This window comes from Chryseobacterium ginsenosidimutans (assembly GCF_039536845.1).
Taxonomy (GTDB): Bacteria; Bacteroidota; Bacteroidia; order Flavobacteriales; family Weeksellaceae; genus Chryseobacterium; species Chryseobacterium ginsenosidimutans_B.
In genome coordinates, this window is the sequence record NZ_BAAAZJ010000009.1 from 1 (window position 1) to 57671 (window position 57671).

Genomic DNA, 57671 nt, shown 5'->3' on the forward strand with positions numbered 1-57671 from the left:
CTTTGAGTTTGATAATGTATCGAGGCATGTTTTTTTTGTAAAGTTAATATTTTTTGACATTCAGTTTTAAATCTTTTGACATTCAGTTTTCCCGATTATACTTGTCACTTTAAGAACAACCAGTTTAAAAGGAAGAATTATCTACAATTTGACCTGATTTTTCAAAAATCTTCATTTCCCAAAATTAACCAATAAAAATAATTAAACTGATTTTCAATTAGTTATATTATTTATTTATATTTTTTTACTACTTTGTATTGCATATTACCATTTTAATTACATATCTTTGTAATGTAAAATCGAAATAGGTTCAACTAGCTAGGAACCAATTTCGAAAATTATATAACTAATTAACAAAACTTATTAAAGATGAATACTGAAAATACCAAAGCGCAAATGCGAAAAGGAATTCTGGAATTCTGTATTTTAAGTCTCATCAATCTTCGCGAAATGTATGTTTCCGATCTAATAGATGAACTGAAAAAAGGAAAACTGGATGTAGTGGAAGGAACACTCTACCCTCTTTTAACAAGATTAAAAAATGGTGAGTTTCTCTCTTACAGATGGGAAGAATCTACTGGAGGACCACCAAGAAAATACTACCAGATAACAGAAAAAGGTAAGCTGTTTTTAGATGAACTTCAAAATACCTGGAACGAATTAACAGATTCAGTCAACCAAATCACTCAAAAAAATTAAAAAACAAAGCTATGAACAAGACACTCTCAATAGGACTCGCAGGTTTTTCTTTTACAATAGAAGAACACGCATATATAAAGCTGAGCGATTACCTTAATGCACTGAGAAGCTCACTGGATGCTTCAGAAGCAGACGAGGTAATGCATGACATAGAAATCAGAATGGTAGAAATCTTCAGAGATACCATGGCAAAACGTGAAGTAATCAATGATTCAGACGTAGAAAGAGTAATTGCACAGATCGGTTCTCCTGAAAAAATCGAAGAACAAGAGGAAGCTTATTATTCTGAAAAAAATACGAAAAAAACATATTCTTCAGGAACTGAGTATACAGACAAGAAACAATTGTTCCGTGACCCTGAAAGACAAAAGATCGCAGGTGTTTGCGCAGGTTTAGCTCATTATGTAGGAATGGATATTACTGCAATGAGAGCAATCTGGCTGGGAATTTTCATCTTAGGAATTTTCACGGCGGCAGTTTCATCAACGTTAGTTTTCTTGCTTTACATCATCCTTTGGGCGGTGTTACCAAAAGCAGAAACTGCAGCAGATTTCCTGAAAATGAAGGGAAAGCCTATGAACTTCGACAATCTTAAGAATGAGTCTAATAAATTGGTACAATTCGCCAACGAATCTACTCAGAGGGTCGGAGAAATCTATATCGAAAACAAACCTTACATCAATAACGCAGGAAGCGGACTTTGGAATGTTTTAAAATATGTCATCGGCGGAATCTTCGCTTTAATGGCAATAAGCAGCATTGTAGGAGTGTTTGTAGTATTCGGGCTTTTCGGAATGGATTCTGATTTTCCGGGAGCAAACGAAATCAAGTTTTACTTTGATGACAATGGTTTAGATAAAATTTTAACGGCAATTATCATCATAGGATCATTAATTCCGGCTATTATCTTCAGTTTGTTGAGCATTAAAATATTCTCTCCAAAAACTAAATTGAGAAATATCGGATGGGTAATCGGAGCTTTATTCCTTACTTTAATCGCTCTTGGAGCTTATTTCGGAGTAAGTATGGCGAAAAGAGAAATGTTTCTGAAAGGTCATAAAGAAGATACGGAAGAGGTTTCTATCAATACACAATCTGACAGTATTTTTGTTGATTCAAAGCAAATTGCAATTCCTCAGAACTTTACAGGATACGACGACGATCTTTACTCTGATAAAGTATCGGTTTACAAAAAAGACTGGATTCATGTAGATGTAACAAGAAAGGCAGATATTAAAACTCCTTATCTGATCATTAAAAAAGAAGCTAAAGGATACAACCTTCCACTAAATGTGACGGTTCCGGTAGAAGTTGTAAACAACAGAATTGTTCTTCCCAACTTCATCAAATACCCTTACGAGCACAGATTCAGAGATTACAGCATTGATTATGAATTGGTACTTCCTTTAAAAACAGTGGTAATTCCTGTAAAACAAGACGGGATCAATTTCGACGGAGATTTAAATGCAGACGGAATCAACGACAACGATCAGGAAAGAGATGAAGATGGAAAAATTAAAATTGAAAAGAACAAAATCACAGTAAACGGTTCTACAATCGAATACAATGATGATGACAGCGACAGCATTATTATCAATGGTAAAAAAGTTCCGAACAACCAGGCCGATCAAGTAATTGATTCTATGAAAAACACTATCAAAAAAATGAAAGGCGGTAAAGTAGATATCAAAGTAAACGATGATAAAAACGAAATTTCCATACAAACTAAATAATTAACTGCAGAGAGTGGCAGAAGGTGTGAATGGACAACACAACCGTTTGAAATTCACACTCTTCTTCTCTCAGAAAGAATTAAAAAATATAAATATTTAGTTCGATATGTAAATAAAAAGTTTTACATTTGTATAGCAAAAAAATATAACCAAAACACTCAAAAAATATTCAATAATCATGGTACAACTAGCACTAGAAATTGTAATGAAAATCGTAGATTTAATCAGCGGTTTGTTTTAAGAGCGATAATATTTCAATATATTTGTAAAGTATAACCACTTTGGTTATACTTTTTTGTTTTTAATTCAAAGTATATGAGAAAGCTGATTGGCAAACTGATGCTAAAACTAATGGGTTGGAAAGTCGTTCTACAGGGCGATGTAAACAGCCTGAACAGGTGTATTCTGGTAGTAGCACCCCACACTCACAATATGGAATATATTCTGGGAAATCTTGCCTATTGGTCATTAAAAAAGCCCTTAAAAGTGATCATTAAAGATGCTCATACGAAATCATGGTACGGCGGACTTGTAAAAGGTTTAGGAGGAATCGGAATCGACAGAAGCCAGAAAAACGACCTTGTAAATTTTGTTGCAAAGCAGTTTGCAAAAGATGATTTCAGCTTGGTAATTACCCCGGAAGGTACAAGAAGCTGGGTCCCGAAATGGAGAAAAGGTTTTTATCATATGGCTTTAGCAGCAAAAGTTCCTATCGTTTTGGCGGCAGGAGATTTCAAAAGAAAAATCGTTTATTTAGGATATACTATTCCTTATGAAAGAATTGCTTCTGTTCCTTTTTCAGAAATCATGACGGAAATTCAGGATTATTATATTAAAAATGATATCGTACCAAAAATTCCTGAGAACTGGAACCCGAATATCATGGGAAATGATTCGGAAGTTAGAAATTAGAAGTTATCAGAATTACTTATTACCAATTATTCATCACTTATAAATATGTACGCGAAAGATAAAACGAAGGAAGAAATATTAGCATTTTTAAACAGTTGGGGCGGAGAAGTTACTTTAGCAAAAACTTTAGAAATAAAATTCATCGATATAGATCTGGAAAATGAAACCATGACCGCAACAATGCCTGTACAGCCGAAAGTTCATCAGCCTTTTGGGATTTTACATGGCGGAGCAAGCTGTGTTTTGGCAGAAACAATGGGTTCCAGCCTGTCTAATATTTTCATTGATGGTGAGAAATATTACGGAGTGGGAACGAATATTAATTCCAACCATTTAAGAAGTAAAAAAGACGGAATGGTAACAGCCGTTGCAAGATTCATCAGAAAAGGAAAAACAATGCACGTTTCAGAAATTGAAATTCGTGATGAAAAAGGTCAGTTGATCAACCATACAACAATGACGAATAATATCATTAATAAATAATTAAATTTATCCCTAAAATATAAAGCTCAAAAAAAATTTGAGCTTTTTTTGTATCATGACTGCAACCTTTTTCTTTTCTTGCATCTTATAAGAAAATAATCACCATGAAAACTTTAATTTTACCTTTCTTATTTTTATTGACATTTGTAGTTTCTTGTAAAACTGATGATTCTGAAATTTTGGAACAACAAAAAACTTCTTATGATGTATATGTGGGTGGTGTAGATGAATTCAACGCATGCTACTGGAAAAACGGACAAAAAGTATCTTTAGCCGGAGGAGAAAATTTACAGGGAACTTACCTTACTGTAGATAACGGAGATGTTTATATGATAGCAAATAATATAGAATCGCTTGGTGGTAATAATATCATTCCTGCTTGGTATTTCTGGAAAAATGGAGTAAAATATAATGTTGCACAATATTTAAATGTTGCACCAAACACTCAAAACGAACCTGATAATCTACAAATATGGAATAATTTAACCGTCCATAATGGTAATATATATTTCTCCGGAATTATAAAAAACCCTGCTCCAACATCTTCAATGGATCTATATCAACTGTGTTCTTGGAAAAATGGGGTAAAAACTGTATTAGAATCTTTTGGACTTAATAATGGGCAGTCTTCAATAGGCTGTATCGGATTTTATAATAACGATACTTATATTACAACACGTAAAAATGACACCTACACTTCTGGAACATTTAATTGGGATATAGGATACTATAAAAATAATACTTATAGTTTTCTTACAACCAATGTACTTCCGAAACGTTTTATCTCAGACAATTCAGGAATATATTTACTCTCCAGAGATCTGAATAATAAAATTTACATTAAAAATGTACTCACAGGTAACGATTTGCCTATTCCAACAAATATTGCTCAAACTGGAATAACTGAAATAAGCTGGGATAATTCAGATAAATATTATATCGGAAATACTTTTTATTTTAAAAACAATAATCAAGTATCCATATCTGATCCAAATAATTTTAATACAATTGGGCATTTTACTGCAAAAGATCAAAACATTTATATGACAAGATACAATTCAAATGTTGGAGGAACAGCGGTGAAGTTTTATATTAACGATATAGAAATAATGTCTTTATCCAATACATCAAGAGGCTGTTTCAACTCCATTTTCGTCGATCCTAATTAAAAAAACATGAAACAAAGCAATAATGACATAAACTGGCAAAAAATCTACAGCGAAAGTTCTCCAAAACTTTTGGGGATCTGCCGTAGATATATTCCGGATATTTACACTGCTGAAGATATCGTTCAGGACAGTTTTATCGCGGCTATACAAAACAATCATCAGCTTAAAGATGAAAAAGCCTTGTTTGGCTGGCTTAAGAAAATTGTCGTTAATAATGCTTTAATGTATTTGCGAAAACACAGTAAAGACGTTTTTGTAAACACCGAACCATCAGAAATTCCAGATACCCTTTCCGAGATGAATCATCCTTCCTTAGACGAAAAACATATTTTTATATATGATTTCACAAGAGATCAGCTGCTGTCTTCGATAGACAGTTTGCCGGAGCATCACAAATCTGTTTTCAATTTATTTTTTATTGAAAATCATTCGCATGCCGAAATTTCAGGTTTGTTGGGAATCACCGTTAATACCTCAAAATCACATTTGTTGAGGGCGAAAAAATCTGTCCAGAATTTTTTAATTAATAATTTTGTCAATCAGGATACTCCGAAAAACAAAAAGAAAATGGCACAACTACTTGTTATTTTCGGATTGGGAGGATTGTTGTGGGCGCAGACTTTTAACAGTAAATTTTCAGATTTCACAATTTCACCATCAAGAAAGCTTGAAATTCCTGAGAATATTACCATTAAAAGTTTAGCTTTTTCGACATCATCTGGTCAGGTTTTAACAAAGAAAATCATCATTGGTTCTACAATCTTTGTAATAATTGTGGGTTCTGTATTTTTGTTGAGACCAAAAAATACATTTTCATTACAGAATAATTCATCAATAAATTCTGGCTCAGCTAAAAAAAAGCAGGAAATTTCAAATACAGAAATTCAAAAGCAGGGAAAAACTTCTAATTTGTCTTCGGATAATATTCTCATTAATGAAAATTCCGATTCTGAAAATTCAACAAATTCTCTGAAAGATATTTCCGAAATCAAAACAAACAGAGAAGCTTCAAAAGATAAAAATATAAAGAAAATCATTCTTAAAGATTCAATAGAAGAAGCGCCTCAAAAAGTAATTATTGTAAAGAAAATTATTAAAAGAGATACTATATTTTTAGATAGATAAACTTAATAGCCCATTATGTTTTTTAGAAAACTATTACTCCTTTTTTTGATCATGACCGTCAACTTTTCATTTGCTCAAAAACAAAGAAAAAAGAAAGTTGACACGGTTTACGTTTACGAAAAAGTAGTAATCTACGATACCGTTTACCTGATAAAACCTGTAAAATTCAGACAAAATGATATCATATTTCCGGAATTAAAAGTTCAGGAAACAAAATTCGTACGAAATATTTATAAAGAAGAACTTGAAAAACAACGCGCAATAAACAGAGCCAGAAACAGAAAAATACGCACTTTCCATTATGGATTCGAGGGAGGAATCGGTTTAAAAAACAGCAGTTGGGCAAAAGAACTTTCCAACCAACCACAAGTTGGAGAAAATCTGGGAATCTGGTTTTCAAAAAACATTATTAATCCTCAATTATCGCTTCAGTTATCGGCAAATATCTATCATTGGAATTCTACTTTTGATCTTGATGCCAACAAAGAAGATACTTATCTCAACGGATTTTATTTCACTCAGGACAACCAACCGCTACTCTTTCAGAGGTTTAATAATAAACATTTTGAATATGCTTTACAGTTAAAATTATTCTACGACTGGAAAAATATCCGTCCGTTTGTCGGATTTTTAATCAACAAAAATACATACAAGATGCAGTTTTTAGTTCCCGAAAATGGTGTTTTAGATAAATTAGATGATTTTAAAAGCAATCAAACCAATATTGGTTTTTCTTTCGGGGTTCAGTACAGACTTTTCAGGAAGATTTTACTGTCTTTGGATTATCAACAGTACCAAATGAATAATATTTCGTTAAAAAACAGCTTATTTGATTTTGACATTTTTAAGACTAACAATACCTTTGCAGAAAGAAAAATCAATTTCGGAATTTCCTATATTATTTCAAATCCCTGATTTTCTAAAAAGTATTACATAATGATTTATTTCAAATTTCCATTCGACGAAAAACTGTATTCAACAGACGAAAATTCAACTGAAAATCATATTAATTTTTATTCTTTTGATGGTTTCAATAAAATTGATTTTAATGGAAATATTATCGAAACAAATCAGGAAAATTTTGATAAATCATCAATTTCAAGTCAGTCTTTAACAGAGGATAAAAACAATTTTATTGCAGAAACCCAAGATGAATATTTACAAAATCTTGAAAAAGTAATTGAAATTATCACCGAAAATCAACTTCCAAAACTTGTTTATTCACGAAGAAAAATTTTTACAGATTTTAATGAGATTAATTTAAAAGAGAGTTTTAAAAATCTTTGTAATTCATATCCGAATGCTTTCAGATATATCTTTATTGATGGCGAAAATTCGTGGATGGGAGCTTTTTCAGAGGTTTTGGGAAAATTCAGCAAAAACACTCACGACTTTGAAACCATGAGCCTTGCAGGAACGCTTCCCGTTTCAGAAAACTGGTCGGAAAAAGAGATGGAAGAGCAAAAACCTGTTTCTTCATACATCAGAAATATCTTAAACGATTATTCTGAAAACATCGAAGAATCAGAAACTTACGATCATATTTCAGGAAATATAAAACATCTGCGAACAGATTTTAAAGTAAAAATAAACCCTGGAGATCTGGATAAAATTATTCAGGAATTACACCCGACTCCTGCTGTTTGTGGCATTCCAAAAGATTTTTGTAAAGAAAACATTCAGAAAATTGAGAAATTTCCGCGCGAATTATACGCCGGTTATATTAAAATTGAAACGGAGGAAACGGTTCAATATTTCGTCAATCTTCGTTGTTCCAAATTATATAAAGATTCTGTGCATTTATTCGTCGGAGGCGGAATTACAGCTCAAAGTAATACTGAAAAAGAATGGATCGAAACCGAATTAAAGTCGGAAGCGGTTTTAAAAAATTTGGTTATTTCTTAAAAATTTTACATAATAAATGCTTCGAGAACCTCAGCATGACATCTCTAATACTAACTGCTTTCTTTAGCAATAAATTTATAGAGTATGTCATGCTGAGGCTCTCGAAGCATTTAACAAAAACGAAAAAACCTCCTTCAAAACTGAAAGAAGTTTATATAAAATGATGTAATTTTAAAATTATTTCTTTTCTAAAAGACTTTTCAATAATGCGATTTGCTCATCTTTTTCCTTAAGCCTTTCTGCAAACAATTCGTCTTTTTCTTTCAATCTTATTTCGTATTGTTCTATAAGTTTTTCCGATTGATTGTTTATTACATAACCTGCATTGTCAAAATGTTCACCACTATTATTATTAATAATTGTAATTCCCTCAGGCAACAAATCATTTAAATTCTTATCATACATTTTTGCAATCTTATCTAATGTAAAAATATCGGGGAAACTTTTATCGCTTTCAAGTCTTCTGTAAGTTGATTCTGAAATATCTAATTTTTCAGCAACTTCTATAGTTGAAAATCCTTTTTCTATTCTCATTCCTTTTAGCTTTTGACCTATTTTCATGCACTTTTGTATTTTAACAAAGGTATTTAAAGTTTCTTAAATGTACAAAATAAAAAACTTTCAAAAATGGATAAAAATTGTTCAGATTTGGTTAATCTTTGGTCATTTTTGATTGTATTAGTTAGGGATTAAAAATTTAGTTTTGTAACATGTTCTCGCGAAAACATAAATGTGTAACACAAAAAAATCAAAAAAACATTAAACAATTAAAAATTATGAGAAATTTATTTAAATTCGTCTTTTTATTATGTATTATGACTTCTAAATTTGTATTTGCGCAAGAAACTGATATTTGCAATATTAGCTTAAATAATAAATCAATGCAACTTTACGAAAATGAAAACTTTCAAAAATTAGTCTTATTAGATAATGGATTTTTTCAAAGAAAAATAGATAAAGACTTATTGGACAGAATTTCAAAAGAGAGAGAGGGTTTTGTAAATGAAAAAAACTACGAGGAAATCTCTTCAGGTTTAGGGTTCGGTAGTGTTGACGAAATGATGTCTTACTACGAGAATATGAATAATTTATTTAATGAATTGAACAAGGTAAACATTAGATCTTACAGTTCGGAAGATATACAAAATGCGGCTGTTAAAGTTTTATGTGATAATAATTCTTCAACAGATTCAAAACTAGCACCTCCAACCAAATGCCAAAGAGCATTTAGAAATTGTAATGCTATTGCAGTTGGTACAGCAGTTGGTGGACATGTTGCTTGTGCAACCGCTGATATAACTATAATTGCTGGCGTATTTTGTCATTCAGCTGTTCATATTGTTATGTCTGCTATGTTAGACGATTGTAGAATGGATCTTGACGATTGTAAATAGTATTTATTATGAATATAGGTAGTTTTATGAATAAAAAAAATAACAGTTTTCTTACGTTATTAGCTTTTATATTATTAGGTTTTGGTGCATTTGGTGATACATTACCTTTTTATATAAGAATATCACTAATTCTTTTTTCAATAATTTTATTATCATTAAAGCTAATTTTAAAATATAAGCAAGATGATTTGAAAAGAGAAAATGTAATAATTATGATTGTTTTTATTCTTTTATCTTTAGGAACTGCTATTTATTCTTTTCTAATTACATAAATAAGATATTCATTTTCAATAAATTATATTTTGAAATTAAACTATTTTCTTCTTATCTTAATATGTATTTTTCCCTTAAGTGTAAATCTCAAACTACAAAATGTAGGGCTTGGATAAAGATTTAGAAATTGATAATATCTTGAGATGAAAAAGACGATTTTTTTAAGTATAATAACAACAATTTCATTTTGGGTATATATTAGAATTTTTTTAAAAATTTATGAAATAGTAGGCATAGAAAGATATGTGAATAAGGATGTCTTTTCTATAAGTCTAAAAATAGCAGGAATTTGTTTTTTGATATTATATTTTAAGAAATTTAAAATTTTAATGAAATTTCACTTAAAATATTTTATATACCTTTTTCCACTATTGCTGTTAGATTTTTTTTGTTTCAAAGATATTGTCAATTACTTTTCATCCACTAAAAATGATTTGAAAAGTTATGATATACAAATAAAAATAATAGTTTATTTTGTGAATGCTATCGTAGAGGAGGTTTTATTCCGTGGAATTATATTGTCATTTTTTATAAAACATTTTGTAGGTAATCAAAAGAATTTTATTTTATATTCTTCCTTTGCTTCATCTGTTTTATTTGGACTTTTTCATGCCATGAATTTTTTCACGAATGAATTCGAAATGTCCAGCAAAGCTGTTATTTATCAAATTTATGCATCTTTTGCTGTTGGATTTCTACTATGCATCATATATCTGAAAACTAGAAACCTATTGTATATTATTTTATCTCATTTTATATACAATTTCTATCTCTACTTATCACAAAGCAGTTATAAACATTCTGAATTTCAGAGCTCGCAAAGCAATTTTAATTTGATTTCGATATTTATTGCTTTACTTTATTTTGGTTTACCATTATTTGTCGGACTAATTTATTTTTATCTATTCGTAAATAAAGATCAGGAATTGAGAAGCTTACTTGGGAAAATTTAATTTATGTATTTTAAAGTTTATATGTAAAACTTCCAATTAATATTTATAAAATGAAAATAAAATTTATTTAGAAATATGAATTTTAAGCATTTGCTTATTCTCTTCATCTTCATTTTTTCTTTAAGTTTAAAATCTCAAACTACAACAATGTCGGGTTTGGATAAAGGTTTAGCAATTGGTAATATTCTCGTACAAGGCTATATTGCTTTAAAAGGGAATGGCTCGAAACCTGTCGATCCTAATGCAAAAACGGTTGACAGCTTCTGTTTTAAAAATAAAATGGAAGAAAAAATTACCATAAAATTCAATGGAAAAATAGAGGACGAAGAAATAAAAAAAGAATTCGTCATACAAAAAGACGAGAAAGAGTGCACGTATAATTTGCCGAAAGGAATCTACACTTATGAAGTTTTGCTTTCAAGTAAAGATACTTTCCAAAAAGGCGAATATAAGGTTTCAGAAGAATCGTTAATGACAATAAATCGTTAACAAAAATCCTTTCAGAATATAGCTCTGAAAGGATTTATTTTTAATAAGTTTTGAGTAAGCTAGTCAACATATACAAAATGATTTTATGATAAAACTAAAGAAGCAGAAACCTATTATGTACTTTAGATTACTTACTAAAATGTAGCAACGCATAATATGAGAAACAATTTTATACAGCTTTTAATTTTTTTATGTATAGCGTGGTACGCAAATGCACAATGCTTAACTGCACAGTATAGCTATTCTAAGCATATTTTAAAAGACAGCACGAGAATAGTTTCACAAAATACTTTTTTGAATATTGAGGAAAATTATTCTACATTTTTTAGTGAATCTCCTTATTTAGCTGATTCTATTATGACATCAGATGAGAAACTGGGTAAAAAAAATGATTTTAAAGCATTACCCGCTGATTTACTCGGTTGTTATATTCGAAAAAAGCTCTCATCTAAAGAAGTTATTTATTATTCCGACGAATTTGATGAACATGAGTACAAATACATCGAAGAACCAAAATTCATATGGAAAATAAGCAAAGAAAGTAAAGAGATATTGGGATTTAAGGTTTATTTAGCAACTACACAATATGCAGGAAGAAATTATGAGGCGTATTTCACTTCAGAAATTCCTATTCAAGAGGAACCGTACAAGTTTTTTGGATTACCTGGTTTAATTCTTGAAATATATGATGAAAAAAAAGATCACCATTTTTTGGCGATTGGTATTTCAAAAGAAAAGAAAATATCTATTGATGATCGTATTTCAAAAAGGAAGTATATTGAAACCTCAAAATCAAAATTCTTAGAGATGAGGAAAAGTCATATTGAGGCGCCAATGAAAAGAATATTTAAATTGATGAATAGTACTCAAATCTATGAAAAAAGAGATGCAAACGGCAATATGGTCGATATGAGAAAACTGCTTAATGAAACGCAGAAAAAAATGATTGAAGAATATAAAAAAGGAAACAGAATTGAACTTTAAAAACAAATAATATGAAAAATAACTTTTTATTAGCATTCGCACTTTTATTATTTGCCTTTGCTACCAGTAAAGCAAACAGTAATTACACAGATAGGGACGATAAAGTATATTTTAGTTCTTTTAGAAAAAATGAAGAACCAAAGAATAAAAAATTTAATATACTTAATAAAGATTCTGAAAATACTGGTGAATCTTTTTATGTAATTTATAAAGAAAATTCACTAGGTCAAGGCTTTTATTTTAAAGTTGTATTGGATAAAAATGAGAAGCCAATCGCAACATATTATGCAAATGAAGGTCGCCAACAGCTTTCCGATTTAACCGTTAAAAACCTTAAAAAACTTTTATCTGGACCGACAGGAAAAATGTCAGCTTCTACTGATCCTATCACAACTACTCAATGCGTAACAAATTGCCACCGTACAAATGCATGTTATGATAAACCTACATCAACAGGCGTTTTACTCTGTTCACTTGAATGTGGAATTGCGTGTGCATAAATTTAAAAAAAAATCCTCTTCAAAAAACTGAAGAGGATTTTATTATATTAAAAATAATTATTTTCTTACTCCGATTTTACTCCATGTATTCATTACAAAAAGTAAAATAAGACCGATAAGCGCTGAAGCAATAGAGAAAACAAACTGCAGGTTATCTTCAGATAACATATCTGCCTGCCAATCCAGAGCATAAAGGTTAATTGCGATGAAAACGATAAACAGTACCAAAAATACTTTATAAAACTTCTGCATAACTCTCAAAAATTAATATAATTCTGCACCAATTGCGCAAAATTTGCGGTGAATAATTTAATTGAAATCGCCAACAGGATAATTCCGAAAACTTTCTGTAAAATAGCCAAGGTTGCATCACCCATTTTCTTCTCTAGCCAGGTCGCAGATTTCAGCACCAAATATACGAAAATTGTATTGAGAATAATTCCAAAAATAATATTAATATCGTGAAATTCAGCTTTTAGAGATAAGGTCGTCGTTAAGGTTCCCGCTCCCGCTACCAATGGAAAAGCGATGGGTACAATGGAAGCTGCTTTAGCTTCTGAAGTTTTATTAATTTCAATTCCTAAAATCATTTCCAAAGCAATGATAAAAATAACGACTGCTCCTGCAATTGCAAAAGAATTAACATCAACTCCGATAAATTTCAGTATTTTATCTCCTACAAAAAGGAAAACAAGCATGATTGCACCTGCTGTAATAGATGCTTTTCTCGCTTCGATCTGTCCGAATTTCTGCTGAAGACTTACCACCACCGGAATAGAACCGATAATATCAATCACGGCAAAAAGAACCATAAAACACGTTACGATCTCTTTTATAGAAAAATCATTAAAAATTTCCATTTCTTTGTAATTAAATATTTCGCAAAAATATGAAAATAAATTAACTATTTGCTAATCTGAGAATACAAATTAACGATTGCTTTTAAAAGTTCATCCATTCCCTCAGAAGATTTTATAGGAGCGTATTTTTCAATCTGTATTCTCTGAGAAAGAAGTCTGTATTCTTCGGCAATTGCAGAACCTTTATGGTTTTCCAGAAAGTTTTTGAAATCTTCTTCAGAACTCTGGAAATACTGATTTCTTACTTCAGAATCAAGCTCATCAAACGTTTGAAAGAATTTTTGATAATCTTCATTATCTTTAAGATTTTCCAAATAGCTGAAATAATCATTAACATCCGTTTTCAGGCTTTCTCTGATTTCTTTTTCTGTTTCAGCTACAGAACCTAAAGGTTTTGAAGGTGCAGTTTCCTTAATTGTTTTACGTTTTTTTTGCCAAGTCTTAAATAGCAGATAAGCTATAAATAATCCCAGTAAAATAGTAATATTAGTTAAAAGTATATTCCAGTGGAATTTACTTTTTTCTTTTACTTTAAATGATGTTGTCTTTAAAACAGGCGTATTTACAGTTTCCAGAAAAGTATTCGTGTACTCATTTACCTTTTCAACCGTTGTGCGGGCTTCCAGAATCTGATCGTGAGAAAATGCACTCACAGCCAATGTTTCCTGACCAAGATCTACATATTCTTTGCTTGAAGGATCAAAAAACGCAAACTGCTCTGTCTTGATATTAATTTCTCCCGATTTTTTAGGAATAATAAGATAATTTGCCAGGATCTCACCTTTCATTCCCGTTGTTCCTACCGTAATTTTTGAAGTAATTTTTGGAGCGAAAACTTCATAATCCGGAGATTCTGCAATTTTCGGAAGCTCCATATTTCTAAGATTTCCTTCTCCACTTACTTTTACAACAACATTCATTGGTTTTTTAACCTCAGCTTTCTCTTTTGAAGCATTAACAACACTTACATTAAAGTTTCCGACCGCATTTTTAAAATATTCAGGAGAACCTTCAGGAAGTTTTTTTACGTTGATCTTAACTTTATTAGAAACAATTTTATTTTTATTTGAATAAGAACTTACAGACGCAGAAACTCCGGGAACTTCAACATATCCTGCTTCATTTGGAAATACCATAAACACTGCCAAAATCTGTGACGCCATATTCCCGTTATCGGAAGGATCGATCTCAGATTTTGCAAAACTTACAGGATAAACATTTAAATCATCCTGCTCCGGAAGATGAATATTTTTCACTCTTCTGAAATTATCCATGTTTTTAGAATACACTTTCAGCACAGCAATCGTTGCCTGATCCTGATATACATCACGATCTTCGATCTCCATATTCAGATAAACATCCTTTGAAGAATTACTTGCAACGGCGGTCTTTTTATCTACATCTTTTATGAAAATATCAAAAGGCTCAGTTTTATAAATTTTATTATTGATTGTTATCAGAAACGAACCAATTTTCACTTTTCCTTTTTGTTTCGGTTCAAGAGCCAGTCTTGTTATAGATTGAGAAATTACAGTATTGGTTTCAGGATCTACATACCCATTATTCAAAGATCCGCTTCCTATGATATTAAATTTCGATAAATCCGGCGAACGCAAAGGAGTTTGCTGATTGTAGTCACCTCCTTCAATTTCAAGAACAATACTCAGATTTACAACGTCTTTACCATTGTAACTTGTTTTATCCGGAGTTACAGTAAGATTTACCTGTCCGTAAGAAATTACGGATATGAAAAGAAATAATATGTAGGTAATTCTGTCTTGCATCACCAATCTTTCTCGTTGCTTTCGGGCATCGAATAAGAATTTTTATTCAAAATTCTTCTGGCGGTTTCTTTTTCTTTATCGCTTACTTTATTGAGTATTTGATTTTCCAGATCTTTTGGTATTTTGCCTTCATTATTCTGACTCTGATTGGGATCATTTCCCTGACCTTTGCCTTGATTTTGCTGACCTTGTCCCTGATCCTGCTTTTGATCTTTAGGATTTCCTTTTTGATCATCATTTTGTTTTTGGTCTTTACCACCGCCTCCTTTACCAGAGTTATTTTGCTGTTGTTTTTTTTGTTCGTTTTCTTTTTCTTTAAGCTTGGCAATTTCATAGTTTTTTCTTGTTGCCTCGCTGTAAGGATTTTGTTTAAGGGATTGCTTATAAAAGTTGGCAGCTTTGTCCGGCTGCTTCATCTGCATATAAGTATTTCCTAAATTGTGAAGAGCTGCTGCTTTATCCGGAAGTGTCTGAGAAAGTTTTTGTGCAGTTTCAAACTCCGCCTTTGCCTCTTCATATTTCTTACTTTTATATAATGCATTTCCTAAATTGTAATGCGCTGTAAAATCTTTTCCGTTGGTTCTTATCGCTTCCAGATACTTTACAGAGGCACCATCATAATCTTTACCGTTAAATTTTTCGTTCCCTTCATACACTAAAGTTCTGTAGTTTTTCTGACCGAAAAGAACCCCAGAATGCATAAAAGCAATTATAAACGACAAAAAAATGATTTTAGTATTCATCAAGTGCAAAATTATTCCTTTAAATGTTAATAAACAGCGTCTTATTTGTTAAAGTTCGGTTAAAGTAATTGTCTTACATTGAGACAAACAACCTTCCTATTAGACATTAAAATCTCTTTTAGGATTAAAAATATAAATCAAAAAGAAGAAAAATATCGATACGGCAAGGAAATATTGATAGTAATGATTGGCATTTTGTGATTTCACCAACGTTTCCGAAGATCCCATTTTCTTATGCAAAGCATCTAGGATTCTTTCCGGAGCTTCGTTGATATTATTTCCATCAATATAAGTTCCGCCAGTTGATTCTGCCATTTTCCTTAAAGCTTCCGTTTGTCTTTTTGAAATAACGGTCTGTCCGTTCATATCATTTTTATACCCCATCAATTGTCCGAAAACATATTCAGGAACGGGAGCTCCTTCATCAGAGCCAATTCCTACCGAAGTAATCATTATTCCTTCTTTTTTGGCTAATTTTATCGCGGCATCATCATTTCCTTCATTATCTTCACCATCACTCAATAAAACAACTTTTCTGGCGTCTTTGTTTACATTTTTAAATTTTTCGGCAGCGATTTTCATTCCATTTAAAAAATCTGTACCCTGGATCTGCATTGAATTGGTTTCAATTCCGCTGATATAAGTTTCCGCCGAATTATAATCTGTCGTCAAAGGCATGATTGAAGTTGCCTGTCCTGCGAAAATGACGATCCCGACTTTATCACTTTTCATCTTCTGCATCATTTGAAGCATCAGATTTTTTGCCTCCGTTAAACGACTTGGATTGATATCTTCCGCATTCATCGAATTGGAAACATCCAACATGAAAATAACATTATTTAATTTCTGATTGGTTTTAACTTCCTCCGAACCGCTTAATAAATCAACAATCGAAAAAATTAAAAACAATGTTCCCAATAAATATAAAGCCGGAAAAAATTTAGTAAATCCAGATTTTTTTTCAAATAAATGCTCATGAAACTGGCTGTCTGCAAAAATTTCTCTTTTCTTTTTTTTCCATTTTAAATAACGGATCAAAAAGATAGCTAACAGCGGCAAAAGCAACAGCAACAATAAGTACCAATAATTCCCTAAATACCAATCCATTAACTTAAAATTTTATAAAACACCCATCTTAACAAAGCATCCAAAAACAACATTCCCAAAGCGATCCAAAGGAAAATTTTAAAATATTCCTGATAATTAAATAATTTGGAAACCTTCACGTCAGATTTCTCCAATTGATTAATTTCATCATATACCTCTTCCAAACTGCTGTTTGATGTCGCTCTGAAATATTTTCCACCTGTCATTTGGGCAACTTCTTTCAACACGGGTTCATCAATTTTCACTTCCGTTTCCGTGAAAACCAGATCTCCGAAAATATCTGTCTGAGTAGGCATTAAAGCATATCCGTTGGTTCCGATCCCAATGGAATATACCTTAATACCGTTATTTTTTGCCAATTCTGCTGCAATTGCAGGAGGCATGGCATTTTCAATTGTATTGACACCATCTGTCATTAGAATGATGATTTTACTTTTGGCTTTACTGTTTTTCAGGTGATTTACTGCAACAGAAAGTCCTTCTCCAATTGCAGTTCCGGGCTGTAATTCTAATGGATTCAGATTTTGTAATTCATCGATAACAACCTGATGATCAGAAGTCACCGGAACTTTTGTAAAAGCTTCACCGGAATAAGCTACCAAACCGATTCTGTCATTCGGTCTTTTATCAACGAATTTTATTGCGATATCTTTTAGAGCAGTTAAACGATCCGGTGTAAGATCTTTTGCCAACATACTCAAAGAAACGTCGACAGAAAGCATAATATCAATTCCTTTTGTATCGTCTCTGTCCTGGGAAACGGTGAAAGTTCTTGGTCTTGCCATTGCAATAATTAAGGCAGAAAGAATGATGTATTTTGAAATTTTCAACAAAAACATCACAATTTGGATTCCACCGCTGTCCCCCATATTTTTGACAGTAGGAACTTTAATACCTTTCCTCTTCTGTTTGCTTACATCTCTGAATAAAAGCGGAATAAACAAGAAGAAAAGCGCTAAAAACCACGGACTGAAAAACTCAAAATTAAACATCTTTTCTCAAGTTTTCAAATTCCAGATCTTTTGATGATCTTTTTACAAAATCTCTGATCTCAGCAAGATCTTTCTCCATAGTTTCCTGATCAGGGAAGGTTTTTGCGAATTTTACGAGATCACCTCGTAAAAATACATCTTCCACTACCCTTTCATTTTCCTGAGAAATCGTATTGTTTTTCTTCATTAAATCAATCAAATCATCCGTCAACAAAACATCTGCAGGCAAATGATATTGTTTCGTAATAAATTTTCGTGAAATCTCGATCAGTTCAACATAAAATGAACGATAATTTCCACTTTCCACATATTTTTTCTTTTTAAGAGAATCTAATTCTTTTAGTGTCTGATTCGTAGCGACGATAGGTGAATCTTTAGATTTTCTGCCATATTTTACAAACATTACAACTGCAATAATCAGACAAATAACAGCAATTGCAGCCAAAATATAAAACTTATACAATTCCCAATAATCCGTAACTTCAAGTTTTACGCTTTTATTGTTCATAATATCATTAAGAGGATCTGCTTTTTGAGCAGTATTAATCACATCAATTTCATAAGGAATCGTCTTTAAAAGCTTGTCTCCTACTTTAAATTCAAGTGCAGGAATGGTGAATTTTCCTTCATCAAAAACAGCAAACTCAATTCTTCTGTAATAAACATCCTGAGTTTGCGCAATACTGTCTTTTACTTCTTCGAAATGAAAAGGCAGCAATTCGTTTTCGGGAGCTGCAGAAACTTTCTCATTCTTCAGATTATTAATCGTCACAACGATATGATTCACTTCTCCCAAAGCGATGGTTTTCTTCTCAACACTGGAAGAAAGTATCTGTGAAAAAGCGTTTGCACAGATTAAAAAACAAAATATAAATAATAGTTTTTTCAATTTAAATTACTTCTTTTGAAAATAATTATACAATAATTTTGAGTAGTCCGAGCCTGTACTTACATTCATAAAACTCGCCGAACTATTGGCAAAATCTTCTTCCAGAGCTCTTAATTTCTGTTTCTGAGCTTCCGCAAAATTATATCTCCATCTTGCACTGGAAGTATTTGCCCAAACCTGCTTTCCTGTTTCCGAATCATACAATAAGGTATATCCGACATCAGGAATTTCATTATCTTTTTCATCAAAAATCCTCATTCCTAACAACTGATGTTTTTTGGAAGCTACTCTCAACATTTTGGAGTCATATTCATCTTCAAAATCGGAGAAAAGGAAAACTAAGGATTTTCTTTTAAAAATTCCCATCATATATTCCATGGCTTTATCAATTTTCGACTCTGCCGAAACATAATCTGCCGTTAGAATATTACTGATAATCGACAAAATGTGCTTTCTTCCTTTTTGTGGCGGAATTACTTTATACACTTTATCAGCAAATAAAATTAACCCTACTTTATCATTATTTCCTGCTGCAGAAAAGCCTAAACTTGCGGCAATTTCGGCAACATATTCTCTCTTCAGCTGATTTTTAGTTCCGTAATCCATCGAAGCAGAAATATCTACCAAAATCATCATCGTTAATTCCCTTTCCTCCTCCATTACCTTTACAAAAGGCTCACGGAAACGGGCAGTTTTATTCCAGTCGATCCTACGAATTTCATCTCCGAACTGATACGGACGAACTTCGGAAAAAGTCATCCCCTGTCCTTTAAAAGCACTGTGATATTGCCCCATCAGAGAAGCTTCCGTCTTCTTTCGAGTACGGATTTCTATCTGCTTGACTTTTTTTACAATATCTTTTATCTGCATGTTGTGTGTTTGAGGGTTTTAGAGTTTAAGTATTTTTTGTGTCCTTAAAAACTTCCGGCATCCAACTTCCATCTTTCTTTTTATTTAAATTCAATCGAAACATTTAACCATTCATCATCGAACTTCGGACTGTATTTTTTATAAAAATTAATTGCCGGCTCGTTCCAGTTCAATACCTGGAAAACCATTCCGCTGTATTGATTTGATTTTCCAAATTCTATTGTTGCTTCAAATAATTTCTTACCGATTTGTTTTCCTCTCAACTTCTCCGTCACCACCAAATCTTCCAGATACAATCTTCTTCCTTTCCACGTTGAATACCTGTCATAATACAACGAGATTCCAACAATTTCTCCGTTAAATTCAGCCACAAAAGCTCCCCAAACCGGAGATTTTCCGAATCCGTCTTCAATAAACTGCTCTAAAGTTAAGGCAACTTCATGCAACGCCTTTTCATAGTCTGCCAATTCTTTAATCAGCTCCAACATTGGAGCACAATCTTCCTGAACCGCTTTTCTGATTACAATTTCTTCCATTGAAAAATTATGGAGCCTGAATTTTAGCCAAAATTCTGTTGACAATTTCTTCTGACGAAATTTCTTCCGCTTCTGCTTCGAAAGTTAAACCAATTCTGTGTCTTAACACATCTTTTGCCAAAGATTTTACATCTTCAGGAATCACAAAAGCTCTTCCTTTCAAGAATGCATATGCTCTGGAAGCGATCGCCAAATTGATTGATGCTCTTGGAGAAGCTCCAAAACTGATATAATTTTTGAGGTCCGAAAGTCCGTAATTTTCGGGATAACGTGTTGCAAAAACCATATCCAGAATATATTTTTCGATCTTTTCGTCGAGATAAATTTGGTTGATTATTTCTTTTGCATCAACAATATCCTGAAGAGAAATTACAGGCTTGATTTCAGGTTGATGAGAAGTGGAAACCATTCTCATCACTGTTCTTTCATCCTCAAATTTCGGATAATCGATCGTGCATTTGAGCATGAAACGGTCACTCTGCGCTTCCGGCAAAAGATATGTTCCTTCCTGATCGATCGGGTTTTGCGTTGCCAGTACCAAAAACGGTTTCGGAAGTTTCATTGTTTCATCACCAATTGTCACCTGCTTTTCCTGCATTACCTCCAAAAGAGCCGATTGTACTTTCGCAGGAGCACGGTTGATCTCATCGGCAAGAACAAAATTTGCAAAAACCGGACCTCTTTTTATCGAAAAATCATTGTCTTTAATATTGAATATCATTGTTCCCACTACATCTGCAGGAAGCAAATCGGGTGTAAACTGAATTCTTGAAAATTCGCCATGAACAGCTTCTGCCAAAGTCTTTATTGCTAAAGTTTTTGCCAAGCCCGGAACCCCTTCCAAAAGAACGTGACCATTGCCCAAAAGCCCTACCAAAAGGCGGTCTATCATGTATTCCTGACCGATGATAACTTTGTTGATTTCCTTTCGTAGAAGATCAAATAAATAGTTTTTTTCCTTTACTTTTTCCGTCAACTGACGAATATCTTCCGCTTGATATGTATCTGACATAGTCTAATTTAAAATAATTGGTAAATTTCTAATAAATACTTGCATTAATCAACACAATTAATGCCATATTTGAGTTAAAGTTTGTTAAATATTCCAGCATTAATGCAAGATTCAGAATAGTTGAAACCTTAAAACTCAATAAGATTATTCAATTTTTTCATAAAAATATATAAATTTTGCTTTAATCTACCTTTCAAAAATTGTCATTTCCAGTTTATTAAACTATTTTTGGTGATTAAAAATTTTGCAAAATGAATTATCATTTTCAAGCTCACAGACAAGTTAGAAAGAACCTTTTGGGTATTTTACAAAACACTTCTCACGAAGACCTTTTGTTGATTCCTGATGGTTTCAACAATAATCTTTACTGGAATATTGCGCATACCGTTGCAACGCAGCAGCTTTTACATTATTATTTAAGCGGAAACCCTTTCAGAATCGATAAATATTGGATTGAAACGTACAAAAAAGGAACTTTACCCAACTTGAATGTTCAAAAATCAGAAGTGGAAGATTTAGAGTTTTTACTCACTGAAACTTCGAAGATTTTAATGAAAGATTATGACAGCGATTTCTTTTCGGATTATACGCCTTACACCACAAGTTTCGGGATGGATTTGAAGAGTATTCAGGATGCTATCATTTTCAACAACATGCATGAGAGCTTGCATTACGGATATGCAATGTCGCAAAAAAGAGCAATTTTAGGAGAAAAATATTAAAATGACAGATAAAAAAGACGATTTTATTTTCGGGCTTCGTCCGGTAATTGAAGCAATTGAGGCAGGAAAAACGATAGATAAAGTTTTCGTGCAAAATGCATTGCAGGGAGATATTTATGCAGAATTAAAGACAATTTTAGCCAAAAATAAAATACGTCCCAACTACGTTCCGGTTGAAAAACTGAACAGATTTACAAGAAAAAACCATCAAGGCGTTGTAGCATTTATATCGGATGTTCCGTTTCATAAAGTGGAAGATATTGTTCCTCAGTTATTTGAAGAAGGAAAAACTCCTTTTTTATTGATTTTGGATCGATTGACAGATGTTAGAAATTTCGGGGCAATTTGCAGAACTGCAGAATGTGTGGGTGTTCATGCTGTGATCATTCCGGAAAAAGGAGGAGCACCTATCAACTCTGATGCTATAAAAACTTCAGCAGGAGCACTTTATAATATTAAAATTTGTAAAGAACCCAACCTAGCTCACGTTGTAGATTACCTTCAACAAAGTGGAGTTTCTGTATTTGCAGCAAGCGAAAAAGCTCAGAAATTAATTTATGATGTTAATTTCACAGAACCTTGCGCAATTGTAATGGGTAATGAAGAAACGGGGATTTCTAAAGAAGTTTTGCATCATTCAGACGAGAAAATAAAACTTCCGATTGAAGGAAAAACACAATCATTAAATGTTTCTGTTGCTTGTGGTGCCATTTTATATGAAGCGGTAAGACAGAAATTTACAAAATCAAATTAATCCTATCAACACTTAAAAAATCTGAAAATGAAAAATATAGCAGCAATAGCGCTTATTTCAACTATAGCATTGGTTTCTTGCAATAAAAAAGAAACTACAAAAATCACAAAATTCGACCCTAAAACCGGGAAAACAATTACAGTAGAAGTTCCTTCTGATTCTGTGGCAAAAGTAGAAGCAAACCCTGCCATTAAAGATTCTGCAGGAATTTACACGCAGACTTTTAAATTAGAAAAAGGAAAAACTTATCCTTTGACAACCTATCAGAGAGATACAAAAACAATGACCGATCCTAAAGGACAAACCATGAACGGAACGAGTGAGTCTACAGACGAAATGTCTTTTACAGTAAATGATATTAAAGGAAATGTTTATGATATTACTTTAAATCTTATTGCAAAAAGAAGTTCTCAGACTTCACAAGGAAAAACTATCGTGGTGGATACAAAGTTACCTATTCCGAAAGAAGAAGATCTTAAAATGATCTGGAATATTAACAGAGCATTGACAGGAAATAAGCTAAACATGAAGATGGATACGAAAGGAAATGTAATTTCTATCACAGGTTTTGATGCTGTTTACACTAAAGTTTCGAATTCAATTGGTACAATTGTTAAAGATAAAAACCAGAAGGAAAGTGTGGTAGCAAGTCTTAAAGAATCTTTTAACGAAAAAATTTTGAAAGACCAATTCAATAAAAATCTAACAATTATTCCTAAAAAAGGAGCTAAAGTTGGAGAAAAATGGACGAACAGTGAAAATGCGGATGCAAGCGGAAAAATTAAAGTAACATCAAATTACATCCTAAAAAGTGTAGGAAACGGTATCGCTGAAATCTCTGTGACAGGAGGAATTCCTAAGAAAACCGAAAAACAGACTCAGGGAGAAGTTACCCATAGCTTAAGCAGTGAGTTATCACAAAACGGAACAATTAAATTTGATCAGAATACAGGATGGATCACTAATCAAAATATTTCTGTGAAAACTACACAGATCGAGACTATCTCCAACGGGAAAGAATCTCAGTCGATGACAAGTGTTTCGAATTCTTCTGTAATGGTAAATCCTACTGCGAAATAAAGAGTGGATGAGTTTTAAAGTTGAAGTGTCAGAGAGTTAAAGTAAAAACTTTGAACATTTAATTATGATGAAACATATTTTTGAGTTCGTACTTGCAACGATCATCATCTATTTTGTCTGGAATATTTTGAAGAGAATTTTCTTTAAAACTTTCCATAGCTATATGTTTGGCAATAAAAATAACAATAGTAACAGACAGAATCCGGATCTGCAAAACTCAAATAATACGAAGAAAAAAATCAACTGGGATGCAGAAACTGTTGATTATGAAGAGGTAAAAGAAACGAACGACAAAAGGTAATAATTCCGAAAAATAAAAGATAATAACCATCAACATGGCGAAAAATAAAAACTTAATTTATATTGCAATTTCATTAGTTGTATTTATAGTTTTAGCATTTTTATACTCCACTCCTGTTTTTACGGGAAAACAGCTTTTCCAGCATGATATCGTGCAATATCGAGGCGGGGCAAAAGAACTTCTCGACTATAGAGCCAGCAACGAAAAAGAAACATACTGGAGCGATTCCATGTTTGGAGGAATGCCGACTTACCAGATGGGAAGCCAGTTTAAAGGGGATATCATCAAACAAATTGACAGTAAGTTAAACTTTCTTCCAAGACCTGTCAATTATCTTTTCTTACTTTTCGCTGGATTTTTCCTGTTGGGAATGGTCGCCGTCAGAAACTGGAAATATGCACTTTTGGGAGCTACTTTCTTCGGACTTTCAACCTATTTTTATATTGCCATTGCGGCAGGACATAATGGTAAAGTAAATACTATTGAATATTTTGCCCCACTTTTAGCCGGAATTCTATTGGTTTACATAAGGAAAAGTTACATTTGGGGATTCATTGTCACTACCCTTTTTATGGGACTTCAGATCGCGGCGAATCACCCGCAAATGACCTATTACCTTTTTCTTGCACTAGGATTTTTATTCTTATCTGAATTAATCAGAACGATCCAGAAAAAAGTACCAATGAAGCATTTCCTGATTTCTTCAGGAATTATTGCTGCTTCTTGTTTAATCGGAGTCGGAATGAATTCTCAAAGAATCATGGCGAATTCTGAATACATCAAAGAAACCGTTCGTGGAAAACAAATCTTAACGAACGAAAGCAATACCGGAGGAAATTCAGGAATGGATAAAGAAAGTATGCTGATGTGGAGCTACGGAAAATTGGAAACCTTGAACCTTTTCATTCCAAGATTGATGGGTGGTGGAAGTCAGGAGCCTGAAGGAAAAGAAATGATGGCAAAAATTCAGGAATTGGTTCAGGAAAACGTAGGTTCACAAACTGAATATGACAGAATTTCTAAAGGATTTGGAAATTTAACGTATTGGGGAGATCAACCGGGAACTTCCGGACCGGCTTACCAGGGAGCAATTGTTTGTTTCTTAGCTGTTTTAGGATTCTTTTTTGCTTGGAAAAAATACCGTTACTGGATTTTGGGTGCTTCCATCTTGACTGTATTTTTAGCTTGGGGAAGCAATTTCATGGCACTTTCTGACTTCTTTATCGATTTTGTTCCGTTTTATAACAAATTCAGAGCACCGTCTTCCATCTTAGTAGTTGTAGAATTATTATTTCCACTAATTGCCATCCTCGGATTATACAGATTCTTTACAGACGAAAAATTAACGACAGAATACAAACAGAAAATCCTTCTGTATGTTGGTGGCGGAACATTAGGTTTCATCTTACTTCTGCTTATTTTCGGAAAAGCTCTATTAGGTTTCCATACAGAAAACGAAAAAACTTACCTTCCTCCTTTCTTATTAGATTACTTAGTTGAAGAGAGGTTTAAATTATTCAGAATTGATGCCATCAAAGCATTTATTTATGTTGCGATTGCAGCAGCAGCTTTGTTTATGGTTTTAAAACAAAAATTAAATCAGAATATCGCTTTAATTATCATCGGAGTTGTAAGTTTATTTGATCTTTGGAGTGTAAACAAACGTTATCTGAATGATGATAATTATGTTGATAAAATCTTTGCTGAAAATCCTTTCCAAACTGAAAGTTCCGATTTAATGGTTGAAAAAGTTCAGGGAAATCCAAATCTTGAACCAATTTTAGCCAACGTAAATGTTAATAAAACGCTTGAAATAATTTCTGAAAAAGATAAAACGCATTATAGAATTTTCAATAATATTTTAGGAACATTCAGTGAAACAAATACATCATATTTCAAATCTTCAATCGGAGGTTATCATGCCGTGAAATTGAGAAGATATGACGATGTCATCAATGAATACTTCCAAATAATGGATTCTGTAAAACTTCCGAATGTCCTGAATCTTTTAAATACAAAATACATGGTTTTAGGAGATCCTGAAAAGCCTCAAGCTATTCCTAATCCGAAAGCAAACGGAAACGCATGGTTTGTAAGTGATCTTAAATTTGTAGATTCTCCCAACCAGGAAATTAAATCGATTGGTGTAATTAACAGTAAAAAAACAGCAGTAATTGCCGCTTCAGATAAAAAATATTTCGACGGAAAACCTGTTCAGGCAGACTCAACAGCATTCATTAACTTAACAAAATATCAACCGAACGAATTAGAATTCAGATCTCAATCAAAAACTCCGCAATTAGCCGTATTTTCTGAGATCTATTATCCTCATGGATGGAAATTCTTTGTCGATGAGAAAGAAGTTCCTTATATTAAAGCTGATTATTTGCTTCGTGCAGTTCACGTTCCGGCAGGAAATCACCATGTAAGAATGGTTTTCGAGCCTGAAGTAATTGAAACAGGGAAATGGATTTCACTTCTTTCATTCGGATTGTTTATTCTGTTGAGTGGTTTCGGAATTTTCTGGATGAATAAAAACAAGAAGAAGGAAATTTTAGTTGAAAAAGCTTAAACAACTGTATGATGTCTTTCCGTAGGAATCTAGTCATTAATAAAAAAATAATTCTAAAAAATTTCGCTTAGATTCCTACGGAATGGCAAAAAGAATTCATAAGTTAATGGAACAGAAAAAAATATTGATCATCACCTATTACTGGCCTCCTGCGGGAGGTCCTGGTGTTCAAAGGTGGTTGAAATTTGCAAAATATTTACCTGAATTTGGCTGGAAACCAATCATTTTCACGCCTGAAAATCCGAGTTATCCTTTATTGGATGAAAGCCTGATGAAAGATGTTCCTCAAGATTTAGAAATCATTAAAACAAAAATTTGGGAACCTTATCAACTGGCTGAAAAGCTTAATAAAAGTAATAAAAAATTCAAAGCCGGACAGTTTGATGTTGGCAAAAATCAAAGCTGGAAATCAAAGCTTTCGATTTGGGTAAGGGGAAATTTTTTCATTCCTGATGCCCGGTTTTTTTGGGTAAAACCTTCAACAAGATTTTTAGAACAATATTTAAAAGAAAATAAAATTGATGTTGTGGTAACTTCCGGTCCGCCACATTCTTTGCATTTGATCGGTTTAAATCTAAAAAAGAAATTTCCGAATCTGAGATGGATTGCCGATTTCCGTGATCCGTGGACAGAAATCTCTTACTACAAACATTTAAGACTAACTAAAAGTTCAGACAAAAAGCATCGCCAAATGGAAAATGACGTCTTCAAAAATGCAGATATTACGTTGGCGACAAGTTATACTGATGCTGAAAATTTTCGTAAAAATGGAGCAAATGCAGTTTGTATCACAAATGGATTTGATGAGACAGATGCTTCTCAAGCTCTTCAACTCTCAGACTCTCAGACTCTCAAACAAAAATTCACTTTAAGCTACATCGGGGTTTTAGAGCAACTTCGAAATCCTGAGAATCTTTGGAAAACGCTTGAAAATTTAGTGAAGACAAATTCAGATTTTGCTGAAAATTTCACATTAAAATTTGCGGGAAGAATTGATGATAAAATTTTAAACTCAATTGAAAATTCCGGCTTACAAAATCATGTTCTTAATTTAGGATATATTTCACATGACAAAGCAATCAATGAAATGGCGAAATCTTCGCTTTTATTAATAACTAACTTTCCTAATGAATCTTCAAAAGGAATTATTCCGGGAAAAATATTCGAATATTTGGCAACCGGGAAACAAATTATTTCTTTTGGTCCCAATGAAGCTGATGTTTCTAAAATATTAAATGAAACCAATGCAGGAAAGCATTTCAGTTATGATGATTCTGAAACAATAAAGAATTTTATTTTAGAAAAATTTGAATTGTGGAAAAACGGAAATCTTCTTGAAAACACTCAAAATATAGAACAATTTTCAAGAAGAAATTTGACAAAAAAATTGGGTGAGATTTTATAGTTTTTGACGCAAAGATTTACTGTAGCACTCCTCTTTCCTTAAAATAAAGGAATAATCAATTTCATCGGTTTGATTAAGCTGACTTTATCAGCGACTTTATCGTCATTTTTACTTCCTTAAAATAAATAAAATCTAATTAAAAACTTTGCGTTAAAAATAAAATTGAGTACTAAATTGTCCACTGATTATTAATAACAGCAACCAGATAATATTTTCCCTGAAATTCTTCAAAGACTAATCGAAGACATTTCCAATCCATTTCGGCATTGGCTTGCGAACCTTTGATAAAGTTTTCCGTAAAATCTGCCTTAGGATAAATCTCTTTTAAATTATTCAATGAATTTCCTTTCCCCTGGAATTTATTCAATGAAAATTGTCCGGTTACAAAATCTTTTGAATATACCCATTTTGTAAAATAATCATCAATTGTAGCCTTATACAAATCTCCCGAACCATCCATTGTTCCCCAAGTGAAAATAGTTTTCGTGGGTTGATATTTTTCAAAATCAGCTTTGGAAAATTGTTTATCTTCTTTTGGATCTACGAAAGCATACATTGAAAACCGAACCCCTTTTTCAGGATGTATAAACTCTGCAAATCTTTTGTAATCTCTGCTTTTTATAGTTTTTAAAACCTCATCATTAGCTTCTTTGATGATCTCTTCTCTGCTTGGTGTAGTTTGGTCAGGATTTGAAGTTTGGACACTGGTTTGTGTTGTGGAATCAACTTTATAATTAGTAGATTTATTTGATTCTTTCGTACAGGCAACCAAACTTATAATGAATATTGACAGAAATAATTTCTTCATTTTTTAATTTTAATAGAATAAAAATCACCAAAACTAATGCCATCTTCTGAGTATGAGAGTTTGAGTATTTTAGAGTTGGGATAGACTTTAATTATTGTGAGTATAGTTTTTAGCTTAAAGCTTAAAGTCTTCCACTTACCGCTTTTTTGTACATTTGCTTTATGGAAATTCTGGATATTCTCATCATCGGAGCGGGTCCCATCGGACTTAATTGTGCTCTTGAAGCTAAAAAAAATAATCTCTCTTATTTAATTATAGAAAAAGGAACCATTGTCAATTCTTTGTACAATTACCCTTTATACATGCGATTTTTTTCAACGGCTGAAAAGTTAGAAATCGATGAAATTCCGTTCATCTCAACTGCTCCGAAACCCGGAAGACAGGAAGCTTTGGAATATTATCAGGGAATTGCAAGACAGAAAAATATTAACATCAATCTTTATGAAAAGGTCTTAAAAGTTTCAAAAGAAAATGATGTCTTTGAAGTTGAAACTTCGAAGGGAAAATATTTCGCTAAAAACGTAATCATATCAACCGGATTCTATGACATCCCAAATATGATGAATATTCCGGGAGAAAATCTGAAAAAAGTAAAACATTATTATACAGAACCTTATCCTTACGCCAAACAGAAAATTGTAGTAGTTGGTTCGAGTAATTCGGCAGTTGATGCAGCGTTAGAAACGTATAGAAAAGGAGCTGAAGTTACCATGATTGTCCGGCATTCTGAAATTTCAAAAAGTGTAAAATATTGGGTGAAACCTGATATTGAAAATAGAATTGCAGAAGGAAGTATAAAAGCATATTTCAATTCTGAAATTATCGAAATTAAAGAAAAAAACATCATTTTTAAAGATGAAAATGGACAAATCCAGGAAATTGAAAATGATTTTGTTTTAGCAATGACTGGTTATTTACCCGATTTTGACTTTCTAAAAAACTCAGGAATTGAGTTGCAGGGAGAATGTTTAAACCCGCTTTATCACCCTGAAACGATGGAAACAAATGTAGAAAATCTTTATTTGGCCGGAGTTGTCTGTGGCGGAAAAGATACTCATCTTTGGTTTATTGAGAACTCAAGAATTCATGCAGAAATGATTGTTAAAAATATTCTTTCTAAATAACAAATTGTAATAAACACAAGTTTGTCATTCCGTAGGAATCTCAACTATTAAATTTATAAAACAATGTCTAGATTCCTTCGGAATGACAAAGTGGGTGTAAAAAATTAAACAAATTAAAAATTCAAGTTCACTCCAAAAACAAAATTCCGTTTTGCAGCCGGATTGTAAAAACGGTTTCCAAAAGCATTAATGTCGAAGCCTAAAACATAATCTGTATTGTACAAATTCTGAATTTGAAGATATAAATTTAGTCTCGTTTTTTCAAAATCTATAGGAAATCTGAATTGAATATTTCCGACAAGGCTCGATTCCGACCAAACGGAATTTGCATCATTCAAAGGCATTTTTGAGGTATAAAAGTGTGAATAATCGATGGAAAGTTTTTTTAAGAAAGTGAAGCTTAACAAACTATTTATCGTCGTTCGCGGAACTCCGGTTAAATCGTTTCCGGAAAAATCCTTGTTGTCCTGTTTATAGTTTTCAAATTTAAACTGATAAAAACTTCCGGAAAATCTGAATTTAAAATTGCTAAAAATATCATTTTTAAGATTAAAATTTTTAGACTCCAAAAGAACTTCAACACCTTTCTGAACTGTTTCACCTGAATTTACAAAATACTCCTGCCCTGCTTCATTTTGCCTTCTGACAATCGCATCTTTCATTCTGAAATTAAAATAACTCCCTTCTATAAAAATGGAGTTTCCGAACTGTTTTCTGATTCCGATTTCTTTATTCCAGCCATATTCGGGAACGAGATTTACATTAAATTGTTGATTGGAAGAACGGATTTCCTCATTGGTCGGAGCTGAGTTTCCTTTTCCGATTTTTCCTCTGATTGAAAATCCTTTTACAAAAAGATAAGTTAATCCAAAATTGGGAAGCCATTGATTTTTAAACTTAACATTTCCGTTTTCAGAAGTCGGGAAAAGCCTTTCAAATTCATAAGAATTAGAATTTAAGCTGATAGAAATATCTGTAAATAATTTTTCGTTAAAATTTAATTTTTGTGAAAGAAAATAAAATCCTGAAGTATTTTTAATCTGGTCAAAATTTTGTGGATTTCCTTCAATTCCTTTGTTATTATCGTAGTTTTTAATCAAAATGTCATTGATTCCGCCCTCAAAACCGAATCTGTAAGCTAATGCAATTTTGTTCCAGTTTTTCTCATAATTAAAATGAGTTCTCAACGCAAAATTTTTCTCAAAACGATTCTCAAAATTGGTAATAAAAGGATTCTCAAAATCGACATATGAGCCTTGAACTAATATAAAATGTGAGAAATTAGGACTAATATAAAATTCATGTGAAAGTCCAGCCAGAATCATTTTATTTTGAATTCCGGCATTCTGTTCTTTTGCACCTGGAAGTGTGGCTGTCGATGGTCTGGCTTGCTTTCTATTGGCTTGCATTTGCTCTAACGTTAATCCACCCGGAGTTTCATAATCGAGATCAGAATACAACAACATTGCTTTTAATAAACCTTTTTTTGAATATTGAAAATTGTCTTTAATAAAAATCTGCTTTCTCTCTACTGCAGATTGTTCACGGTAAGAATCCGTCCGGTAATAATTCTGAAAAACTTCAACAAAATGTTTTCCCAATTGCTTTGAAACATCAAAACTCTGATTGAAAGTTCCATAACTTCCTATGGCAAAATTGGCAGATAAATTCTCGGAATCTTTTGTTTTAAGAAGAAGTGTTCCGCCTGTTACTGCACCATAATCTCCGCTTTCGGGACCTTTATAGATTTCAATTTTATCAATCAATTCAGGAGAAATGAGATTAAAATAAGTGTTTCCTGAAGCATCTGACAAAATAAAATCATCAAAATAAACCTTCACATTTCTAACCCCAAAAGGTGACCTCAAAGTACTTCCACGAAGAGAAATCCTGTAACTTCCGGGAGAACGTTCTTCCATTCGGGCTCCTGCGATTTGATTGACAGACTCCAACATTCTTTCCGGTGTATTTTGATTCAATAAATTTTTAGAAACCACGGAAACCGACTTTGTAGAAACCATAAAAGGTGTCGATTTTTTGTAAGCATCGATCTGAACTTCTGAAATCAATGTAGCAGAATCCTTCTTTTGTGAAAAGAAAAATGAAACGGAAAATAAGGAAAATAGAAAATATAGTTTTGCCATTGAATAGGTTAAAGCAAAAATTATACAGTTTTGAATTTTTGTTGTGACTAAATTTAACCTAAAAGAAAAGCCGCAAAATATTTGCGGCATTATTATATTTGAATGATATTTAATAGGACTTCATCCTATCCTTTATTAAATCGTCCCTTCGGGACTCTCTCAAAATTATTAGTTTTAAATTAAATTTTCTTGTCATTAATCATCCACGGAATGATAAAATAAAATGCAACAGCAATAATTGTCGCTAAAACTCCCGTTCCGATCCACAAGGCACTAAAACCAAACTTTTCAGTCAACAAAGTTCCTAAATAAGGCGTAATAATAAACGCTGCGGAAAAAGAAATCCCATTCAGTCCCATATAAGCACCTTTATTGTTTTGTCCGGAACGTTTTGCAGTTATCGTAGACATAAAAGGAAGCGTCCAGATTTCCCCGATACAAAGCAATGTCATTGAAATAACCAGTCCGATTATACTGTAATCAAAAGCCATCATCGCATACGAAAATCCGCAAATGAAAGTTCCTAAAAGCATCGTAAAAGCCAGATTAAAATATTTTTCTGCAATCTGTACGAATCCCATTTCGAGCAATACAATCAGGAAACCGCTGTACCCTAAAATATAGCCGATATTCTGCTGACTCAACTTCGCAACATCTTTGTAAAATATCGTTAACGTACTGAATAACTGAAAGAAACACATCGAAAACAGCAAGCAAAAGAAACAGTAAATCAAGAATTTACCATCCCGATAAGGCGAATTTTCTTTTTTAATCTCAATAGCTTCTTTTACTTTTGTGATTTTTACTTTTGCTAATTTATTTCGTTTGTAAAAGAAAGAAATGTATAATATCCCAGCCAGTAAAGCCGCTAAAGCATTACTGTAAAATAAAAATTCGTAAGAGATCGCCGATAAAATCCCTCCCAAAGCCGGGCCGATGGAAAAACCTAAATTAATTGCCATACGGTTTAATGAAAATGCTCTCGTAATATTTTCCGGTTTTGCGTATTTTGTAATTGCCACAGAATTGGCAGGACGAAATGTATCACTCACAATACTTTGTAACAAAATGATCGCTGCCACTCCAACTTCTGTTTTAAAAACCGGAATTAAGCAAAACAAAGGAACACTCAACAACAAGCTCATATACTGAACTTTATATTCCCCTATTTTATCCGTAATGAATCCTCCTAACCAAGATCCGATTACAGATCCGATTCCGAAAAAGCTTAAAACAACTCCTGTATTTTCTATGCTAAAATGTAAATGATTCGTCATATAAACTCCCAGAAAAGGAAGTACCATCGAACCCGCACGGTTGATGAGCATTACCAACGCGAGCATCCAACTTTCCTCGGAAAGCCCTTTGAATGAATTTGTATATATGTGTATTAGTTTCACAATTTCTTACGTTTTAATTAATAATTTGTATTTGATTTTTTTATTTAAAATTTAAAATCAAAGTTTGTCATTCCGTAGGAATCCCAACTAGTTTGATCAGAAAAGCCTTTACAAAATATGCCTAGATTCCTACGGAATGACAAACTTTGTGGCTAATAAATATGCTTAAGATTGCTTCGCTCCTCGCAATGACATAAAAAAACAGGACTTAAAAAATTAAGCCCTGTTTCATTTATAATAATATAAATAAATTTTTACTCCGGCTTATAAGAGTCTTTTAATGTTACTGTTCTATTGAATACCAATTTGGTATCCGTAGAATCCTGATCTTTCGTGAAATATCCAATTCTTTGGAATTGAAGCGGCTCTCCAACAGCAACATCCTTTAAACCAGGCTCAGCAAAACCTTGAATCGTAGAAACAGATTCCGGATTGATGAAATTCAAGAAATCTACATCTTTCTCAGCATCAGGTTGTTCAACAGTGAATAGTTTATCATAAATTCTCACATCAACAGGAAGTGCGTGCTTTGCAGACACCCAGTGTAACGTACCTTTTACTTTTCTTAAACTTTCCTCAGTTCCGCTTCCGGACTTAGATTTTTCATCATAAGTAGCGTAAATCGTAGTGATTTCTCCGTTTTCATCCTTCTCCACTCTTTCAGCTTTGATGATGTAAGCAGATTTTAAACGGACTTCGCCTCCTAATTTTAATCTAAAGAATTTATTATTAGCTTCTTCCTTAAAGTCCTCACGCTCAATATATAATTCTCTTGAGAAAGGAATTTCTCTTGTTCCTGCATTTTCCTGTTCAGGATTGTTCTCGGTTTCTAACCATTCTTCTTTACCTTCAGGATAGTTTTCGATCACCAATTTGACAGGATCTACCACTGCCATCACACGTTTAGCAACCTTATTCAGATCCTCACGGACACAGAAATCCAATAATTGAATTTCAATTAAGTTTTCCCTTTTTGCGACCCCTACTTTATCAATAAAATTCCTGATGGAAGCAGGCGTATACCCTTTTCTTCTCATTCCGGAAATCGTAGGCATTCTAGGATCATCCCATCCATTGACTACATTTTCAGCGATTAATCTTTGTAATTTCCTTTTAGAAGTGATCATATAAGAAACATTCATCCTTGCAAATTCTCTTTGCTTCGGCGCTACTTTAGATTCGTCATAAACCTGCTCCAAATACCAGTTATAAAGCGGTCTGTGGTTCTCAAATTCCAAAGAACATAATGAATGTGAAACTTGTTCTAAATAATCAGATTCACCGTGCGCCCAGTCGTACATCGGATAAATTTTCCAGTCTGTTCCTGTTCTGTGGTGAGGTCTTTTCAAAATCCTGTACATAACAGGGTCACGCATATTCATATTTGGCGAAACCATGTCGATTTTTGCACGAAGAGACATTGACCCTTCCTCAAATTCACCATTTTTCATCCTTTCGAATAAGTCTAAAGACTCTTCAACAGGACGATTTCTGAATGGAGATTCAACTCCCGGTTCTGTCGGATTCTTTCTTTGCTCAGTAATGATTTCAGACGGCTGCTCATCAACGTAAGCTTTTCCTTCCTTGATCAATTGCACTGCCCAATCATAAAGCTGCTGGAAGTAATCGGATGCATACAAAACTTTATCCCATTTGAAACCTAGCCATTCAACGTCTTTCATGATAGAATCTACGAATTCCTGTTCTTCTTTTTCAGGATTCGTATCGTCGAAACGAAGGTTTACGGGAGCATTGTATTTTTCACCCAAACCGAAGTTGATGCAGATCGCTTTTGTGTGACCTACATGCAGATAACCGTTTGGTTCAGGCGGAAAACGGAAACGGATCTGATCGTTTTTCAGACCGTTTGCCAAATCATCTTCGATAATTTGCTCAATAAAATTGAGTGATTTTTTTTCTTCTTCCATTAAAATTCGCTTTAAATGCCGTATTATACGACAATTTGCAAATTTAGGAAATTTTAAGGGTTTATGAAAATTATAATTTAAAACTATAATTGTTAATGATTCAATATTTTTATTTAACTTAGGAATGACTAAAAAACCGTTTGTTAAATCTCTCGAACATGGCTGTTTATATTTTAAGCAATCGCAAAATCGCTCGTCACAAAGATGAAAAAGTAGACTCTTTTTCTAATGACGAGTACTCCATTCCTAATTTCAGGATTGCAAAATGTGATTTCGATAATTACAAAGAGCCAACTGCAGCAGTTAAAAAAAAGAAAGATTATACCAATCGAAATATTCTTAATTACAAACTCTTTTCTGAGCCTGAAAAGCAAGGCTACCAAGATGTTCTGGATGTTCTGCTCAATGAAAAAGGAATTAAAAAATCAATTTTAACAGCCAATAATCTCGGCGGAACCAAAAAAATGTTTTATGAATTGTATAAAAACATGTCTTCTACAAAAGACAGAAGTGATGTTTTGATATTCATTCATGGATACGCCTATGATTTTGATGACGAGCTGAAAGCCATCCTTGATCTCAAAAAATTGTTTATTGATAATCCGAAATCGCCTGTTGAACAAATTTTATTTGTAAGTTGGCCAGCTTCAAGCAGTATTGTTCCGTTGACGTATTTTGATGATAAAGCTTCAAGTATCAATTCCGGGAATTCTTTGATGAGGCTATTTTACTTTTACACGCAGTTTTTAAAAGATATTTTTTCGAATCGTGATTTAATTCCCTGTAAACAAAGGATCCATATCATGGCGCATTCGATGGGAAACCGGGTGCTTCAAAGTATGTTGTACAGCTTAAAAAAGGAAAATATTTTGAGAGTCATCGATCAGGTTTTATTGCTAAATTCTGATGTGACTTATAAAGTTTTTGACGATTCGGAAGATTCGTTTAATAAGCTCCCATTGTTAGCAAATAGAGTTTCCATTTATTTAAATCGAAAAGATAACATCCTTGGAATTTCTCAGTTTACAAAAAATATTTTGACTCCAAGACTAGGAAAACACGGACCGGGCGACATTGAAAAATTCAAAGATATCGTTTCGGTTATTGATTGTACGTTTGTAGAAGACGACGTGTTAAACAGTTTTAAATATGAAGTCGGAAATCATTGGGGGTACCTTTCAAGCTCGATGGTTCAAAATGATATTTTCCAAAATTTATATGGGGTGGATAGGAATCTTATCAGCAACAGAATCAAAAATAATGAAAATATTTTCACAATTACTTCTTCATAATAGATAAAAATTAAACATATGATAAAAGCTTTGTTTCAGAGTATCAAATGATTTTTTGCTTGGCACAAAGCTTGCAAAATTATAAAACTATAGAACACTAAAAATTGTCTCATGGAAAAGTTTAAAAAAAAGTTTTCTTCACTGTTAGAGTACATTAAGAAAACAATTTTCGTAAAAGACGTTATTTAATAATTGAATAGTAATCCTTAAAAACAATAAATTATACGATCCAACAACTACTATCTTTAAATTATTTTCCGCATTTTCTATTTACTACTCAAAGTCTTAGATGAACTTTAGAGTTTGCTTTGCTTTTTATTTAAATCACACCAATGTGTGTTAATGTAAGTTAAAAATATTGCACAATACAAAAAAGAGATTCATATTTACATTACAAATCAAACTAAATGTTCATTATGAAAAATCTAAAAAAACTTAAAAAAAGCGAGTTGAAAACTATTAAAGGAGGATCTGCACCTCTTGGATGCAACAACTGGAACCCGGCTGCAAGATGCTGCAGAGTTTGGGATGCCGAACATCAGGATAATCCAACATGCCCTACTCCTTAACATTAATTTTTGAAGTACAGTAACTCTCCTTTCAAATCCAGATTTGAATCGAAATTATTGACAAATAATGATCCGGTGCCCAAACCTTGCGGCATCGGATTTTTTTTAGTAAAAGTATATTGCGCAATTGCATTCAGACCAATGTTACTTTCTAATGCAGAAGTGATCCACCAGCCGATATTTTGCTCTTCAGCAAGAGAAATCCATTCATCTGAACCTGAAATACCTCCTACTAAAGATGGTTTTAAAATAATATATTGAGGTTTTATTTTTTCTAAAAGCCTTTTCTTTTCATTAAAATCAATAATTCCTATTAATTCTTCATCCAAAGCAATCGGAGTCGGAGTTTCTGCACATAATTCCGCCATATTGCTCCAATTTCCGGCTTTGATCGGCTGTTCGATCGAATGAATATATAAATCTGCCAATTCTTGTAAAACAACTTTAGCTTCTTCTTTATTAAAACCACCATTTGCATCAACGCGAAGTTCCAACGCTTCTTTTGAAAATTTCTGTCTTAATTTTTGAAGAATTTTGTGCTCAGATTTCCAGTCGACCCCAATTTTTAATTTAATACAATGAAAACCTTTTTCCAGTTTATCCTGAATCTGTTCTTCCATATAATTAATATCACCCATCCAAATCAAACCATTGATTGTAATTGGAGTTTTAGCTTCTGTAAATTCACTCGGAAAATAAAGATTCCCGCCATGTTTTAAATTTAAAACAGCTTGTTCATACCCAAACCAAATCGATGGAAATTCCCTTAATTCTTCCTTTAAAAAATCGGAATCCTGCTGAATATTTTCACAGAGCCATTGAAGTTTATCTTCATAATCCGGTCTGTCATCAAAACTTAATCCTCTGAAAACTGCGCACTCTCCTATTCCTTTTTTTCCGTTTTTTGAAATTTCAAGAAAAAAAGTCTCTTTTTCATGCAAAACGCCGCGAGATGTTCCACTCGGGCGTTTGAATTCTAATAAATATCTTGAATATTTTGCTTTCATTTATTTTACACTGTCAATTCGCATAAATTCTTCTGCTTTTTCAACCATATTGACGCTTCCGCAGAAAAAAGGAATCCTTTGGTGAAGTTCTGTCGGTTCAACTTCCAGAATTCTTCTGAACCCGTCTGTTGCCTTTCCACCCGCTTGTTCAGCAAGAAAAGCCATCGGATTACATTCGTAAAGTAATCTTAATTTTCCGTTGGGAGCCTGTGAATAAGAAGGATAAATATAAATTCCGCCTTTCAGCATATTTCTATGAAAATCAGCAACTAATGAACCAATATATCTTGAAGTATAAGGCCTGTCACCTTCTTCCATCTGGCAATATTTAAGATAATTTTTTACACCTTGAGGGAATTTGATATAATTTCCTTCATTAATAGAATAAATTTTACCTGTTGTAGGAAACTTCATATTCGGATGAGAAAGATAATATGTTCCCAATGATGGATCCAATGTAAATCCGTTCACCCCGTTTCCCGTCGTATAAACAATCATTGTCGATGAACCGTAAATAACATATCCTGCAGCAATCTGATTGATTCCTTTTTGTAAAAAGTCTTCCAGCTGAACCGGTGTTCCCGGCTCTGTAACTCTTCTGTAAATTGAGAAAATAGTTCCTACAGAAACGTTTACATCGATATTTGAAGAACCGTCAAGCGGGTCGATCAATACAACATATTTACTTAAATGACCGTTTTCACCGCATTTAATGTCAATAAAATCATCATTTTCTTCGGAAGCAATACCACAAACCACCTCTCTTTGGGATAATGCGGTAATAAAAATTTCATTAGCAATCACATCCAGCTTTTGCTGCTCTTCACCCTGAATATTTTCATTTCCGGCTTTCCCGATAATATCTGCAATTCCGGCTTTGTTTACTTCCCTGTTTACAACTTTTGAAGCTAGTCTTATTGCACTCAGAAGGCGAGAAAATTCACCTGTAGAATATTGGAAATCATCCTGTTTATCAATAAGAAATTCTCCTAAAGTCTGTAATGGCTGATCTGACATATTTTTCTTTTTACGTTTTCTCCAAATTTCGTAAAATTTATCACATAAGGAAAGGTTTTCTTTTAAAACACTTTATCACCTATTAATCAACATCATACAAGGCTAAGTCGTCGATGCACTTAAAATTTATTTATGAAAAGACCTCCCAATTTGTTGAAGCAATCAGAATAATTTAAACTATTTACTGATTTTAATAAAATCTTAAGCCTATCTCATAATCAGCCTATTTCATATCTCGTTGTAAATTTATAATTTTGACACCCGTAAAATATTCCCACAAATTTTATCTAACAATTTTATTATTAACAATTTAATGAAAATTTTCAAGTTTGGTGGAGCATCGGTAAAAGATGCTGAAAGCGTAAAAAATGTATCCATGGTTCTAAAAAGCCAGGGATTTGCTAAATGTTTGCTGGTAATTTCAGCAATGGGCAAAACGACTAATGAGTTGGAAAAGGTTGTAGAACTTTATTTCAAGAAGGATAATTATCAAACTGAGATTGAAAAGATAAAACGAAAACACATTGAAATTGCAGATGGATTATTCCCGGAAAATCATCCGGTTTTCGCAGAAATCAATCTTTTTTTCGATGATATCGACTCTTTTTTAAGAAGAAACAAATCTCCAAACTATAGTTTTGTTTACGATCAGGTAGTGAGTTGTGGGGAAATGATTTCCACTAAAATTTTAAGTGAATATTTAAATGAAATCCAGTTTACTAATCAATGGCTAGACGCAAGAGATTATATAAAAACAGACAATTCTTATAGAGAAGGTACTGTAGACTGGGCTAAAACTGAAGAATTTATCTCTACCTTAAATAAAGAAATCTGCTACGTTACTCAAGGTTTTATCGGTTCTGATGAAAATAATTTTACCGTAACTTTAGGAAGAGAAGGTTCGGATTATTCGGCTGCGATTTTTGCTTATTGTTTAAATGCAGATGCGATGACAATCTGGAAAGACGTTCCGGGAGTGATGACTGGAGATCCGAGAAAATTTAAGGATGTTACTCTTCTTTCTAATATTTCTTACGAAGAAGCAATTGAAATGGCGTATTACGGAGCAAGTGTTATTCACCCGAAAACGTTACAGCCACTTCAGCAAAAAAACATTCCTTTTTATGTAAAATCTTTCGTAGACCCGACAAAAGAAGGGACAAAAGTGGGTGCTTCAGAAAAAAATCAAAGTGAAGAATCTTATATTTTAAAAGAAAACCAAACTTTGCTGAAAATCTCGACAAGAGACTTCTCTTTCATCGCAGAAGATCACATGAGTTTAGTTTTCGGACATTTATCTAAGTATAAAATTAAAGTTTCTTTGATGCAGAATTCAGCAATTTCACTAGCTTTATGTTTAGAAGATAAATATAACACGGTAGATGAGCTTAATGAAGATTTGCAGAAAGTATTTAAAACAGAAGTTGTAAAAAATGTATCTTTATTTACGGTAAGAAATGCAAAGATGGAGAACATCGACAAATTTTACCAAGAAAAAAGTGTATTATTGGAACAGATTTCAAAGAATACTCTTCAAATGGTAACACAATAAAAACTAATTGCGACTAAACACAATATGAGTTTAATTTCGAAGAACGATCTAATTAAAGCTTCCGGCTTAAGTAAAATAGGATTTCTTAAAAATCCTGTAGCATCTGCTGTTATGAGCATTGCTAAAATAAATGAAGTAAACAGGCTGTATGACAAGCTAAAAGACAAGGAAGGTAAAGACTTTTTCGACTCATTTGTGAGAGAGAGAAACTTAAGCTATGTAGCTTTTGAAGAAGATCTGGCAAAAATCCCTAAAACGGGACCGTTTATTTTGGTTTCGAATCATCCGCTTGGAGCGATTGACGGGATTTTAATGTGCAAGATCTTATCAGAAGTTCGTCCGGATTTCAAGGTGATGGGTAATTTCCTGCTGGAAAAGATCAAACCGATGGAACCATTCGTAATTTCTGTAAACCCTTTTGAGAACAGAAAAGGAGCTTACAGTAGTTCTTCAGGAATGCGTGAAACGCTGAAACATTTACAAAACGGAGGCTGTGTAGGTATTTTTCCTGCAGGAGAAGTTTCTAACAAAAACAATCCTTATGGAGAAATTTTAGATAAAGAATGGGAAAAACCGGCTCTTAAGCTTATAAAAATGGCAAAAGTGCCGGTAGTTCCTATGTATTTCCATGCTAAAAATAGTCGATTATTTTATCAGGTTTCAAAAATACATCCTAATTTACAGACATTGATGCTTCCTGCAGAAATGATGAATGACAGGGAAAAACCAATTCGTGTAAGAATAGGAAGACCTATTGCCGTAAAAGCAATGGACGACATGGAAACCATTGAAGAACTGGGCGAGTTCTTGAAACGTAAGGTTTATATGATGAAATCTTACTATGAAAAAAGAAAATCTTTAGCACAAAGTATTAATCTTCAAAATTTATCGGTAAAATTTCCTTTGCTTAAAGAAGAAAATATTGTTCAAAATATTATTGACGAAACTCCGAAAGAAGATATTTTAAAAGACATTAATAAGCTGAAAGGCACAGATAAAATGTTTTTCAGCAACGGAAATTATGAAGTTTACTTTACGGCTTATGAAGAAATCCCATCCGTAATGAGAGAAATCGGACGTCAAAGAGAACTTACATTCCGTGCTGTGGGTGAAGGAAGCAATCTTCCTTTCGATCTTGACGAATATGACAAGCATTATCACCATCTTTTCCTTTGGGACAATGCCGAGGAAAAACTGGTCGGAGCTTACAGAATGGCCTTAGGTAAAGAAGTCATGAAAAAGTCCGGAATTAAAGGCTTTTATACGAGTTCTTTATTTGAATTTGAACAGGACATTCATCCTTTTTTCAAAAAAGTTATTGAAATGGGAAGAGCTTATATTTGCCAGGAATATCAGCAAAAACCACTTCCGCTTTTCCTTTTATGGAGAGGAATTGTACATGTTTGTCTAAGAAATCCGGATCATAAATTTTTGATGGGAGGCGTAAGTATTTCCAACAAATTTTCTGAATTTTCAAAGTCTTTGATGATTGAGTTCATGCGTTCAAATTATTACGATTCTGCTGTTGCTCAATACATTACACCAAGAAATGAATACAAAGTTAAACTCCGTGACAGAGATAAAAATCTTTTCTTTGATGAAATGGAATCTGACCTTAACAAATTAGATAAAATTATCGACGATCTTGAACCGGAATTAAGATTACCTGTTTTAATTAAAAAATATATAAAGCAAAATGCAAAGGTCATTGCCTTTAATGTTGATCCCAACTTCAATGATGCGATCGACGGACTGATGTATATCCGAATCAGCGACCTTCCTGAAAGCACGATAAAGCCTGTATTAGAGGAAATGAGCGAACAAATAAGAAAGGAACAGGAAAATAATCCGGCTGAGAATCAATAGGTTTTTAAGTTTTGTTAAAAAAATTATTATTAATACTTGCTTCATATATCAAAACTTACTACTTTTGCATCACTTTAAAACAACGAAGTAAAAAGAATGGTTTCTTAGCTCAGTTGGTAGAGCAATGGATTGAAAATCCATGTGTCCCTGGTTCGATTCCTGGAGAAACCACACAAAACCACCTGTAAAAAGGTGGTTTTCTTTTCAAAACTGTTTTAAAATAAAATTTGCAGAATCTAATAATTATTATTACTTTTGCACCACTTCAAAAAAGAAGTAAAAATTAAATGGTTTCTTAGCTCAGTTGGTAGAGCAATGGATTGAAAATCCATGTGTCCCTGGTTCGATTCCTGGAGAAACCACTTAAAGTCATCTCAATCGGGATGACTTTTTTGTTTTCATTCATACTTTCACATTAGATGTTAAATCCTAGTTAATACAATCATAATCACACTTCATTTACGTTGAAAATAAGTATATTCGCTTTTTTAATTTTATTTGAAAAATGAAGAAGATTATCTCTGGATTATTTTTATTTTCTGCCATTACTGCATTTGCTCAGGAAGCTGTTAAATTTCAGGATCTTCCTTTTAAAGAGCTTGTTGCAAAAGCGAAGAAAGAAAACAAACTACTTTTCATCGACGCCTATACTTCATGGTGCGGTCCATGCAAAATGATGGAAAAAAATACTTTTACCCAAAAAGCTGTCGGAGATTATTATAATACCAATTTCATCAATGCAAGATTCGATATGGAAAAGGGTGAAGGAAGAGAAATTGCTTCAAAATTTGGTGTACGTTCCTATCCTACTTATCTTTTTCTAAATGGAGACGGAGAACTTGTTTCTCAGAATTTCGGATATATGGAAGGAAGTCTTTTCGTTTCAATGGCGCAGGATGTAAACTCTCCTAATAATAAAAAAGGTTCTTTAAAAGAACGTTTTGCAAATGGTGAAAAAGATCCGGAATTTCTGATCAACATTATGAAATTAAACTCTTCTTCAGATTTTGATTTTGCTAAAAAAGCTTCCGAAAGATATTTTGAAAACAAGAAAAAAACGGAAGAATTTACAAAAGATGATGTCGGACTTTTATTATTTTTCTTAAAATCCACTGAAGAGAAAAATTACAAAACTTTTACTGAAAGAAAATCTGAAATCATTAAGTTTTTACCGGAAGAAACCTACAAAGAATTCGATAATCAGATAAAATTAGGAAAGATTGTTGAACAGGCTATCGACCAGCAAAATAAAAGGATTAACGATGATTATTTCATGAAAACTGCCGAACCTTTAGTAGGAAAACACGATGCTGAAGTAAAGCTTAATCAGACAAAGCTAAGCTATTACGAACAAAATGCTAATTTTCCGGAATATGAAAAAGCAGCTTTGGCATATTATAAAAATTCAGAATCTTTTGAACTGAATGAACTATTAAAAGCAGCTTGGATATTTTCCGAACATGTAAAAAACGTTTCTTCATTGAAAAAAGCCGCTGAATGGGCAGAAAAATCCGTGATGAGAGGTGAAACATCCGAAAATACATATATTTTAGCTAAGCTTTATTTTTTGACAGGGAACAAAGAGATGGCAAAAACATACGCCGAAATGTCTAAAAATATGGCTTCCCAGGCTCAAAAAGATTCTACTTTAGCAGATGAGTTATTAAAACAAATAAAATAACAAATGTCGAAAATTAAATTTATTACAGCGCTTCTTACCCTATTCTTATTAGGGAATTTAAAAGCTCAGGAACAACAACAAAACGCAGAAACAAGTGTTTATATAAAAGGAAATGCTTTATTTATTCCTATCGGAGTTGTAAATGTAGCATTAGAGCATCAATTAAGCAAAAAAATTACCGTACAAGGTGACGTGCTTATTTCTCCCTGGAAATCTTTTGCAGGACATGAACTGCAATATTATTCTCTTTCATTAGAAGGCAGATATTATTTTAATGAGGCTTTCAAACATTGGTATATCGGAGCAAATATTGCAGGATCTCGTTTTATTGCACAAAAATGGAACTATTGGAATGATAATACTTTTAATGATGAAAACACAGGAATAACTTATAAAAATTCTGATGTTTATCAAAAAGGATATTCTTTAATATTCGGTATTACGGGAGGTTATCAGTTTAAAATTGCAGACAAATGGAATGTTGATATTTACGCAGGTATCGGAAGTTCCCAAGACTTTTATAAAGGATATATTCGTTCAACAGGAGAACGTTATGACAACCCGAAAGGATACAATAAAAGTGGAGAAATCCTTCCTTACAGAGGCGGTGTCATGATTTCTTATAAATTAAAATAATTCAATGAAACTATTCGGAAAAAACCATCTTATCATCTGTGCCATTACTTTTATCATTCTGTTTTTAATGAATTATATTGGAAATAATCAGGCTGATAAATTACAAACAGCGTTAATGATTGCTGTTGCAGGAGTTATCGGATTATCGATCGGACTTGTTATTATGAATAAAGGAAAGAATGATAAAACCCCTCCACAGAACTTTGATTAAATTTAAATTTTAAATAAAATAAAAAAGTCAATTGTAGAATTTACAATTGACTTTTTTTATCAGTTTTCGTAAACTACATATTTACTTCTGATCTTCTCAAATTTATTTAAATCCGATTTCCAGGATTTTTTTATTTCGGATATTGATTTTCCGGCAATAATCTGTTTTCTCAATTCATCAGTTCCTGCCAAAGTATCAAACCAAAGATTTTTACCCGCTGCAGCTTTCAGGAAAAAATCCAGTTCAGGGTTTTTATAATTTCTATATGCTTTCATTACCCATTCAAGATTTAATTCTCTTAAATCAGTTTTATAATCTGAAAGATTTTCACCATAGCATAATTTCCCGTTTAAGAATGGATCTTTTGCTCCGAAATTGGGTTTTGGTGTAAATTGATAAGGCAAGCCTGCCGTCCAAGGCGAACCATAAATCTGGAAAGGTAAATCCGTCCCTCTTCCCACCGAAACCTGCGTTCCTTCAAAAAAACATAAACTTGGATACAAATTAATCGATTTATCGTTCGGTAGATTCGGAGAAGGCTTGTCTAAAATCGGGTAACGCAATTTTTTATGATAATTTTTCATCGGAATTAAAGTATACTTTGCCTGAACCCCATCTTTAAGCCATTTTTCTCCATTCACCATTTTTCCATATTCTCCGATTGTTAAACCATACACAACAGGAACTTCGTGCATTCCGACAAAACTTGTCCATTTTTTTCTTAAAACCGGACCGTCCGTATAGCCGTCATGAGGATTTGGTCTGTCTAAAACCATAACCTCAACATTATTTTCGGCTCCGGCTTCCATTAAATAGGTTAAAGTTGAGATATAAGTATAAAACCTCACTCCAACATCCTGAATATCAAAAACTATGACATCAATTCCTTTTAATTGCTCAGGTTTTGGTTTTTTATTATTTCCGTATAAAGAAACAATGGGAATTCCGGTTTTTACATCTACTCCGTTTTTCACTTTTTCACCCGCGTCTGCGTCACCTCTGAAACCATGTTCTGGTGCAAAAATCGACTTAATTTTAATTCCGTTTTTAACTAAAAAATCTACAACGTGAGTTCTGTCACTCATCAAACCTGTCTGATTCGTCACAACACCGATTGTTTTTCCTTTTAATAAAGGTAAATACAGCTCGGGTTGGTCTGCTCCGGTTTTAAAATCGGCTTTATATTGAGTTTGAGAATAATATTGATTGAATACTCCTAAAAAAATTAGGCAAATAAGAAGTAAATTTTTAATTTTGAAATCTAAATTCATACGTTTGAAATTTCCTTTATATTTCTCTAGAAAAATAGCGTTTTCCAAAGATAACAAAAATAACCTTTCAAGGGTTATCATCTTCATCGGCAGACTTTCCGTGGCGTTGGGAATTATTGTTTCTTTGATTACCGTTTCCACAGGATTTGGTTCCAAAAAGGCTATTAAAGAAAGACTGGCGGATTTCAGCGGACATATTACCGTAAAATCCACAAGATCAAATTCTTCTTATAATACTTCCGTTCTTGATAATCAGGGATTAAATGTAAAAAAAATACAGGAAATTCCGGATGTTGAAACGGTTCAGAAATATGCGATGGTGACAGGAATTATGCGTAACGAACATAATTTCGCAGGAATTATTTTTAAAGGGGTTGGAAAAGATTTTGACAGCCTGAGATTTCAAAAATTTCTGATTGCAGGAACAACGCCAAAAATAACAGAAAAAGGCTACAATAACGGCGTTACTATTTCTCAAAAAATTGCCAGTGACCTGCATTTAAAGGTAAAAGACAGCATTGTTACTGTATTTTCTAAAACTGACCAACAACCGATTTACAGAAAATTTGAAGTTGTGGGAATTTATAAAACTGACATCAAAATGATTGATGATCAATTCGTTATCGGAGATATCAATCATGTAAGAAAAATTCAGGATATGAAACCTGATGAAATAGGCGGAATTGATATTTTCTTTAAAAATGTGAATGATATCGACAGTGATTTTCCAGAAATCGAAAAACTGATCGGGTACAAAAATTACGCAGAAAAAGCTACCGAAAAATTTCCTCAAATTACCGACTGGATCAGTATTTTTGATACTAATATTGCATTGATTATCATCATCATGCTCATTGTTGTTGTCATCAATATTATTATGGTTCTTCTTATTTTAATTATTGAAAGAACGAATTCTATCGGTTTGTTGAAAACTTTGGGAGCAAGTAATTCTCAGATCAGGGCAACCTTCATTAATTATACTTTGATTATTATGATTCCCGGGCTTTTGTATGGAAATGCAATTGGTCTTGGTTTGATTTTAGTTCAGAAGTTTTTTGGAATTATCAAACTAAATCCTGAAAATTATTATGTAAGCACTGTTCCTGTAGACCTGAATCCGATTGCGATTATTTCTATTTCTGTAGGAATTTTATTTATTTCCGGATTGGCTTTGATTGTTCCGAGTTATTTGATCAGTAAGATTTCTCCGGTAAAGGCGATTAAATATAATTAACGGAATAATTGATTGAAAATGGTTGATTGTTGATTGGAAATTTCTACAATTCCACATATATTTTCAACAAATTAAATATTCACCAAGTTTGTCATTCCGTAGGAATCCAGGCAACTTTTCTTGTTAATTTTAACGGCTTAGATTCCTACGGAATGACAAAAAAGCTGATGATCCTTTTTAAATTATCTTATTGCTTTACTTGTAATGACAAATGTTCTGATGACGACAAAATCCTAGCCCCGATTGCAGTGAAAATCCTTTTTTGAAAAAAAAGATTGCAACGGAAAGCGGGAAATAGCTCTTTATTAAGTTGGAATGTAAGAGCATTGGAGAGTTTGAAATTGAGAAAATATTATTAATTCTTCATTTTTAATTATTAATTATTTGAAAGCTGTATCTTTACGCCGCATATAAAAAACATTTATGAAATACGCACAAAACATCCTTGAAACCATCGGAAATACACCATTGGTAAAGCTTAATAAAGTTTTAGGTGAAGATTTTCCGGCATTGGTTTTGGCCAAGGTTGAAACCTTCAATCCGGGAAATTCTGTGAAAGACAGAATGGCTCTTAAAATGATTGAAGACGCAGAAAAAGACGGAAGATTAAAACCCGGAGGCACGATTATCGAAGGAACTTCCGGAAATACAGGAATGGGATTGGCTCTTGCAGCGATCATCAAAGGTTACAAATGTATTTTTGTGACGAATGCTAAACAATCTAAAGAAAAATGTGACATCCTTCGTGCTGTTGGAGCTGAAGTAATCGTTTGTCCGACAGACGTAAAACCTACAGATCCGCGTTCTTACTACTCAGTTTCAAAGAGATTGGCAAAGGAAACGGAAAACGGATGGTACGTAAATCAATATGATAATTTATCAAACAGAGCGGCTCATTATGAGTCTACGGCTCCTGAAATCTGGGAACAGACAGAAGGAAAACTGACTCACTTCGTAGTTGGAGCCGGAACGGGAGGTACGATTACAGGTTGCGGAACTTTCTTTAAAGAAAAAAATCCTGATATTAAAGTAATCGGTGTTGATACTTATGGTTCTATCTTAAAAGAGATTCACGAAACGGGAGAAATCAATTTAGGAAATGCTTACACTTATATCACAGAAGGTATTGGTGAAGATATTCTTCCTGAAAATTATGATATGTCTGTGATTGATCATTTTGAAAAAGTTACGGATAAAGACGGAGCTGTTTATGCAAGAAAATTAGCTAAAGAAGAAGGAATTTTCTGCGGATATTCTGCGGGAAGTGCGATTGCTTCTTTGGTTCAGATGAAAGATCAGTTCACGAAAGATGATATTATTGTTGTGCTTCTTCACGATCACGGTTCGAGATACGTTGGGAAGATCTACAATGATGAGTGGATGAAAGAAATGGGTTGGTTGGATTAATCAGCTTTTCATTATAAAAATAAAACTCAGAGTGTTTGCTCTGAGTTTTTTTATTTTATTCTTTGATATTTTTCTTTAAGACTTGTTTCAATAAGCTGTAATCTTTCTCGTTCATCGATTTTTTTGGAAACATATAACTGTATTTTCCTTCCAGAGCCAGATATTTTTCACTACTGTCGAAATATTTAAAATCTTTCCATTCGCTGGTTTCTTTTTCGCCGTCGATATTTACCGTGAAGAAATTATTATCAAAAGTGATTTCGTAGATTTTGCAGTTTTCAAGCTTTATTAAATAACTGTTAACCTGTTTCTTCCACCGCGAAACTTTATTAATACTGACTGAAAGAAAAACAGCACAAAGCAAAAACAAAAAACTCACAAAGTAGAAAATCCCAAATTTCTCTTTGGTAAAATCATCTTTAAAGAAAAACAGAATCAATAAAATCAAACCAACAACAATTGTCGTAACGGTTTTTCCTCTCGTTGTCGGTGACAAAAACAAACTTGCCTGATTTCCACTAAAATATATTTCCTCGAAATCCTGTCTTTTCGGTTTTAAAACAATAACCTTTTCTTCACTCATAATTAGTAATTTCTGGATGCAAAGCTAAATGAAAAATTTAGATTTCACATTTATTTTTGATAGGATTGCATCTTACCCTGATCTAAGTCGTCCCTTCGGGACTCCCATTCACCAATCAACCATAAACTATTAAACATCCTCATATTTATTACTGATTGCCGAAAGTTTACCCAGCAATTCACGGTTTTTCTTTTTTAAGTCTTCCATTTTTTTAAGCATTTCATGAATAACTTCCAAACCGGGAAGATTGATTTCCAAGTCATAATGCCAGTTTGTAAACCTCTCAAATATTGGTAAATCTTCATACATCAGATAACGGATTTCATTTTCCGTCTGAATATTCAGCAACCCGGAATCTACCAATTCATCAAAAAAAGTGACTTCAATATTGTATATTTTTACGAGCTCTTCTCGCGATATTTTTTCACTCATGGCTTAGGAATTTTTAAGTTGTTCAAAAAGTTCTTTCTGCTTTTCAGTCAAATTTGTCGGTAATTTTACTTCATAAGTCACAAACAAATCTCCAAATTGTCCGTCTTTTTTGTAGACCGGAAAACCTTTTCCTTTCAATCTTACGGTTGTTCCGTTTTGAGTTTCCGGTTTTACTTTAAGATTTACACTTCCATCCAAAGTATTTACTTTTACATCTCCTCCTAAAACTGCTGTATACAAATCAATCGGAACTTTTGCTTTCAAATCATCACCTGTTCTTTCAAAATTCGGATCAACAGCAATATTAAAGGTAATGTATAAATCTCCGTTCGGACCACCATTAAAACCCGGATTTCCGTGACCTTTTAATTTGATTTGCTGTCCATCATAAACTCCTGCAGGAATTGTAATCCTTACTTTTTTACCATTAATATCAAAGGTTTGCTGGTGAGTTGTTGATGCTTCTTTTAAACTTAAATTCAATTCTGCATTAACGTCCTGTCCTTTAAATTTCCCCGAAGCACTTCCTCTCGAACTTCTGCCAAAACCTCCTCCTGCTCCACCAAACATATTCTGGAAGAAATCTGAAAAATCTTCCCCTTCCCCAAAATCAGCACCGGAAAATCCGCCTCCGAAATTTCCACCCTGATCTTGATATTGTCTTTGCTGCTGCTGAGCTTTTTCATATTCTTCGCCATGCTTCCAATGTTCACCATACTTGTCGTATTTTGCCCGATTTTCCGAATTACTGAGTACTTCATTGGCTTCATTAAGCTCTTTGAATTTTCTTTCCGCTTCTTTATCATCGGGATTAAGATCCGGATGCAATTTTCTCGCTGCTTTTCGGTAAGCCTTTTTAATATCTTCCTGTGTTGCGTTTTTGCCTACGCCTAAAATTTTATAGTAATCTATATAAGCCATAGAAACGATGTTTACTCAAATTTAAGAATTTTATGCCTGAAATTTGTATAACGGAATGTTAAAAATAAACTTATCTTTGATTAAAAAGCACGCATGAAAGAAGTGTTGAAAAACTACTCAGGAATCTTACTTTTATTGTTGGGAATCACTGTCGGAAGCATCATTGGAATTGTTGCTCCCGATATTGTTGATTATCTGAAACCATTAGGAGACATTTTCCTTAATCTTCTTTTTGTAAGTGTGGTTCCTTTGGTCTTTTTTGCTGTTTCCAATTCCATCGCCTCACTAGAACAGCAATCAAAGTTTGGAAAAATAATGGTAACGATGGCTTTTACCTTTCTGTTTTTTATTTTAACGGCAGCTATTTTTACCATTTGTGCGGTTTATCTGTTTCCGGTTTCGGGAGTTTCAGGAAGTAAGGAAATTGTTGAAGAAACAGCCAATAGTGACAGTTGGGGAAACAGAATTGTAGGATTTTTTACCGTTGGAGAATTTACACAGCTTTTCTCAAGACAAAACATGCTCGCTCTTTTAATTTTTGCTTTCATGACAGGATTTTCAGCCCGAAAAGCAGGAGAAAAAGGACAGGCTTTCAGAGCATTTATCGCTTCCGGGTATGAAGTGATGAAAGAATTGCTTTTATTAATCATGAAAGCAGCACCGATTGGTTTAGGCGCTTATTTCGCGTATCAGGTGGCGACTTTAGGACCTCAGCTTTTTGGATTTTATGCCAAACCTTTGGGATTGTATTATATTGCAGGAATTGTTTATTTCCTTGTATTCTTTTCATTGTATGCATTTATTGCTAAAGGTCAAAATGGAGTAAAAAGTTTCTGGACAAATGCCATTTATCCAACCTTAACAGCTTTAAGCACCTGCAGCAGTTTTGCAACGATGCCCGCCAATTTACAGGCTGCATCAAAAATCGGCATTCCAAGTCAGATTTCGAATATTGTGATTCCGATCGGAACGACTTTGCATAAAAATGGCTCGTCGATGTCATCCATTATTAAAATTTATGTTGCTTTTTTAATTATCGGAAGAGATTTTTTTGATCCGATGAATTTACTTTTAGCGTTAGGAATTACTGTTTTTGTGAGTATTGTTGCGGGAGGAATTCCGAATGGTGGATATATTGGGGAAATGCTGATGATTTCGGTTTACAAATTACCACAGGAAGCGATTCCGGCAGTAATGATTATCGGAACTTTGGTTGATCCCCTGGCAACGGTTCTGAATGCGGTGGGACAATTAGTGGCTTCGATGTTTGTGAATCGGTTTGTAAAAGTTTGATTCTATTTTAAACACAAATTTTCAATATTAATTCTCACAGGGCTTCACCCTATGCTATTTTATGTCGCCACTTTGTGGCTCTGATTGATTTTAATAAATGATTGACTATATTTTTATTCACTTCGTTTTACAGGTTCTAAATTTTCAAGTTCTTCAGGAGTGAAAAGCTTATAAATTACTTTAAATGTTTTTCCTAAAGGCGTTTCCAAAGAAAATCCTCCCGGACCAAAGCCGTCGACAACATCCAATGTAAAATGCGAATATTTCCAGTATTCGAACAAATCGCGGTCGATCCAAAATTCGTGCTTGTTGATTGTTCCGATCATGGCATCATTCATTCTTGGATAGAAACCGCCTTTTTCAAAACATTGTGGCTGAGTTCCTTCACAACATCCTCCTGCCTGATAAAACATCAGATCTCCATGTTTTTTTTCGAGTTCCCAAATCACTTCTAAAGCTTTTTCTGTGACGGATACTCTGGATATTTTGGTTTCCATTTTCTTTGTTTTTGTGTTGGATTATTCTAATTTTTAAGTTTATAGAATGTCTATTAATCTTTAATAGCATTTTTGTCATTCCGTAGGAATCTAAGTAAAGATTATAACGCATTTTAATAATTGCGCCTAGATTCCTACGGAATGACAAAAACGCGGAATTACTTGCTTTACTAAAGATGATTGCTTCGTCGCTTCGCTCCTCGCAATCATCTTTAGTAAAGCTACAAAAGTTCGGTGAAATTTCATTTCGCCGAACTCATAAAAACTCAATATAATTTAGCCTGCACTTCCTGCGATATCGAGAACGATTCTGCCGTCGATCTGTCCGGCTTTCATTTTGTCGAAAACCTCATTGATATCTTCTAATTTTGCAGCAGTTACGGTTGCTTTTACCAAACCTTCATTTGCGAAATCCAAAGCTTCCTGAAGGTCTTTTCGTGTTCCTACAATAGAACCTCTTACGGTGATTCTTTTCAAAACCGTTTCAAAAATCGGTAACTCGAAAGAACCTGGAGGAAGACCGTTTAAAGCAATTGTTCCTTTTCTTCTTAAGACATCAATTCCCTGTTTGAAAGCAATTGGAGAAACAGCCGTGATCAATGCGCCGTGCATTCCGCCGACTTCCTTATGCAGATATTCTCCAGGATCTGTGTTTTTTGCATTGACCACCAGATCTGCTCCTAATTTTTTGGCTAATTCCAATTTATCATCAGAAACATCAATTGCCGCAACGTGCATTCCCATTGCCTTTGCATACTGAACGGCAACGTGTCCCAATCCTCCGATACCTGAAATAGCAACCCATTCTCCCGGTTTTGTTTCGGTCTCTTTTAACCCTTTGTAAACGGTTACTCCTGCACAAAGAATCGGTGCAATTTCTAAAAAGTTGACATTAGATTTTAAATGTCCTACATATCTTGAATCTGCAATCACATATTCTGCGAAACCTCCGTCAACACTATAACCTCCGTTTTTCTGAGCTTCACAAAGCGTTTCCCAACCCGTTATACAATAATCGCAGCATCCGCAAGCCGAATACAGCCACGGAACTCCAACCGCGTCACCTTCTTTTACCTTCGCCTCAGGACCACAAGCTACCACAATACCTACTCCTTCATGTCCGGGAATTAGTGGCATTTTTGGCTTTACAGGCCAGTCTCCGTCAACAGCATGTAAGTCGGTGTGACAGACTCCGCAAGCGATCACTTTTACCAGTACTTCATATCTTCCGGGTACTTTTACGGGAACTTCTTCGATTTTTAAAGGTTGTCCATAGCCTTGAACAACTGCAGCTTTCATTGTTTTTGGAATCATAATTTGATTTTTGAGTTAGTTTAGTTTTTAATTTTATAATAAGATTTCTTCTTACCCGAAATAGTTCAGATAAGGACTAATGGTTGTACGCGTGAGGGATAGGAAGGGTCTCGTTTGAAAAACGAGAGTGCGGAGCACCGAAACGAAGTGGAGCCCTGGATAGCCCGACCGTTTTGCCCCGGCCTAAGCTGAGGCAAACGGGCACGCCCTAATATTTAAAAATTAAAAGAAACCTAGTTTGTTTTTGTTGTAAGAAATCAACATGTTTTTTGTCTGGCGGTAATGATCCAACATCATTTTATGATTTTCACGACCGATTCCCGACTGTTTGTAACCTCCGAAAGGTGCTCCTGCAGGGTAAGAGTGATATTGATTCACCCAAACTCTACCCGCCTGAATCTGACGCGGAACATTGTATAACTGATGGGCATCTCTCGTCCAAACTCCAGCTCCAAGTCCATAAATCGTATCATTTGCGATTTTGACACCTTCTTCTTCGTCTTTGAAAGTCGTGAAAGCCAGCACAGGTCCGAAAATTTCTTCCTGGAAGATTCTCATTCTGTTGTTTCCTTTGAAGATCGTTGGCTGGATGTAATATCCGTTTTCAAGACCTTCTCCAACGTTGTTTACCTCACCTCCGACAAGCACTTCTGCTCCTTCTTCTTTTCCTAACTTGATGTAGGAAAGGATTTTATCTTTTTGAATCTGAGAAGCCTGAGCTCCCATCATCACAGTTTTATCCAAAGGATTTCCTACTTTGATAGCTTTTACTCTTTCTATTACTTTTTCGATAAAAGCATCTGCAATATCTTCCTGAACCAATAATCTTGACGGACAAGTACAGATTTCACCTTGATTTAAAGCAAAAAGAACTGCACCTTCGATAGCTTTATCTAAAAACGCATCATCCGCATCCATTACCGAACTGAAGAAAACGTTTGGAGATTTTCCTCCCAATTCCAGCGTCACAGGAATAATATTTTCTGTTGCATACTGCATTACCAAACGACCAGTAGCCGTGGAACCTGTAAATGCTGCTTTATTAACTTTTGGATTGGTAACCAACGCTCTTCCTAATTCTGCGCCAAAACCATTCACGATGTTTACCACTCCGTCAGGAAGCAAATCCCCAATCAATTCCATTAAAACCATAATAGAAATCGGAGTACTTTCCGCCGGTTTTAAAACCACGCAATTTCCTGCTGCCAAAGCCGGAGCTAATTTCCAAACTGCCATTAAAATCGGGAAGTTCCAGGGAATAATCTGAGCGATAACTCCAAGTGGTTCATGAACAATTAATGAAACAGTATCTTTATCCAATTCATTGTGCGAACCTTCTTCTGCTCTTATCACTGATGCAAAATATCTGAAATGGTCGATTGCCAAAGGAATATCTGCTGCTAAAGTTTCTCTTACCGCTTTTCCATTATCAATAGTTTCAACTGTTGCAATGTATTCAAGGTTTTGTTCGATTCTGTCGGCAATTTTGTTTAGAATGATACTTCTTTCCGTAGATGAAGTGTTTTTCCAGGTCTGGAATGCTTTTTCAGCTGCGTTAACCGCCAATTCCAAATCTTCTTTTGAAGAATGTGCTGCCTGTGTGAAATTTTTCCCGTCAACCGGAGAAACTACATCAAAATACTGCCCGTTAACCGGTGCTGTAAATTTTCCGTCAATATAATTATCGTATCTTTTTTTGAATTCAGGCCACTGTAATAATGTCTCTGATTGTTGTTGTGTTGAAGTGCTCATTGTAGTATAATTTTAATTTTTATCTAAAGCCAAATTACACTTACCTGTAATATTCGTATAGCACAATCGTATAAAAAAACATCAAAATCGTGCAGACCGCTAATTTTATCATTTCATTAACAGTTATATAAGTCGATTATTTTCTATATTTGAGTATACAGGCAACAAAAAATGTTTAGAAATGAATAATAATAAATTTTTATTAAATACTCCTGAATTAAAGAAGGAAAATCAGCTTTTGAGCCTAATTGAAAATCAGACAAAATTCAATCTAAACAATTGTGAATTTAGCATATATGAAACGCACAAGGCTGCTTTCGACGTAAAACTGCATTTTGAAACGATTGCATTTACCGCAATGCTTCGCGGGAAAAAGCACATGAAACTGGATAATAAAACCAATTACTTCGATTATTATCCGGGAGAAAGTGTTTTGGTCTCGCCTGGAGAAACGATGATCATTGATTTTCCTGAAGCCGATGAAACTCCTTCACAATGCATTTCTCTAAGCCTGAATCCTGAATTTATTGAAAATTCTTTAAGTCATTTAAATTATCATCTTCCAAAAGTTGACGAAACCTCACAATGGAATATTGAATTGAATGAATTCTTTCTTTTTAATAACAAATCTTTAGCTTCTGCTACCAACAACATCATGAGAATCGCGATGGATGATAATTCTCAAAAAGATATTATGGCAGATTTTGCGTTGAAAGAGCTTTTAATCCGACTGATGCAGACCCAGGCAAGAGGTATGATGGAAAAAAATATTGCTAAAAATAAATCCAGAATTGGTTTTGCCGTAGATTATATTAAAAAAAATATTCATCAAAAATTGTCGATTGACAGTATTGCTAAGCTGGCGTATGTAAGTAAATCTAATTTCTTTAAAATGTTTAAAGATGAGTTGGGGACTTCTCCGAATGAATTTATTTTGCAGGAAAGAATTAATAAAGCAAAAGAGCTTCTGGCAAGCCAGAACAGCATTAAAGAAACGGCTTATCAGACAGGTTTTTCTGATACTAATTACTTTACGAGGGTGTTTAAGCAATTGGTTGGAGTGACTCCGAAAAGTTATCAGGATAAAGTTTTGTTTTTGGAATAAAAAAAACACCTCAAATTGAGATGTTTTAAAATTTATTACTGAATTAATCATCCTTTATGCTCATAATATCTTGCTCCTTTTAAAACAGGATTTTCCAATTCTACATACTTTAATCCAAAACCTTTATAATTTTCATTGACAGAATTTTCCAATTGTTTTCTGTGCAGTTTTTCGTAGGTATTAAAATCAATTGCCTTTCTGTTTTTTAAACCTTCAAATAGGTTCCATTTTTCCACCACATTTTTCCAGTTTTCTGAAACTTTTCCTGCAAAAACTTTTGATTTTGAACCGCTTCCGTAACCTAAAAATCCGATTTCCTGTCCAGCTAACTCTTCATTTTCATTAAAAGAAGTCTGTAATGCAGAAAGTAATGCCATAAAA

57 protein-coding genes and 2 tRNA genes (1 of these 59 running past the window's edge) are annotated in these 57671 nt (G+C 33.4%); 34 read left to right on the forward strand and 25 right to left on the reverse strand.

Features of this window, described 5'->3' with window-relative positions; genetic code table 11:
* Positions 1-369 precede the first annotated feature (369 nt).
* The 8 genes from ABD745_RS10015 (at position 370) to ABD745_RS10050 (ending at position 8026) form a co-directional block, all read left to right on the forward strand.
* Positions 370-699, forward strand: a complete 330-nt coding sequence (locus ABD745_RS10015; protein WP_047397851.1) for a helix-turn-helix transcriptional regulator — start codon at positions 370-372, stop codon at positions 697-699.
* A gap of 11 nt (positions 700-710) precedes the next feature.
* On the forward strand, positions 711-2432 hold the full coding sequence (locus ABD745_RS10020; RefSeq protein ID WP_344828835.1) for a PspC domain-containing protein: 1722 nt from the start codon (positions 711-713) through the stop codon (positions 2430-2432).
* A gap of 315 nt (positions 2433-2747) precedes the next feature.
* A complete protein-coding gene (locus tag ABD745_RS10025) occupies positions 2748-3344 on the forward strand; it encodes a 1-acyl-sn-glycerol-3-phosphate acyltransferase (protein WP_344828836.1) in 597 nt (198 codons plus the stop codon).
* Between the two features lie 45 nt (positions 3345-3389).
* Positions 3390-3827 (forward strand): PaaI family thioesterase, encoded by a 438-nt coding sequence (locus tag ABD745_RS10030; protein WP_344828838.1) that lies wholly within the window; start codon positions 3390-3392, stop codon positions 3825-3827.
* 104 nt (positions 3828-3931) lie between these two features.
* Positions 3932-4996 carry a hypothetical protein gene (locus tag ABD745_RS10035; protein WP_344828840.1) on the forward strand — a complete coding sequence of 355 codons (1065 nt, stop codon included), beginning with the start codon at positions 3932-3934 and terminating at the stop codon, positions 4994-4996.
* Positions 4997-5002: 6 nt separating this feature from the next.
* The gene (locus tag ABD745_RS10040) at positions 5003-6121 is read left to right on the forward strand and encodes an RNA polymerase sigma factor (protein ID WP_344828842.1); all 1119 of its coding nucleotides are present in this window, start codon (positions 5003-5005) and stop codon (positions 6119-6121) included.
* 15 nt (positions 6122-6136) lie between these two features.
* Positions 6137-7036, forward strand: coding sequence for a hypothetical protein (locus ABD745_RS10045; RefSeq protein WP_344828844.1), 900 nt, complete (start codon positions 6137-6139; stop codon positions 7034-7036).
* Positions 7037-7057: 21 nt separating this feature from the next.
* Positions 7058-8026, forward strand: a complete 969-nt coding sequence (locus ABD745_RS10050; RefSeq protein WP_344828846.1) for a chorismate-binding protein — start codon at positions 7058-7060, stop codon at positions 8024-8026.
* A gap of 177 nt (positions 8027-8203) precedes the next feature.
* Here the strand turns inward: ABD745_RS10050 and ABD745_RS10055 are convergent, their stop codons facing one another.
* Entirely contained in the window at positions 8204-8587 is a 384-nt protein-coding gene (locus ABD745_RS10055; RefSeq protein WP_344828848.1) for a helix-turn-helix domain-containing protein, read from the reverse strand.
* 215 nt (positions 8588-8802) lie between these two features.
* Between ABD745_RS10055 and ABD745_RS10060 the strand changes: the two genes are divergently transcribed.
* From ABD745_RS10060 to ABD745_RS10080, 6 genes are all read left to right on the forward strand, one after another.
* Entirely contained in the window at positions 8803-9420 is a 618-nt protein-coding gene (locus tag ABD745_RS10060; RefSeq protein ID WP_344828850.1) for a hypothetical protein, read from the forward strand.
* An 8-nt stretch (positions 9421-9428) separates the two neighbouring features.
* Entirely contained in the window at positions 9429-9692 is a 264-nt protein-coding gene (locus ABD745_RS10065; protein ID WP_344828852.1) for a hypothetical protein, read from the forward strand.
* Between the two features lie 330 nt (positions 9693-10022).
* Entirely contained in the window at positions 10023-10646 is a 624-nt protein-coding gene (locus ABD745_RS21550) for a CPBP family intramembrane glutamic endopeptidase (protein WP_425549792.1), read from the forward strand.
* A gap of 75 nt (positions 10647-10721) precedes the next feature.
* Positions 10722-11135, forward strand: a complete 414-nt coding sequence (locus ABD745_RS10070) for a hypothetical protein (protein WP_344828854.1) — start codon at positions 10722-10724, stop codon at positions 11133-11135.
* A gap of 156 nt (positions 11136-11291) precedes the next feature.
* Entirely contained in the window at positions 11292-12119 is an 828-nt protein-coding gene (locus ABD745_RS10075; protein WP_344828856.1) for a GLPGLI family protein, read from the forward strand.
* An 11-nt stretch (positions 12120-12130) separates the two neighbouring features.
* Positions 12131-12619, forward strand: a complete 489-nt coding sequence (locus ABD745_RS10080; protein ID WP_344828858.1) for a hypothetical protein — start codon at positions 12131-12133, stop codon at positions 12617-12619.
* Positions 12620-12676: 57 nt separating this feature from the next.
* Here the strand turns inward: ABD745_RS10080 and ABD745_RS10085 are convergent, their stop codons facing one another.
* From ABD745_RS10085 to ABD745_RS10130, 10 genes are all read right to left on the reverse strand, one after another.
* Positions 12677-12871, reverse strand: coding sequence for a hypothetical protein (locus ABD745_RS10085; RefSeq protein ID WP_047397834.1), 195 nt, complete (start codon positions 12869-12871; stop codon positions 12677-12679).
* Between the two features lie 5 nt (positions 12872-12876).
* Positions 12877-13479: a MarC family protein gene (locus ABD745_RS10090; protein WP_344828862.1), complete on the reverse strand. Its 603-nt coding sequence runs from the start codon at positions 13477-13479 to the stop codon at positions 12877-12879.
* A 44-nt stretch (positions 13480-13523) separates the two neighbouring features.
* Complete coding sequence (locus ABD745_RS10095; RefSeq protein ID WP_344828864.1) at positions 13524-15263, reverse strand: BatD family protein; 1740 nt, start codon at positions 15261-15263, stop codon at positions 13524-13526.
* Positions 15263-15985, reverse strand: a complete 723-nt coding sequence (locus ABD745_RS10100) for a tetratricopeptide repeat protein (RefSeq protein ID WP_344828866.1) — start codon at positions 15983-15985, stop codon at positions 15263-15265. Before ABD745_RS10100 ends, ABD745_RS10095 begins: the two co-directional genes overlap by 1 nt.
* A 120-nt stretch (positions 15986-16105) precedes the next feature.
* A complete protein-coding gene (locus tag ABD745_RS10105; RefSeq protein ID WP_344828867.1) occupies positions 16106-17113 on the reverse strand; it encodes a vWA domain-containing protein in 1008 nt (335 codons plus the stop codon).
* A complete protein-coding gene (locus tag ABD745_RS10110) occupies positions 17113-18105 on the reverse strand; it encodes a VWA domain-containing protein (RefSeq protein ID WP_344828869.1) in 993 nt (330 codons plus the stop codon). The genes ABD745_RS10105 and ABD745_RS10110 overlap by 1 nt, the downstream gene beginning before the upstream one ends.
* Entirely contained in the window at positions 18098-18994 is an 897-nt protein-coding gene (locus ABD745_RS10115; protein ID WP_344828871.1) for a BatD family protein, read from the reverse strand. The genes ABD745_RS10110 and ABD745_RS10115 overlap by 8 nt, the downstream gene beginning before the upstream one ends.
* Before the next feature lie 6 nt (positions 18995-19000).
* Complete coding sequence (locus ABD745_RS10120; protein WP_344828873.1) at positions 19001-19864, reverse strand: DUF58 domain-containing protein; 864 nt, start codon at positions 19862-19864, stop codon at positions 19001-19003.
* Between the two features lie 80 nt (positions 19865-19944).
* Positions 19945-20400 (reverse strand): GNAT family N-acetyltransferase, encoded by a 456-nt coding sequence (locus tag ABD745_RS10125; protein ID WP_344828875.1) that lies wholly within the window; start codon positions 20398-20400, stop codon positions 19945-19947.
* 7 nt (positions 20401-20407) lie between these two features.
* Positions 20408-21412, reverse strand: a complete 1005-nt coding sequence (locus ABD745_RS10130; protein WP_344828877.1) for an AAA family ATPase — start codon at positions 21410-21412, stop codon at positions 20408-20410.
* A gap of 251 nt (positions 21413-21663) precedes the next feature.
* Between ABD745_RS10130 and ABD745_RS10135 the strand changes: the two genes are divergently transcribed.
* From ABD745_RS10135 to ABD745_RS10160, 6 genes are all read left to right on the forward strand, one after another.
* Complete coding sequence (locus tag ABD745_RS10135; RefSeq protein ID WP_047397818.1) at positions 21664-22134, forward strand: DinB family protein; 471 nt, start codon at positions 21664-21666, stop codon at positions 22132-22134.
* 1 nt (position 22135) lies between these two features.
* A complete protein-coding gene (gene rlmB, locus ABD745_RS10140; RefSeq protein WP_344828879.1) occupies positions 22136-22888 on the forward strand; it encodes a 23S rRNA (guanosine(2251)-2'-O)-methyltransferase RlmB in 753 nt (250 codons plus the stop codon).
* Positions 22889-22915: 27 nt separating this feature from the next.
* Complete coding sequence (locus ABD745_RS10145) at positions 22916-23968, forward strand: DUF6263 family protein (protein WP_344828881.1); 1053 nt, start codon at positions 22916-22918, stop codon at positions 23966-23968.
* A gap of 64 nt (positions 23969-24032) precedes the next feature.
* On the forward strand, positions 24033-24269 hold the full coding sequence (locus ABD745_RS10150) for a hypothetical protein (protein ID WP_047397814.1): 237 nt from the start codon (positions 24033-24035) through the stop codon (positions 24267-24269).
* Between the two features lie 34 nt (positions 24270-24303).
* A complete protein-coding gene (locus ABD745_RS10155; RefSeq protein WP_344828883.1) occupies positions 24304-26841 on the forward strand; it encodes a YfhO family protein in 2538 nt (845 codons plus the stop codon).
* Positions 26842-26947: 106 nt separating this feature from the next.
* Positions 26948-28246 (forward strand): glycosyltransferase family protein, encoded by a 1299-nt coding sequence (locus tag ABD745_RS10160; RefSeq protein ID WP_344830056.1) that lies wholly within the window; start codon positions 26948-26950, stop codon positions 28244-28246.
* A 169-nt stretch (positions 28247-28415) separates the two neighbouring features.
* Here the strand turns inward: ABD745_RS10160 and ABD745_RS10165 are convergent, their stop codons facing one another.
* Positions 28416-29054 (reverse strand): hypothetical protein, encoded by a 639-nt coding sequence (locus ABD745_RS10165; protein ID WP_344828885.1) that lies wholly within the window; start codon positions 29052-29054, stop codon positions 28416-28418.
* A gap of 161 nt (positions 29055-29215) precedes the next feature.
* Here ABD745_RS10165 and ABD745_RS10170 point away from each other — a divergent pair, with 161 nt between their 5' ends.
* Positions 29216-30178 carry a YpdA family putative bacillithiol disulfide reductase gene (locus ABD745_RS10170; RefSeq protein ID WP_344828887.1) on the forward strand — a complete coding sequence of 321 codons (963 nt, stop codon included), beginning with the start codon at positions 29216-29218 and terminating at the stop codon, positions 30176-30178.
* A 113-nt stretch (positions 30179-30291) separates the two neighbouring features.
* Here the strand turns inward: ABD745_RS10170 and ABD745_RS10175 are convergent, their stop codons facing one another.
* The 3 genes from ABD745_RS10175 to ABD745_RS10185 all read right to left on the reverse strand — a co-directional run bounded on the left by ABD745_RS10175 (position 30292) and on the right by ABD745_RS10185 (position 35650).
* A complete protein-coding gene (locus ABD745_RS10175) occupies positions 30292-32322 on the reverse strand; it encodes a TonB-dependent receptor (protein WP_344828889.1) in 2031 nt (676 codons plus the stop codon).
* Positions 32323-32501: 179 nt separating this feature from the next.
* On the reverse strand, positions 32502-33725 hold the full coding sequence (locus ABD745_RS10180) for an MFS transporter (RefSeq protein ID WP_425549793.1): 1224 nt from the start codon (positions 33723-33725) through the stop codon (positions 32502-32504).
* A 251-nt stretch (positions 33726-33976) separates the two neighbouring features.
* Positions 33977-35650: a glutamine--tRNA ligase/YqeY domain fusion protein gene (locus ABD745_RS10185; RefSeq protein ID WP_344828893.1), complete on the reverse strand. Its 1674-nt coding sequence runs from the start codon at positions 35648-35650 to the stop codon at positions 33977-33979.
* 158 nt (positions 35651-35808) lie between these two features.
* Between ABD745_RS10185 and ABD745_RS10190 the strand changes: the two genes are divergently transcribed.
* Both ABD745_RS10190 and ABD745_RS10195 read left to right on the forward strand, forming a co-directional pair.
* Positions 35809-36942 (forward strand): alpha/beta hydrolase, encoded by a 1134-nt coding sequence (locus ABD745_RS10190; RefSeq protein ID WP_344828895.1) that lies wholly within the window; start codon positions 35809-35811, stop codon positions 36940-36942.
* 416 nt (positions 36943-37358) lie between these two features.
* Positions 37359-37511: a bacteriocin-like protein gene (locus ABD745_RS10195; protein WP_156062464.1), complete on the forward strand. Its 153-nt coding sequence runs from the start codon at positions 37359-37361 to the stop codon at positions 37509-37511.
* A gap of 2 nt (positions 37512-37513) precedes the next feature.
* Here ABD745_RS10195 and ABD745_RS10200 read toward each other — a convergent pair whose 3' ends face one another.
* Both ABD745_RS10200 and fbp read right to left on the reverse strand, forming a co-directional pair.
* Positions 37514-38518: an o-succinylbenzoate synthase gene (locus tag ABD745_RS10200; RefSeq protein WP_344828900.1), complete on the reverse strand. Its 1005-nt coding sequence runs from the start codon at positions 38516-38518 to the stop codon at positions 37514-37516.
* The gene (fbp, locus tag ABD745_RS10205) at positions 38519-39535 is read right to left on the reverse strand and encodes a class 1 fructose-bisphosphatase (RefSeq protein WP_047397801.1); all 1017 of its coding nucleotides are present in this window, start codon (positions 39533-39535) and stop codon (positions 38519-38521) included.
* A 313-nt stretch (positions 39536-39848) separates the two neighbouring features.
* On the opposite strand from fbp, the gene ABD745_RS10210 reads away from it, so the two are divergent.
* From ABD745_RS10210 to ABD745_RS10240, 7 genes are all read left to right on the forward strand, one after another.
* Complete coding sequence (locus ABD745_RS10210; protein WP_344828903.1) at positions 39849-41087, forward strand: aspartate kinase; 1239 nt, start codon at positions 39849-39851, stop codon at positions 41085-41087.
* A 24-nt stretch (positions 41088-41111) separates the two neighbouring features.
* Complete coding sequence (locus ABD745_RS10215) at positions 41112-42953, forward strand: bifunctional lysophospholipid acyltransferase family protein/GNAT family N-acetyltransferase (RefSeq protein WP_344828905.1); 1842 nt, start codon at positions 41112-41114, stop codon at positions 42951-42953.
* A 98-nt stretch (positions 42954-43051) separates the two neighbouring features.
* Positions 43052-43124 (forward strand) — tRNA-Phe (locus ABD745_RS10220).
* Between the two features lie 118 nt (positions 43125-43242).
* Positions 43243-43315 (forward strand) — tRNA-Phe (locus ABD745_RS10225).
* 143 nt (positions 43316-43458) lie between these two features.
* Positions 43459-44634 (forward strand): thioredoxin family protein, encoded by a 1176-nt coding sequence (locus ABD745_RS10230; RefSeq protein ID WP_344828907.1) that lies wholly within the window; start codon positions 43459-43461, stop codon positions 44632-44634.
* Between the two features lie 3 nt (positions 44635-44637).
* Complete coding sequence (locus tag ABD745_RS10235; protein WP_344828909.1) at positions 44638-45270, forward strand: DUF3575 domain-containing protein; 633 nt, start codon at positions 44638-44640, stop codon at positions 45268-45270.
* Positions 45271-45274: 4 nt separating this feature from the next.
* The gene (locus ABD745_RS10240) at positions 45275-45481 is read left to right on the forward strand and encodes a hypothetical protein (protein WP_344828911.1); all 207 of its coding nucleotides are present in this window, start codon (positions 45275-45277) and stop codon (positions 45479-45481) included.
* A 59-nt stretch (positions 45482-45540) separates the two neighbouring features.
* On the opposite strand, the gene ABD745_RS10245 is transcribed toward ABD745_RS10240, so the two are convergent.
* Positions 45541-46752 carry an exo-beta-N-acetylmuramidase NamZ family protein gene (locus ABD745_RS10245; RefSeq protein WP_344828913.1) on the reverse strand — a complete coding sequence of 404 codons (1212 nt, stop codon included), beginning with the start codon at positions 46750-46752 and terminating at the stop codon, positions 45541-45543.
* A gap of 4 nt (positions 46753-46756) precedes the next feature.
* Between ABD745_RS10245 and ABD745_RS10250 the strand changes: the two genes are divergently transcribed.
* Positions 46757-47986, forward strand: a complete 1230-nt coding sequence (locus ABD745_RS10250) for an ABC transporter permease (protein WP_344828914.1) — start codon at positions 46757-46759, stop codon at positions 47984-47986.
* Between the two features lie 423 nt (positions 47987-48409).
* The gene (locus ABD745_RS10255; RefSeq protein ID WP_344828916.1) at positions 48410-49393 is read left to right on the forward strand and encodes a PLP-dependent cysteine synthase family protein; all 984 of its coding nucleotides are present in this window, start codon (positions 48410-48412) and stop codon (positions 49391-49393) included.
* A gap of 55 nt (positions 49394-49448) precedes the next feature.
* On the opposite strand, the gene ABD745_RS10260 is transcribed toward ABD745_RS10255, so the two are convergent.
* The 3 genes from ABD745_RS10260 to ABD745_RS10270 all read right to left on the reverse strand — a co-directional run bounded on the left by ABD745_RS10260 (position 49449) and on the right by ABD745_RS10270 (position 51329).
* Positions 49449-49976, reverse strand: a complete 528-nt coding sequence (locus tag ABD745_RS10260) for a YcxB family protein (RefSeq protein ID WP_344828918.1) — start codon at positions 49974-49976, stop codon at positions 49449-49451.
* A 129-nt stretch (positions 49977-50105) separates the two neighbouring features.
* Positions 50106-50408, reverse strand: a complete 303-nt coding sequence (locus tag ABD745_RS10265; protein WP_344828920.1) for a chaperone modulator CbpM — start codon at positions 50406-50408, stop codon at positions 50106-50108.
* Between the two features lie 3 nt (positions 50409-50411).
* Positions 50412-51329: a DnaJ C-terminal domain-containing protein gene (locus tag ABD745_RS10270; protein WP_344828922.1), complete on the reverse strand. Its 918-nt coding sequence runs from the start codon at positions 51327-51329 to the stop codon at positions 50412-50414.
* A 93-nt stretch (positions 51330-51422) separates the two neighbouring features.
* On the opposite strand from ABD745_RS10270, the gene ABD745_RS10275 reads away from it, so the two are divergent.
* Positions 51423-52622 carry a dicarboxylate/amino acid:cation symporter gene (locus ABD745_RS10275; RefSeq protein WP_344828924.1) on the forward strand — a complete coding sequence of 400 codons (1200 nt, stop codon included), beginning with the start codon at positions 51423-51425 and terminating at the stop codon, positions 52620-52622.
* A gap of 113 nt (positions 52623-52735) precedes the next feature.
* Here the strand turns inward: ABD745_RS10275 and ABD745_RS10280 are convergent, their stop codons facing one another.
* The 3 genes from ABD745_RS10280 to ABD745_RS10290 form a co-directional block, all read right to left on the reverse strand.
* Positions 52736-53119, reverse strand: a complete 384-nt coding sequence (locus ABD745_RS10280; RefSeq protein ID WP_344828926.1) for a DUF779 domain-containing protein — start codon at positions 53117-53119, stop codon at positions 52736-52738.
* 276 nt (positions 53120-53395) lie between these two features.
* Positions 53396-54433, reverse strand: coding sequence for an alcohol dehydrogenase AdhP (adhP, locus tag ABD745_RS10285; protein WP_047397783.1), 1038 nt, complete (start codon positions 54431-54433; stop codon positions 53396-53398).
* Positions 54434-54655: 222 nt separating this feature from the next.
* Positions 54656-56185: an aldehyde dehydrogenase family protein gene (locus ABD745_RS10290; RefSeq protein WP_344828929.1), complete on the reverse strand. Its 1530-nt coding sequence runs from the start codon at positions 56183-56185 to the stop codon at positions 54656-54658.
* Between the two features lie 181 nt (positions 56186-56366).
* On the opposite strand from ABD745_RS10290, the gene ABD745_RS10295 reads away from it, so the two are divergent.
* A complete protein-coding gene (locus tag ABD745_RS10295; RefSeq protein ID WP_344828931.1) occupies positions 56367-57290 on the forward strand; it encodes an AraC family transcriptional regulator in 924 nt (307 codons plus the stop codon).
* A 47-nt stretch (positions 57291-57337) separates the two neighbouring features.
* Here the strand turns inward: ABD745_RS10295 and ABD745_RS10300 are convergent, their stop codons facing one another.
* A protein-coding gene (locus ABD745_RS10300) for a hydroxymethylglutaryl-CoA synthase family protein (protein WP_344828933.1) crosses the window boundary here: on the reverse strand, positions 57338-57671 show its 3' portion. It continues 995 nt past the right edge of the window; 334 of the gene's 1329 nt are visible here — the last part of the coding sequence; the start codon falls outside the window, past its right edge; the stop codon is at positions 57338-57340.

Coding starts and splice junctions, on each gene's coding strand:
- ABD745_RS10195 (WP_156062464.1), top strand. CDS start 37,359: ATGAAAAATCTAAAAAAACTTAAAAAAAGCGAGTTGAAAACTATTAAA.
- ABD745_RS10065 (WP_344828852.1), top strand. CDS start 9,429: ATGAATATAGGTAGTTTTATGAATAAAAAAAATAACAGTTTTCTTACG.
- ABD745_RS10095 (WP_344828864.1), bottom strand. CDS start 15,263: ATGCAAGACAGAATTACCTACATATTATTTCTTTTCATATCCGTAATT.
- ABD745_RS10145 (WP_344828881.1), top strand. CDS start 22,916: ATGAAAAATATAGCAGCAATAGCGCTTATTTCAACTATAGCATTGGTT.
- ABD745_RS10015 (WP_047397851.1), top strand. CDS start 370: ATGAATACTGAAAATACCAAAGCGCAAATGCGAAAAGGAATTCTGGAA.
- ABD745_RS10120 (WP_344828873.1), bottom strand. CDS start 19,864: ATGCAGATAAAAGATATTGTAAAAAAAGTCAAGCAGATAGAAATCCGT.
- ABD745_RS10030 (WP_344828838.1), top strand. CDS start 3,390: ATGTACGCGAAAGATAAAACGAAGGAAGAAATATTAGCATTTTTAAAC.
- ABD745_RS10025 (WP_344828836.1), top strand. CDS start 2,748: ATGAGAAAGCTGATTGGCAAACTGATGCTAAAACTAATGGGTTGGAAA.
- ABD745_RS10135 (WP_047397818.1), top strand. CDS start 21,664: ATGAATTATCATTTTCAAGCTCACAGACAAGTTAGAAAGAACCTTTTG.
- ABD745_RS10190 (WP_344828895.1), top strand. CDS start 35,809: ATGGCTGTTTATATTTTAAGCAATCGCAAAATCGCTCGTCACAAAGAT.
- ABD745_RS10185 (WP_344828893.1), bottom strand. CDS start 35,650: ATGGAAGAAGAAAAAAAATCACTCAATTTTATTGAGCAAATTATCGAA.
- adhP (WP_047397783.1), bottom strand. CDS start 54,433: ATGATTCCAAAAACAATGAAAGCTGCAGTTGTTCAAGGCTATGGACAA.
- ABD745_RS10175 (WP_344828889.1), bottom strand. CDS start 32,322: ATGGCAAAACTATATTTTCTATTTTCCTTATTTTCCGTTTCATTTTTC.
- ABD745_RS10090 (WP_344828862.1), bottom strand. CDS start 13,479: ATGGAAATTTTTAATGATTTTTCTATAAAAGAGATCGTAACGTGTTTT.
- ABD745_RS10270 (WP_344828922.1), bottom strand. CDS start 51,329: ATGGCTTATATAGATTACTATAAAATTTTAGGCGTAGGCAAAAACGCA.
- ABD745_RS10275 (WP_344828924.1), top strand. CDS start 51,423: ATGAAAGAAGTGTTGAAAAACTACTCAGGAATCTTACTTTTATTGTTG.
- ABD745_RS10050 (WP_344828846.1), top strand. CDS start 7,058: ATGATTTATTTCAAATTTCCATTCGACGAAAAACTGTATTCAACAGAC.
- ABD745_RS10045 (WP_344828844.1), top strand. CDS start 6,137: ATGTTTTTTAGAAAACTATTACTCCTTTTTTTGATCATGACCGTCAAC.
- ABD745_RS10280 (WP_344828926.1), bottom strand. CDS start 53,119: ATGGAAACCAAAATATCCAGAGTATCCGTCACAGAAAAAGCTTTAGAA.
- ABD745_RS10160 (WP_344830056.1), top strand. CDS start 26,948: ATGGAACAGAAAAAAATATTGATCATCACCTATTACTGGCCTCCTGCG.
- ABD745_RS10020 (WP_344828835.1), top strand. CDS start 711: ATGAACAAGACACTCTCAATAGGACTCGCAGGTTTTTCTTTTACAATA.
- ABD745_RS10165 (WP_344828885.1), bottom strand. CDS start 29,054: ATGAAGAAATTATTTCTGTCAATATTCATTATAAGTTTGGTTGCCTGT.
- ABD745_RS10170 (WP_344828887.1), top strand. CDS start 29,216: ATGGAAATTCTGGATATTCTCATCATCGGAGCGGGTCCCATCGGACTT.
- ABD745_RS10040 (WP_344828842.1), top strand. CDS start 5,003: ATGAAACAAAGCAATAATGACATAAACTGGCAAAAAATCTACAGCGAA.
- rlmB (WP_344828879.1), top strand. CDS start 22,136: ATGACAGATAAAAAAGACGATTTTATTTTCGGGCTTCGTCCGGTAATT.
- ABD745_RS10060 (WP_344828850.1), top strand. CDS start 8,803: ATGAGAAATTTATTTAAATTCGTCTTTTTATTATGTATTATGACTTCT.
- ABD745_RS10085 (WP_047397834.1), bottom strand. CDS start 12,871: ATGCAGAAGTTTTATAAAGTATTTTTGGTACTGTTTATCGTTTTCATC.
- ABD745_RS10125 (WP_344828875.1), bottom strand. CDS start 20,400: ATGGAAGAAATTGTAATCAGAAAAGCGGTTCAGGAAGATTGTGCTCCA.
- ABD745_RS10295 (WP_344828931.1), top strand. CDS start 56,367: ATGAATAATAATAAATTTTTATTAAATACTCCTGAATTAAAGAAGGAA.
- ABD745_RS10255 (WP_344828916.1), top strand. CDS start 48,410: ATGAAATACGCACAAAACATCCTTGAAACCATCGGAAATACACCATTG.
- ABD745_RS10200 (WP_344828900.1), bottom strand. CDS start 38,518: ATGAAAGCAAAATATTCAAGATATTTATTAGAATTCAAACGCCCGAGT.
- ABD745_RS10265 (WP_344828920.1), bottom strand. CDS start 50,408: ATGAGTGAAAAAATATCGCGAGAAGAGCTCGTAAAAATATACAATATT.
- ABD745_RS10110 (WP_344828869.1), bottom strand. CDS start 18,105: ATGTTTAATTTTGAGTTTTTCAGTCCGTGGTTTTTAGCGCTTTTCTTC.
- ABD745_RS10290 (WP_344828929.1), bottom strand. CDS start 56,185: ATGAGCACTTCAACACAACAACAATCAGAGACATTATTACAGTGGCCT.
- ABD745_RS10055 (WP_344828848.1), bottom strand. CDS start 8,587: ATGAAAATAGGTCAAAAGCTAAAAGGAATGAGAATAGAAAAAGGATTT.
- ABD745_RS10075 (WP_344828856.1), top strand. CDS start 11,292: ATGAGAAACAATTTTATACAGCTTTTAATTTTTTTATGTATAGCGTGG.
- ABD745_RS10080 (WP_344828858.1), top strand. CDS start 12,131: ATGAAAAATAACTTTTTATTAGCATTCGCACTTTTATTATTTGCCTTT.
- ABD745_RS10150 (WP_047397814.1), top strand. CDS start 24,033: ATGATGAAACATATTTTTGAGTTCGTACTTGCAACGATCATCATCTAT.
- ABD745_RS10035 (WP_344828840.1), top strand. CDS start 3,932: ATGAAAACTTTAATTTTACCTTTCTTATTTTTATTGACATTTGTAGTT.
- ABD745_RS10105 (WP_344828867.1), bottom strand. CDS start 17,113: ATGGATTGGTATTTAGGGAATTATTGGTACTTATTGTTGCTGTTGCTT.
- ABD745_RS10240 (WP_344828911.1), top strand. CDS start 45,275: ATGAAACTATTCGGAAAAAACCATCTTATCATCTGTGCCATTACTTTT.
- ABD745_RS10215 (WP_344828905.1), top strand. CDS start 41,112: ATGAGTTTAATTTCGAAGAACGATCTAATTAAAGCTTCCGGCTTAAGT.
- fbp (WP_047397801.1), bottom strand. CDS start 39,535: ATGTCAGATCAGCCATTACAGACTTTAGGAGAATTTCTTATTGATAAA.
- ABD745_RS10130 (WP_344828877.1), bottom strand. CDS start 21,412: ATGTCAGATACATATCAAGCGGAAGATATTCGTCAGTTGACGGAAAAA.
- ABD745_RS21550 (WP_425549792.1), top strand. CDS start 10,023: ATGAAATTTCACTTAAAATATTTTATATACCTTTTTCCACTATTGCTG.
- ABD745_RS10260 (WP_344828918.1), bottom strand. CDS start 49,976: ATGAGTGAAGAAAAGGTTATTGTTTTAAAACCGAAAAGACAGGATTTC.
- ABD745_RS10235 (WP_344828909.1), top strand. CDS start 44,638: ATGTCGAAAATTAAATTTATTACAGCGCTTCTTACCCTATTCTTATTA.
- ABD745_RS10070 (WP_344828854.1), top strand. CDS start 10,722: ATGAATTTTAAGCATTTGCTTATTCTCTTCATCTTCATTTTTTCTTTA.
- ABD745_RS10155 (WP_344828883.1), top strand. CDS start 24,304: ATGGCGAAAAATAAAAACTTAATTTATATTGCAATTTCATTAGTTGTA.
- ABD745_RS10230 (WP_344828907.1), top strand. CDS start 43,459: ATGAAGAAGATTATCTCTGGATTATTTTTATTTTCTGCCATTACTGCA.
- ABD745_RS10245 (WP_344828913.1), bottom strand. CDS start 46,752: ATGAATTTAGATTTCAAAATTAAAAATTTACTTCTTATTTGCCTAATT.
- ABD745_RS10210 (WP_344828903.1), top strand. CDS start 39,849: ATGAAAATTTTCAAGTTTGGTGGAGCATCGGTAAAAGATGCTGAAAGC.